Below are 57,032 nucleotides of genomic sequence, written 5' to 3'. Positions count from 1 at the left end.
TCGCTGACATAGCCCTGCACCTGAACCGGGCGGCCGAACCAGTAGGGGTCGGTGCCCAGGTTGTCCACGTGGGGCAGGGCGGCGAAGTCCTCCCAGTTGCGGTCGCCGAAGCGGGCATCGGTGGAGGGCATAAGGCAGAGGCAGTTGCGCCCCCCCTTGCCGTGCACGTACTGAGTCATCTCGCTGAAAAAGTCCAGCACCGAGGCGTGTCGGAAGTCCTTGACGTCCTCGGTGAGCTCGGTGGGCATGTCGTAGCCATACGTATCCCGAAAGATGGCCTGGCAGCGAGGGCAACGGCAGCCCCACTGGGGCTCCTGCCCCTCGTCCCCGGGACGGAAGGCGAGCCGGGGCTCGTCCCAGAAGACCATCTCGGCTTCGGTGGCCACGGCCGCGTCGGCCCAGCCCTGGAGGGCCTGACGGAACTCCCGGCTGTGGAGGCAGGCCATCCCCACCGGCTGGCCGGTGTTCAGGATCTGGCGCGAATCGGGGTACTCGGCGAGCCAGCCCGACACCTCGCCAGCGAAGACCCGCCCCATCCCCCAGGAGTCTATCCACGCTTCCAGGCCGTGCACGTGGGTGATGTGGACGATGTCCTTGAGCACCTCTCGGTGCCTCATGTAGTCGTTCTCGCTGAACATGTGGACGACGTAGGTGCAGTTATGAGCGACGATGTCGCGCATGTCATCGCGCACGTGGTAGAGCATGCGGTTGCCGTGATAAGCGATGCCGGTCTTCATCATCTGCATTGCTGGGCTCCGTGGCAGGGGTTGCCCGGCAGTATCCATGCCGGGGGCGTCCAGTCAAGCCAGGCGACCGAGAACGCCCACCGCCCCGTCGCGCTCGGTCAGAGATGCTGTCGTGAGCGCCCCTACCACGATGGCGTGGGGGCCGCGCGTTCGCGACCACGAAGGACCCTGTAGGGGCGTTTTGCGTTTCCCAGAACTGATCCGCCGGTATATACTCGGGCTAGCCCCGGGAGCCGTTAGGGACAATGGATGTAATCCTGGCAATCGAGACATCGTGCGACGAGACTGCCGCCGCCGTGGTAGCTCAGGGGCGGCGGATACTCTCGAACGTGGTCGCCTCCCAGGTACACCTGCATCAGGAGTACGGGGGTGTCTTCCCGGAGATGGCCAGCCGGGAGCACATCAGGGCCATCTCCCTGGTCGTGGAGGAAGCGATGGCTCCCCTGGAGCGCGGATGGGACGACATAGAGGCCCTGGCGGTGACGCACGGGCCCGGGCTCTCCGGTTCGCTCCTGGTGGGGGTGAACGTGGCCAAGGGCATCGCCTTTGGCCGTGGTCTTCCTCTGCTGGCTCTCAACCACATCGTCTCCCACATCTACGCCAATTGGCTCATCCCCCCCGACATGGATCGGGCGGAGCCGGTGGAGCCTGAACCTCAGTTTCCCCTGCTAGTGCTGGTGGTGAGCGGCGGGCACACCACCCTGGTTCTCATGCGCGGCCATGACGACTACGAGGCCATCGGCCAGACGGTGGACGATGCTGCCGGGGAGGCCTTTGACAAGGTGGCACGGCTGCTGGGGTTGCCCTACCCGGGAGGCCCCGAGATCGAGAAGGTGGCCGCTCACGGACTGGCCTCGGCCGTCGAGATGCCCCGGATGCGCATGCGTGATAGCTACGACTTCAGCTTCAGCGGGCTCAAGACGGCCGCGCTGCGGCTGGTCGAGTCCTACGGGGGCCGAGGGGAGAAGGCCAATCCCTCTCGGCTGCCGGTGGCCAACATAGCTGCCGCCTTCCAGGAGGCGGTGGTGGATGCTCTGGTGAGCAAGACGGCGGAGGCAGCTCAGGAGTACGGCGTGCGTCAGGTGCTACTGGCCGGAGGAGTGGCCGCCAATAGCCGCCTGCGCCAGGTGATGAGCCAGAGCCTCAAGGGAATCCCTCTACGCTATCCCCCCAAGCAGCTCTGCACCGACAACGCCGCCATGGTGGCGGCGGCCGCGTACTACCAACAGGAGTCGGCCCGGGTGGGGTGGGACCTGGATGTCTACCCCGGGCTGGGGCTGCCCAGCTCCGACGGGCGCCGTCCGTCCGAGTCGGGCGTCTCGTAGCGGAAGAGCCAGCTCTCGATGCGACCGAGGGCCTCCCGCGCCCGCTCCACCGTGCCTTCGTCCGGGGGCAGGGGCGAGTAGCGGGCTACGTTGTAGGCGCGGGTCAGGGCCTCAATGGAGTCGGCGATGTCGGGCAGTCGGTGGGAGAGCGACCTTCCGTACGTCCACGGTGTCTCCCAGGGCCGGTGGTTCAGGCCTCGCTCGGCCGTCAGCTTGAGCATTCGCCGGTAAGCTTGCCGTATGATCACCCGTGGGTCCTCGCCGGGCTCCAGAGGGACGAATTGCGAGCGGCGCTGAGGCCGGCGTCGTGCCAGCCACTGCGATACCTGGTCTCGCATCAGTTGCAGAGACCAGTCCACCTCCCGTGTCTCCTGAACTCCCTCGGCGCTGCTCACGAACCGGCGCCTTAGTAGCCACACGAAGAGCAGCACCACTACCGCCACGATCAGCAGGATCACCAGCGTTCCTATCCAGGGCGGCACACCCGCAACCTCTTCTGGGCGACTGAGGAACTCCTCGAAACTCTCGGGTGGCTCCGGGGTGGGCAGGGCCAGTTCCTCTCGTGCCTCTTCGGAGATGAGGCTGTTCAGCCATTGGATGAGGGGGGCCAGAAGCCGGAAGATGATGTAGGCGAAGGCCACGATGATGTAAGCCAGTACGCCGGTGATGATCCTGAGCACGGGAGAGAACCAGCGCACCACGGACACCACCGACTCCGGGTCCACCAGGAAGGTGGCCGCCCAGCCGGACAGCACCACTACGGCCACCACCACTACTACCACCAGGTACCAGAAGCGTCCCAGTGAGGGCATGCCGCCGCCGGCGCGCAGACTCTGGCGGACGGTGCGGCTGATGTCGGTGAGGGCGAGAGCGCCCATGCCGGAGGCAAGGAACACCAGCACTGGTTCCATGATCCCGTTGATGAGCCCCAGACCCAGGCTATGGCGGGTGGCCCCGGCCAGCGTCATCAGCGCCAGAGCGATCACGCCGGTCATGAAGCCCCGGCGCAAGGGCTCCACCTCGGACCAATCCACGGTGATGGCCCGCATCCATAGCCCGGCACCTACGGCGAAGACCACCCAAACGGCGGGAGCGTCTGCAGTCCAGACGGTAGCCTGGCGGTAGAGGCTCGCCAGCCAGTCGAGAAGCCCCGCATCCGGGCCGGGCATGACCACCAGCAGCACCAGGAACACGGCGAGCAAGCCTGCCAGCCCGGCAATGATCCGACCCACGGGCCGCGCCGATAGGGCGTGAGCCATAGTCGAGCCGCCGACCAGTAGCAGCAGAGGCAGCCAGAAGGGCAGATGGAGGCCGCGAGGTACAAAGAAGCCGCTCGCTAGCAAGGCATTGACGAGGGGCACCATCCAGGCCGCGCGCATGGAGGCCGAAAGCAGCGGTATCAGGACGTAGTCAAGCCAGTTGAAGCGATGCCAGTTCATTCCAACTCTCGGCGCCGCCCAGGTGGTGGGTCTCAAGCTGAGGGGCGATGTCGGGTGGTTCCTCTCCCACTGTGAGCAGAGTAACGGCGTAGCCCAGATCCTGGAGGGCGAGCAACTGCTCTTGCGTCTCCTCGCTGGGCCGCGACGTGAGCACGATGACGGTGGCGCCGAAGGGCAGATCGGCGCCTATGACGGAGAGCAGACGGGGCAACGGCATTAGGCGGAAGCCCGTCAGCTGGGCCATGGCCTCCAGAAGCACGGCGATCTGATCCGGATGCCGACCGGCCGGTATGCGGATGAGCTCGCTGCTCTCCACCGGCCCGGTGTTGGCCATGAGCCCCACGGAGTACCCGGCGCTCAGGCTATCCGCGGCCAGCGAGGCTGCCGCCGTCACGAGCAACTCCAAGTACTCGGGCACCAGGCTGTAAGGCCGCTCGGCGGTCTGGACATCCACCACCAGCATGAGCACCCGGCTGGCGCTGGGGTCGAAGACGCGCGTCTGCAGCTGCCCCAAGCGGGCGGTGGCCTTCCAGTGGACGAAGCGAATGCTGTCGCCGGGTTGGTACTCCCGCACACCCCGGAAGCGGAGTGGGTCTTCCAGCACTCGCCTGGTGGCGGCGAAGTCGCCCGAAGGACGGGCAGCGGGCAGTCCCAGCACCTCCACTGGCACCACCTTGGGGTAGACGATGAGCCGGTCAATGGTCTCCTGGTACCGGTGCTGGCGACGAAAGCCGAACACGTCGCCGGCGTAGATGTCCACCGGCCCGAAGCGGAAGACGCCTCGGTTGCTGCCCCGCAGGCGGTACACTCGCCGGACTCTCTCATACCAGCGCAAGGCCAGGAAGTTGACGAGGGCGCTTTTGAAGCTGACGGCGCGGCTGACCCCCAGCTGACCGGTAAGGAGCTCGACGCCGTCCGGGTACTGATCGCTGATAAGGACCCAGGGCAGGGGGAGAGGCTTGGCGTTGTAGATGTCCAGCGTCAGCTCGGTCTCCTCTCCGAACTCCAGTCGGCGGCGGGCGAACCGCCGGCTATAGCGGAGCTCTGAGAGGGAGTAGCGCGCCCACAATGCCGACACGGAGGCAGCTGCCGTCAGCATGAGGGCGAAGAGGAACAGGCGAGCGTCCCGGGTGACGGCGCTAAGGAGGTAGAGCAGCAGCAGCAACGTCCACCAGAACGCTCCGATCATCCGGCGACCTCAGCGGACCAGTCCTCTTCGACCGGAACGGGTACCTGGGCGAGGATCTCAGAGACGATTTCCCGCCCCGCCCGGCCTCGCAGGCGGGTGCGCATGCTGGGGATGAGCCGGTGAGCCAGCACGGGCACTGCCAGTTCCTGGAGATCGTCGGGCTGGACGTAGTCCCGGCCGCGCAGAGCCGCCAGCGCCTGAGAGGTGCGCATGAGGGCCAGTGACCCACGGGGGCTGGCACCGAGCGCCAGAGTCTCGTCCTGGCGGGTGCGCCGTACCAGCTCGAGGAGGTAGTCCTCCACCACCGGGTGCAGGTACACCTCCCGGCACACGCGGCTCAGTTCGAGGACCTCCTGCGCCGAGAGCACCGGTTCCAGGTCCTCGTAGGGGTCCTCGGTGCGGAACCGGCGAATGATGGCCCGCTCCTCCTCCAAGTTCGGGTAGCCCAGCTCCAGGCGCATCAGAAACCGGTCTATCTGGGCTTCCGGGAGGGGAAAAGTGCCCTCCAGCTCGATGGGGTTCTGGGTGGCCAGCACCAGGAAGGGGCGAGGCACGGGGCGGGTGATGCCGTCCACCGTGACCTGGCCCTCCTGCATCACCTCAAGCAGGGCGGATTGAGTGCGGGGGGAGGCCCGGTTGATCTCATCGGCGAGTACCAATTGGCTCATGACCGGGCCGGGGCGGAACTCGAACTCTCCGGAACGCTGGTTGTAGACGTTCACCCCGGTGACGTCGGAGGGCAGAAGGTCAGGGGTGAACTGGATACGCTGGAAGGAAGCGCCCAGGGAGCGGGCCAGGCTCTTGGCTAGGGTGGTTTTGCCGATGCCAGGGACGTCCTCTAGGAGCACGTGACCCTGGGCCAGGAGGGACACCAGAAGCAGGTCCACCACCGACTCCTTGCCCACGATGACCCGGCCTACGTTCTCTCGCACCCGGGCCGCCGCCTCCTGTACCGGTGCTACGTCCACCACGGTGTCCTCCTAACTGATGTAGAAACGCCTCTGCTCGGGCGCGGTGACCGGCAGAGGCCTTCTGTTAGCATAGCTGGCTCGACTGCCACTGAGGCTAATAACGTCCTCATACTATCAGTGGTGAGGACGCCCGGCAACCCGAGTAACAGCTCAGGGTAGGGGGCACAGATTCCTCCCAGCACCGCCGCTGGGGTCCCTCGCTGGGCTCAGACCAGGAGAGCAAGCCCGCCTGCACCCCAAGAACTCTCTCCGGCCAGAAGTGCGCGCGCCCACGCGCGCCCTGCCTCCAAGTGCCTACCGCGCCTGGGGGCGCTCATTTCTCAAGGAGGGACCTCCGCACCCCCGCCCTGCCGCTACAGCCAGCCCAAGAGCCTGCCCGCAGACGCTGTGGGGAGACCCCGTACTCCGGTCTACCGCGCGCGACTGCCAGCTGAACACACTCATCCCCTCGATCCTGGACTCCTGCCAAGCCGATGGAACGGGGAGCTCATGTGCCGCAGGGCACCCTGACCATTGTCGCGGGATCAGCAGGAATCGGCAGGGTGGTGACGTCGTGAGCGCTCTATCCCACCTCAACCAGCATGCCATCGTAGGCGACGCCGATGTCGTCGGCGCCGTAGATGCGGGTCAGCTCGTCGTGGCTGGGGTTGGCCTGGTGCGAGAAATGGTGGGCGATGGCCCGCATCTGGGGTCCGGCCAGTTCTCGCAGCCGGGCCACCGTGGTTTTGACCTGTTCGATGCCCATGTGGCTGCCGCCGGATAGGTGCCCCATGGTGGCATCAACGATAGCCAGTGCCGGCGGGTATCGGGCCAGGATATCCCAGGCGCCCTCCGGGAAGGGCCCGGTGTCGGTGGCGTAGAGGAGTCGGGCGCCGTCGCGCTCCACCAAGTAAGTGACGCACTCATACTCGGCGCCGCCGTGGGCCGCCGGAAGGGCAAGGATGCTGTAACCGTTGCTACGCACCTCGTCGCCGGCCGTGACAGGCAGGAGCCGCAGGCGGGCCGACTCCAGGGAAGCCCCCATCAACTGAAGCACTGCATCCAGGGCGTCGGCGGGTGCGTAGACCTCTAGCAAGGGGAGCTCGGTCGCCTGGCGGAAGCCAGGGGTGCGGTAGATAAAGGAATCCGCAGCCAGGTGATCCGAGTGCCCGTGGGTGATGATGAGGGTGCGCACGTTGGTGGCGTCCAGGCCGAACTCCTGCAAGGCCTGGAACACGTCGGGGCCGAAGTCGATGAGCAGATCATCGTTGACCAGGAGGGCACTGCGCCGGCGGATGTCGCGCCCGCCGTTGCGTCGGGCCACCTGGCAGTTGTGGCAGGTGCAGAAAGGCGCCGGGAACGACTCGGCGGCGCCGCTGCCCAGGAAGCGGAGGAGCATGGACGGCTGGCTCATGGAGGGATCACCTCAAGACCGAGGAATGGGCGCCTGGTGATTTGGGCCCGGCTGCCCTAGAGACGGACATACCTGGCGACGGCCTCGGCATACTGCGGCAAGTCCTCGGGGCTGTTCTGAAGAGTGAAATACACGCGCCTGTCATCGAATCACGGCGCCCTGTGGAGCATCAGGACGCGTCGCCCTCCTAACACGCTGGAAGCAATGATAGCAGGGTACCACCGAAGTAGGCATCCCGCTGGTCCTGGGGCAGATCCACGGCCTCCACCAGGGCCCGGTCGCGCCGGAGGGCCGCCTCCAGGTCGGTGTAGTGCACGTCCGAGCCCCAGAGGACCTTGCGCCAGGCTTCGGGCCAGTAGAACAGGCTCCGAAAGAACTCGATGTCCTTCTGTACCCTCCACCCCCGGGGCGACCCACTCAGGTCGACGTAGACGTTGGGCAGGATACGGGCGACGGCGGCCGCTTCCTCGTACCAGGGCATGCCCAGGTGGGCGCAGATCAGGCTGAGCTGGGGGAACTCGTGGGCGATGGTGTCCAGGTGGACGGGCCGCATCCGGGCCGAAGACACCCCGCCAAGGTAGTGCCGGGTAGTCACGATACCGCAGTGGAAGAGGCAGGGGAGGCTGTACGCCTGGGCCCGCTCGTAGACGGGGAAGTAGGCCTCGTCGTCGTACGAACGCAGGGGGATGGTAAACTTGAGGCCGCGGAACCCCTCCTCCACCGCCAAGTCCACGTCCTGGGGGCGATGCTGACCCAGCCTCAGGTAACGAAAGCCGATGAACCGGTCCGGGTGCGCCTGCACCGCCTGCCTCACCTGCTCGTTGCCGGCCATGTCAAAGGCGGGGCCCAGGCCGCTGAGGCAGACCCGCTCGATGCCGAGCCGGTCGCAGGTGCGGAGCAGGGACTCGGGGTAGTCGGGCTCGGCCTCCAGGTGAGCGTGGGCGTCAACCAGAGGCGATCTGGGCCTCACGCCAGCCTCGCTACGGGCAACTCCGACACCTCCCGGGTGATCACCAGCCGGGCGTCGTCATGCTCCTGAAGGAAGGATGCCGGTAGAGCGGCGGTGACGGGGCCGTGCAGGATGCGCCGCACCACTGCTCTCTGCCACGGTCGGTTCAGGTAGAACCGCAGCTTGCGGGCGGCCAGGAGCTCTCTCATACCCAGGGTGATGGCCAGGCGAGGGACGACCTGCAGGTCGCCTCCACCAGCGGTGTGGGCGTTGATGGTGCGGCTTTCTCGAGCCAGGGGCAGCACCCGGGTGGGCCGCTCCCTGAACTCCTCGTTGGTCACCGTCTCCCCCGGTTCGGGCGGCTCGTTGAAGGCGATGTGGCCGTTGATGCCTACCCCGCCGAAGCAGATCTCCACCCCGCCCAGCTCGGCCATCCGTTCCGCGGCCGACTGGGGACGGGCGGGGTCGGGGAAGATGACGTGGTCGGGCGCTGGCCGGAGGTCTTCCCGGATCCGCATCCGGTATTCGCGCTCCATGAAGCCCCGAAAGCTGAGGGGGTGATCCTCGGGCACGTAGGTGCCGTCGTCCTGGAGGTACTCGTCCATGTTGAACAGATACAGGTCCCGGCAGGAGACATCGTAGCGGTTGCACAGGGCGGCGAAACGGCGATACTGCCCCACGGGGCCAACCGGGACGATGAATACGGTAGGTCGGCCGGCGGTGTTGTTCGCCCGCAAGGCGTCGAGCATGGTCCAGGCCATGTGGTGGTAGAGATCTACGTCGGTGTCCACGATCTCCAAGGCGATACGACTGCCCCGCCCCAGTTCCTCGGGCGGGATGGCGGTAGGGGATCGCAGCATGTGGGGTGCCTCCTGGTCCGGCGCAGGGCTACGGATGCTGTGAGCGGTCCCTTACAGGTAGCACAGGGGGAGCGGACGGTCAAGGGTGAGGCAGCCACAGGCGCCACCCCCTGGTCAAGAGGCCGGGGTCTACGCATCGCTTGTGGTAGGAACAGGCCACCCCGCCTGCCTGTTGCCTGCCCCCGGAAGAGCGGCTGGACAGGGAGGAGCCCATGTCACGGGGTGAACTAGGAGTGTGTATAGTCGGGGCCGGCATGATGGGGCGCAACCACGCCCGCGCCTGGTCCGCAGTGGAGGGGGCGCGGCTGGTCGCCGTAGCCGACGTGGACCTGCGGCGGGCCCAGAGCCTGGCCCAGGAGTACGGCATCGAGCACGCTTACCAGGACTACCGCCAGGCCCTGGAGAGCCCCGCTGTGCAGGTGGTATCCGTGTGCGTGCCGGCACACTACCACCCGGAGGTGACGCTTTTCGCGGCTGAGAGGGGCAAGCACGTCCTGTGCGAAAAGCCCATCGCCCTGACCACGGAGCGGGCCCAGGCCATGATCGCCGCAGCCCGCAGGAACGACGTGCGGCTGGGGATCGGGTTCCAGTTGCGGCAACTCCGGTCCACCGGCGACATCGTGCGACTGATGGGTGAAGGGGCGATCGGGCGGCCGGCCATGTGGGTGTACACCTTCACCATGCCCATCCGCCCCAAGGTGGCCATGCACGATATGCTCACCGGCAACGGCGGGCCGGTGGTGGACTTCTGCCCCCACCGCTTCGACCTTTGGCGCCTGGCGTTCGACTCCGAGCCGGTGCAGGTGGAGGCGCAGGCCCTCACTCTGGCCCAGGGCCGGCCGGAGCTGGCCGGGCTGAAGCAGCTGGCCCCGGACACCGTGTCCCTCCTGGTGCGCTATGCCTCCGGCGACGTGGGGGCGCTCAGCATCAGCTGGGGGCTGCCGCCGGGAGTGAGCGGCGGGTCGTTCGCCGAGGTATGGGGGCCCAAGGGCCTGATGCGCCCCGACCTCGACAGCGTGCGCCTGTTGACCGAGGGTGGCGAGGAAGCTACATTGGGCCCGTACGGCGAGGACGTAATGGTGGAAGCCATGCGCCATCAGGCGGAAGCCTTCGCCCAGGCAGTTCGAACTGGTGGATCGCCCACGGCCACGGGCGAGGACGGCCTCGCCGCACTGCGAGTCTCGCTCGCCGCGCTTCGCTCGGCGGAGGCGGGCCAACCTGTTGATCCGAGGTCAGTGTGATGGAAACCATGCTCGGCTTCTTCAACCGCCCGTTTCTTCCTCTTCCCTTGGAGGAAGCTCTCGACGCCATTCTGTCCACCGGCACCAGTCACGTGGGGCTGCTGGGCAAGCCCGGTGGGGGCGCCTACGTGGAATGGAACACCCCCTACTCCGAGATCGAAGATATCCACCGGCAGCTAGATGCTCGGGGCATGAGGCTGCACGCCGTGCTGGCCCGAGTACATTTCGATGTGGACAAGGACGAAGCCATCCGGCGCTATCGGGAGTTCATTGATCGAGCCGTGGCCAGCGGTGCCAAACACCTGCTGGAGATGGGTGCCCACAAGCCCGAGACCTACGACACCTACATCGAAGTGATGAAGGCCGTCAGCCCCTACGCTCATGACAGGGGCGTGATCATCGGGATCAAGCCGCACGGCGGCATCTCCACCTCGGGAGAGGAGACGGCCGACGTGGTCAAGAGAGTGGGACATCCTGCTTTCCGGGCGTGGTATGATCCCGGCAACATCCTATACTACAAGCAACTCGACCCGGTGGCTGAGGCGCGCTACTTCGACGGCATCACCGTAGGTGTGTGCGTCAAGGACTGCATCATCGGTACCGATGGCAAGCCGAGCGTCAGCGTCACCCCAGGATCGGGGCAAGTGGACTTCGAGGCCGTGTTCGGTATCCTCAAGGAGGGTGGTTTTTCCGGCGGCCCGTGCCTGATCGAGACGCTGGGTCCGCAGGACCCCGAGGGTGCCGTGCAGGCGGGCAAGCTGGCCATCAAGTACATGAGTGGCGTTCTGGAGCGGGTAGGGTTCTAGTGATACGTGATGCGTGATACGTGATGCGTGACACGTGACACGTGATACGTGATACGTGACTAGACAGACGTCACGCGTCACGCATCACGTATCACGTATCACGTATCACGTATCACGAGTGACGGGAGTGCGACGTGGCCAAACTGAAACTGGGTACGATGGTGAGTCTGAGCAAGGGGCCGGAAGAGGAGTTGGCCAAGGTTCGGGACTTGGGGCTGCCTACGTGCCAGGTTTCCAACTGGGACCCGGCTCTCTATACCCAGGAGATGGTGGACCGGCTCATAGCCGCTTCCGAGAAGTATGGGGTGGAGGTGAGCACCATCTGGGCGGGGACGCCGGGCTGGAGAGTCTGGGACCTGGTGACCGGACCGCGCACCATCGGCCTGGTGCCGGAGTGGCCTCGGGCCGAGCGCCTGGCGGCGCTGAAGGCGGGGGCCGACTTCGCCCAGAAGGTGGGTGCTCCCAGCATCACCACCCACGTGGGCTTTATTCCGGAGGATCCCAACGATCCCCGCTACAACGGCACTATTGACGCTCTCAAGGAGCTCGCCCTCTACTGCCGGGAGCGCGGCCTGCAGTTCTGGTTCGAGACCGGCCAGGAGACCCCGGTGACCCTGCTGAGGGCCATCGAGGACATCGGCATGGACAACCTGGGCATCAACCTGGACCCGGCCAACCTGCTCATGTACGGCAAGGCCAACCCAGTGGACGCGCTGGACGTGTTCGGCCAGTACGTGCGCGGGGTCCACGCCAAAGATGGCGACTACCCTACCAATGGGCGCAAGCTGGGGCCGGAGAAGCCCTTGGGTCAGGGACGGGTGGACTTCCCCCGGCTGGTGCCCAAGCTCAAATCCCTCGGCTTCCAGGGCGCTCTCACCATCGAGCGGGAGATCAGCGGCCCCCAGCAGATCGAGGACATCAAGGCAGCAATCAAGCTGCTGGAGCCGCTGCTGTAGCTCGATAGAACGCGGATGACGCTGACACCACGCTGATCGCCGCTGATCTCTAGGTGCATGCCCTCCCTCTGATCAGCGTTGACCAGCGCACCGTCAGCGTCATCCGCGTTCTATGAGCGCGGTGAACGGGGCAAAGGGAGGTCGGAATGAGGGAGACCTCGGGGGCGCAGGTGCGGCAGAACTGGGCCGAGTTGCAGGAGGGCATGCTGTGGAAGATGACCGCAGTGCTGTCCGCCCTGGCGCTTCTAGGATGGTACCAGCAGGTCTCCCTCCCTGAAGCAGACCTACAACTGGTAGCACTCATCGTAGCCGATGTCTTGCTCCTGGTGGCCACCAGCCTGATCAGGGTTCGATCAGCTTCCTGCAAGGCCGGCGTTGCCATACTCGTGACCCTCTTCTCCACCTACTACGCCCACGCGTACCTCCGCCACGAGGTCGCCGCCAGCTTCTACCTTATTCCCGTCCTGCAGGCTGCCTTCCTGTTGCCAGCCGGCGCAGCGGTCCTGGTGGCCCTGGGAGCCTCGATCCTGCTCCCTGCCGGAGGCCCTATGACCTCAGCGGTCGTCTGGGGACACCGTCTGCTCTTCCTGTCGGTGAGCGCTGTCCTGACGCTGGTCACGTTCGACCTTCGTCAGGCCCTGCGCGACTCCTGGCGTCACGTAGCCGGCGCGACGGAGCTGGCGCGGGAGATCCAGACTCGGCGGCAGCAGGTGAACCGGCTCAACAGTGCCCTCAGGGTCTCCAACGGGCTGCTCAAGCGGAGCCTGCGGGAGCTGGCCCAGGCTCAGAGCGAGGCGGTGGAGGCACGCCGGCTGAAGGAGCAGTTTGCCACCACGGTGAGCCACGAGCTGCGTACGCCCCTCAACGTCATCCTGGGCTTCCTGGAGATGATGCAGAGGTATCCCGAGGTATACCGGGGAGTGGCCTGGACGCCGGAGCTTCGCCGCGACATCGGCGAGGTGCAGCTGAGCGCGCGATACCTCTCCGAGCTGGTGGACGACATCCTAGACCTGGCGCGGGCTCAGTCCCTGAGGATGCCCATTCGCCGTGAACCTACCGACTTGAGGGCGCTCATAGGCGAGGCTGCCGACATTGCCTCCAGGTTGCTGCTCAAGAAGGAGCAGGTAAGCCTGAAGCTCGACCTGCCCGATCACCTGCCAGAGCTTAGCTTGGACCCAACGCGGATCAGGCAGGTCCTGCTGAACTTGTTGGCCAACGCCTGCCGCTTCACCTCGGCAGGCGAGGTAAGAGTGTCGGCGGCTGCAGTTGCCGACGAGGTGGTCGTGACCGTCTCCGACACGGGGCCGGGCATTCCGGCGGAGGAGCTCGAGGAGATATTCTCCGAGTTTCACCAGGCCGTCTGGCCCGGCCGGGAGGGGGTCACCGCCGCGGGGAAAGGATTGGGCCTGGCGATCGCCAAGCGGTTCGTGAACGCCCACGGAGGGCGCATCTGGGCCGAGAGCAGAGTGGGCGAGGGCAGCAAGTTCTCCTTCACCATTCCTATGGCGGAGAAGCAGGTAGCCAGGCTCTCGCCCCTGCTTCCGCCGGCCCCGGGCGGAGAGGCAGCGCCCGAAACGGTAGTGGTGGTGGGGACGGAGAGCACCGCCGCGTACCTTCATCGGCACCTGGAAGGCGCTCAGGTGGTCCAGGCGTCCAGCCTGGGAGAGGCGGTGCGTCGGACGCGCGAGCTTCACCCCAGGGCCGTGATCGTCAGCGCCCCGCCCGAGGCGGACACGGCGACCGCCAGCTCGCCGGCGCCGCTGCTCAGCGAGCCGGTGGTCCTCCTTCAGTGCAGCTTGCCTGCCGCCGGCGAACTGAGGGTATCGGAGTACTGCGACGAGTGGCTGGTGAAGCCGATCAGCCCTCAACAGCTCCTCGGCGTTCTGGGTGGTGACGACGAGGGACAGAAGGTCCTAGTGGTAGACGATGATCCGTCATTCGTGCGCCTGCTGGAGCGCATCCTGAGCGCGCCAGAGGGGCACTACCAGGTCGCCACCGCCTACGATGGACATACGGCGCTGGAAGTGGCTCGGGAGTTCGGGCCCGACGTGGTGCTACTGGACATGGCTCTGCCGGGGCTGGAGGGCAGGTCGGTGGCGCGAGCCCTGCGGCCGGATGGCGCCGGCAGCGGGCCCCGCATCATAGCCATCACCGCCTCCCAGCCCGATCGCGAGGACGCAGGACGCCCGGCACGCAGCTTCACCGTGACGCGATACTCGGGATTCAGCGAGGACCAGGTGATGGCGCTCATCCGCTGTTCTCTTGAGCTTCTGCCGCCGTCGTGGTTGCCTGAGCCACCTGCCTCAGGGTCCGAAGAAGATCCATACGCGACACCGGTTTGACCAGGTAAGCCGAGGCTCCCAGGGCCAGCCCCAGGTCGGGGTCGTTGAGGACGGAGCACACGATGACCGGGATGGACTGGGTCCGCGGATTCAGCTTCAGATGCTGCAGAAGGGTCCAGCCGTCGCTCTCGCTCATCATGATATCCAGAATGACTGCCTCCACCTGCTTATCGGCGGCCAGGTCCACCGTGAGCCTCGGGCTAGGGGCGGCGACGGGATCCCACTCGCTTTCGGCCAGGTACCGGTCGTAGAGGGCCTGAGTGCCGGGATTGTCCTCCACGATCAGCACTCGGCGCCGCTTGGCCAGAGGGATGCTCAAGAGCAACCGGCGCCCATCGGGCCGTTCTTCTGCCTCACAGAGCCACCGTTGGGTGGCTGCCAACTCCAGCGCTACCTGGATGAGGTCAGGCCTGGTGAGCTGCGATTCTGGCACCAGGGGCAGGTCTACTACGGCGTGCCTCTGACTGGTGGAGAGCCGCACCACCAGGTCGCCTTGAGGGTGGCTCTGGACGATGGCACTGAGGACGAGAGTGAGGGTCTGCCGCAGGATGGCAGAGGTGGCCAGGGCCACGGTCTGCCTGTTGGGCGCCTCGAGCGTTATTCGAACGCCTTTGCTCTGGGCCATGCCGGAGACTAGCGCAACGGCGGATCGGATCGCCTCGCCCACCTCGACTGGCTCGGCTCTCTGGGTGAGGGACCTGATCTCCTCTGCCAGTGCGTTGGGCTCGTGAGTGTCGCCCGGCGGAACGCCGATCTCGGTGAAGAAGTTGCTGGTTTGCAGCAGTTGGGCCAGACGCTCCTCGGCCCACTGGAGGTCGCGGTAGACTTGGCGGCGACCCACGGCGAGCTGGCGGGCGACGCTGTCCACATCGAAGCCGGAGACGTAGCGCAGCCGGACGCAGTCATAGGCGCGGGAGGCGGAAGCTGGGCGTCCGGCCCCTGCCGGCAGGCGGAGCTTCTCGATGGCATCCAGCAGTACGCCGCGGACGGCCTGGGCCCGCTGCACCTCGTCCTCGGCCTCCTCTGCCTCCGGCAGCAACCGGGCCAGGGCGCAGTTCGCCAGTTCCTCGGGCATGTAGAGGTTCAGGAGCGCCTCGCGGACGCTTTCCTCGGAGATGCGAGTCATCGGCTCTCCCCGAAGGGCCTGCCCCAGACGGTCACAGCTTGGTCGCAGTTCTGTCACAAGTGTGCTCTCTAGGGGGCTGGGGTGCAAGGTACAATGGAAGCACCGGCGATCCACGAATCTTGCGAGTTCTCTCGCTGCGCGGAAGGTAGGAGGTCGAGGATGGCTACTACGAAGCTCGTGAGCAGGCGGTCGCTACTGAAGGCTGGAGCGTTGGCGGGTGGGCTAGCATTGGCCACGGGTTGCGCCGCCGCCGGAACGCCGCAGGTGATCGAGAAGGTGGTAGAGAAGGAGGTCACCGTCATCCCGAAGGAACGGGAAGCTAAGGTCACGGTGATCTGGCGCAACAATCCTAACGAGAAGCGCTCCATGGAGGACGCCTTCGGCATCTACAAGCAGATCCGCCCCAACGTGACCGTGGAGTACCTGGTGGTGCCTTCCGGCAATGAGGGCGAGCAGAAGCTCCTCTCGCTATTTGCGGGTGGCACCCCTCCGGAGATCTTCGCCTCAGTGTTCACCGCCGGGCTGGTGGATTACTTCTATCGAGACATGGTGACCGATTTTGTGCCCTACATCGAGCGGGATCAGTACGACCAGAGCGACTTCGAGGACGTGGCCCTGGAGACATTTCGCTTTGGTGACAAGCAGGTGGGTATGCCGCGTGGTGGCGTATGCACGTGCCTGTTCCTCAACCTAGATCTGTTCGATGCTGCCGGCATCGAGATCCCGCCTTCGTCTTGCGAAGACGATTCCTGGACTTGGGACACGATGGTCGAGATGGCCAAGGCCCTGACTCTGGACACCGACGGAGATGGCCGGCTGGACCAGTACGGCCTGGTGTTCGGCAACTTCAACCACAACCAGTTCCCCATGCTATGGGGCACTAGCGCCTTCCTTCCCGAGCAGTTCCAGTACGGCATCGCTCAGGGGCACAACTTCCTCGATGAGACGGTCATCGCCTCCTTCCAGGCCGGGGCCGACTTGATCTGGAAGGACCAGGTGGCCCCCAGTCGTGAGGCGACGGAAGCCCTAGCGGCCCTGGGTGCGGGCGGCGTCTTCATGAGCGGCCGCATCGCTATGTACGCTAGCATCGCCGGGCCCAGCATGGTGCGTGATGCCAAGTTCAATTGGGGCATGGCAGCCTTCCCTCGGGGCGGGCCAGGGATCCAACAGCGGATCATGACCTGGACGGGGCCTCTGTGCATGGGCTGGGGCTGCGCCGAGCCGGAGGAGGGCTGGAACCTCATCAAGTTCTTCGTCGGCGTGGACGGCCAGAAGCTGATCGCCCCGTATGCCGTCATCGGTACCTCCCGGAAGTCACTCCGTGAGTGGTGGGCTCAGCAATACAAGACCGACCCTGAGCGCCTGCTTGAGGTGGAGCAGCTGGGTTACGCGCATGGGCTGGAGACGCCCAACGTTCGCACTGTTGGGTGGCCTGAGGTGACTCAAATCGTGGGATCAGGGTTCGACCCTCTGTGGTTGGGCGAGAAGACGGCCGAGGAGTGCGTCTACGAGTTCGCTCCCGCCCTGGAGGCAAGGCTGCAGGAGCTTTATGCTGCCAACGTGGAGAAGGCCAGGTCCACCTTCCCCGGCTACACCGGCTAACTTGCCCACTAGCTGAACCAGGAGAGGGGCCACGGCGGAGCCGTCCTCTGCCGGACTGGGCCGCGGAATGGCCCCTCCCACAGGCTTAGCAGGAGTCACCTGGATGGGTCTGCAGCTTAGCGCCTCGCGGCGAGAAGGCGTGCTGTTCTACTTGTTCATCGGGCCGGCCCTTCTGGGGTTGCTCATCTTCACCCTGGGCCCCATGGTAGCCTCCTTCTATTTCAGCTTCTGTGACTACGAGATAGTGCGCCCGCCCGTGTGGGTAGGGCTGGCCAACTACCATAAGATGTTCTTCGTGGACAAGTTGCCGGTACACGCCCTGGGCGTGACCGCCTACTACAGTTTCGTGGGGGTGCCGCTGCGCCTGGTGGCTCAGTTTCTAATCGCCCTGCTCCTGAACCGGGCTTTGTTTGGCCGGAGCCTCTTCCGCACCATGCTGTACCTGCCCAGTATCGTCTCCGGGGTGGCCCTGTCTCTGCTCTGGGTGTGGCTCCTGAACCCGGAGTTCGGGCTGATCAACTACCTGCTCTGGGAGGTGTTTCGCATCGAGGGGCCGCGCTGGCTGTCTAGCCCGGAGTGGGTGATTCCGGCTCTCATTCTGATGAGCATGTGGGGCATCGGTGGGGGTATCGTCATCTGCCTGGCGGGCCTGCAGGGCATCCCTGAAGAGCTCTACGAGGCAGCCGAGCTGGATGGGGCCAATGGCCTGCAGAAGATGACGCGCATCACCGTCCCTCATATGACGCCGGTCCTCTTCTTCAACCTGGTCATGGGGATTATCGGCTCCTTTCAGGTGTTCACTCAGGGATACGTGATGACGGCTGGTGGACCGTCGAACGCTTCCCTCTTCTACGTGCTGTACCTCTATTGGAACGCCTTCAACTACTTCCGGATGGGTTACGCCTCCGCCCTTGCCTGGGTGCTCTTCGCTATCATCTTGGCCATGACGGCTCTCATCTTCCGTTCGTCCTCGGCCTGGGTCTACTACGAAGGGAGCGTGCAGATGTGACGACGCGCGCCACCATAGCCCCCTCAAGAGCTGCCAGGACGGGTCCTCAGGCCTGGCTGCGCCGGCGCAGCGTCCGCAGGACGCTGGCCAACGTCGCCACCTATGTCACCCTGGTGATCCTGGCGTCGGCATCGGTTCTGCCGTTCCTCTGGATGTTGTCTACCTCTCTGAAGGATCCGGGGTCAGTGTTTCTGTTTCCTCCACGCTGGATCCCTGACCCGATAGTCTGGGGCAACTACTACGAAGCCCTGACGTTCTTGCCCTTCGCCCGCTACTTCGCCAACACGGCCTTCATCACGGTGGCCAACATAGTGGGGACGCTGGTGAGCGCTTCCCTGGCTGCGTATGCCTTCGCTCGGCTGCGGGCCCCGCTCAAGGCGCTGATGTTCCTCCTGATACTGAGTCCCATGTTCCTGCCAGGGCAGGTGACCATGATCCCCCTGTTCATCCTGTACCGGCACCTGAACTGGATAGACACCTACAATCCGTTGATCGTGCCCGCCTTCTTCGGTGGAGGCGCCTTCAACATCTTTCTGCTACGTCAGTTCTTCACCACCATCCCGCTGGAGCTGGACCACGCGGCCCGCATTGACGGCTGCGGGGAGGTGAGCATCCTCTGGCGGATCATACTGCCTCTGTCCAAGCCGGCTCTCGCCACCGTCACCATATTCTCGTTCATGGGCCACTGGAATGACTTCCTGGCCCCGCTCATCTACATCAACTCGTCCTCTAAGCTGACGGTCAGCGTAGCGCTGGCGCGCTTTCGAGGGGAGTACGGCACCACAGCCTGGCACCTGCTCATGGCGGCATCCATTGTGGCCGTGTTGCCCTGCATTCTGATCTTCTTCTTCGCCCAGGAGTACTTCGTCAAGGGCATTCAGATGACGGGGATGAAGGGGTAGACCACCGGTCGCCGGGACGTAGGAGTTCCTGGGCGGCCTATGCTCGTCAGCGATGGTAACCGACTAGAGAAGAGGAGGAACCGAACGTGGATGATCTCACCAACAGGGTGCGACAGGTGGCTCGGGAGGCGGGAGCGGACCTGGTGGGCATCGCCGGCATCGAGCGCTTCGCCGATCTGCCACCAGAGCACAGCCCGCTCTCAATCTTCCCCGAGGCCCGATCGGTGGTGGTGGTGGGCAAGCGCATCGTGCGAGGAGCATTGCGGGGGGTAGAGGAGGGCACCCAGTTCTCCAACTACGACCTCTACATCGGCAACTGGCTGAACCCTTTCCTCTCGGCCACCGTCTTCGAAATCTCCGCCTTCCTGGAGAACAATCGCTGGGAGGCAGTACCGTTGATGAACCTGCCCACCCAGATCCCGCCTATGGGCATTGCCGTGCGCCCCGGTCAGCCGGAGCCCAACGTGCTGGTCGACTGCGATGAGGCGGCCGTACGAGCTGGGCTGGGCGAGATCGGATACTGCGGCCTCTTGCTCACTCCGCAGTACGGTCCTCGGCAGCGGGTCGAGGCCATCCTCACCGACGCCGTGCTAGAGCCCGACCCGATTCTCACCGAGCCGGTGTGCGACTATTGCTTGGAGTGCGCCAAGGCCTGTCCCCTGGGTGCTATCAGCCTGATCCAGAAGACCACGTACGAGATCAGCGGCAAGGAGACGGTGGTCGGCCAGATAGACCACAGCAAGTGTGCCATCTGCCAGAACGGGGCCCGCCCCAACCGGTACCACAAGGATGCTCCGGCGGACAGGACGGCGGCAGTGTGCACCCGTACCTGTGTGGCCCATCTAAGCGCCACTGGCCGGTTGGCGGATACACCGCGCCTGCCGTTCCGTCGTCGTGACCCGTGGACTCTCCTGCCCCACAACATATGGAGCCTGGACAGGCGGAGGAATATCGAGTGAAGGAGCTCACCAGCCAGGCAGTCAAGGAGTTCGCCCTCTCGCGCGGACTCGACCTGTGCGGCATAGCCAACATCGAGCGCTTCCAGGACGCGCCGGGGCGAATGCACCCTGCCGGCATCCTGCCCGAGGCCAGATCCGTTATCGTGGTGGGCAAGCGCATCCTGCGAGGGGGCTGGCGCGGCATCGAAGAAGGCACCTACTGGCCCACCTACACCTACTTCGACTATCACGGCCTGCTCAATACCTACTTCATCCAGCGCCCGCTCTACGATCTGGCCTGCTTCATCGAAGATCACGGCTGGGAAGCGGCGCCGCACTACTCCGGAGTGCCGGAGACGCAGCCGGACATCAAGCCCCTTCGCCCCGGACAGCCGGCGCCGGACGTGCAGCTGGCGATCCGCATCGCCGCCCTGGCGGCGGGTCTCGGTGAGATTGGCTGGTCCAAGGTATTCCTGACCAGGCAGTTCGGCCCCCGCCAGCGCTTTCACGCCATCATCACCGATGCCCCTCTGGAGCCGGACCCCCTGGTGCCGCCGGGCACCATCTGCGATCGGTGCATGGAGTGCGTGCGCGGCTGTCATCCCGGTGCCATCCCTCACCTGCGCGAGAACAAGACGGTTCAGATCAGGATCGAAGACTACACCTACACCTGGGGCGACATCCAGCTGGGCAAGTGCGCCCTGAGCTATCACGGCGCCGACGCCACCATGTCTCCCTTCATTCACAAGTCGCTTCCGGGCTGGAACTTCGACGTGTCGCAGCAGCAGGTGGGCGAGGAGGTCGGCTACAAGCTGGCCTGGACCCTCTCGACCTCCAAGTGGCGGGCCACCAAGCAGTTTCCATCGGGCTACCTCATCGAGGGGCACGCCAAGCTCCAGGAGTGGGGCATCGCCGGGAGTTACGGGGTGGAGGGCTCGCGCGGATGCATGCGTAGCTGCTTCAACCACCTGGAGAAGACCGGCCGCATCGAGCAGACGTTCGCCGGGGGCGAGTTCATCAGGCGGCCGCGCTGGGCTCTACCGGTACAGGTGGACCCGAACCAGCAGGGGACCCGCTAGAACGCCGTTGCCGTCCTAGAGGGGCCAGAGCCAAGGAGGCCTCGCCAGTTGCGGCCAGATTCCACAGGTACTGGCCCGACAGGGGGCTCTCCTGTCCTGAGGTGGTGCGCCCTCCGCCCGCTCGTCCGCTGCTTAGGCGCCCCGGCGCCGAGACGGGACCCAGCACATACGGGTGAGTCGAGGGTCGCTCGGCGGGGGGCGTGCCATGAGCTGTGCCGCCTCTCGCTCTCATTCCGAGCCTTCCGGGGGCGATGCCCGTGCCCCTCGCTGGGCACCTTCAGTATGCCGCCTCTCGCTGTGATTCCGAGCCTTCCGAGGGCGATGCCCGTGCCCCTCGCTGAGCACCTTCAGTATGCCGCCTCTCGCTGTCATTCCGAGCCTTCCGAGGGCGATGCCCGTGCCCCTCGCTGAGCACCTTCAGTATGCCGCCTCTCACTGTCATTCCGAGCCCCGCAGGGGCGAGGAATCTCCGGGATTCGGGGGTAGTAGACCCCTCGCTGGCGCTCGGGGTGACAGGTGGCTTGCCTCTGGGGCGGGCCCGCGCTGCTCGTACCGGCGCCGAGCCTGCGCCGCTCGCTCGGGGTGACAGGTGGCTTGCCTCTGGAGTGGGCCCGCGCTGCTCGTACCGGCGCCGAGCCTGCGCCGCTCGCTCGGTGACAGGTGGCTTGCCTCTGGGGCGGGCCCGCGCTGCTCGTACCGGCGCCGAGCCTGCGCCGCTCGCTCGGGGTGACAGGTGGCTTGCCTCTGGGGCGGGCCCGCGCTGCTCGTACCGGCGCCGAGCCTGCGCCGCTGGCGCTTGGGGTGACAGGTGGCTTGCCTCTGGGGCGGGCCCGCGCTGCTCGTACCGGCGCCGAGCCTGCGCTGCCGCTCGCTCGGGGTGACAGGTGGCTTGCCTCTGGAGTGGGCCCGCGCTGGCCGGGTGATCGTTGCGGTCGCTGCTGCCAGCTCCCACTACTGTGCGAGGGGTCGGGCTAGACCACACCCCTCTCCCGCAGGCGCGCTACTTCCTGAGAAGGAATCCCCAGCAACTCCCGTAACACTTCCTCCGTGTGCTGCCCCAGCCTCGGAGCTGGGCCGGCTATGGCCCCCGGAGTATGCGAGAGCTTGATGGGCACGCCCGCCATGCTCATAGGCCCAACCTCTGGATCCATCACCGTCTGGATCATCTCTCGCGCCAACACTTGCGGATCAGTGGCCAAGTCGGCCACGGTGTTTATGGGCCCGCAAGGGATGCCTTCGCGCTCCATGTTCTCCAGCCACCAGGCAGTAGGATGGCGACGGACTATCTCGGCCACCAAGGGCTCGAGCTCGGCGTGGTTGCAGGTGCGGAGATCGTTGGTGCGGAATCGCGGGTCCTGGCACAGCCCATCGCTTCCTACGACCCGGCAGAAACGTTCCCAGAGCTGATCGTTGCCGATGGCCAGAACTACCTGCCCGTCGGCGGTATCGAAGGCTTGGAAGGGCGTGATGCTGGGGTGTCGGGTGCCCAGCCGCCCCGGCACCTCGCCGCTGACGAAGTAGCGGGCCAGAGCGTTCTCCAGGATAGCCACCAGGCAATCGAGCATGGCGATGTCTACCATCTGTCCTTGGCCGGTGCGTTCTCGGTGGTGGAGCGCTCCCAGCACTCCGATGACGGCGCAGAGCGCCGCCGTCAGATCGGCGATGGAGACGCCTACTCGGGCCGGTGGGCCGCCTTCTTCGCCGGTGATGCTCATGATGCCGCCCATGGCCTGGACCACGGCGTCGTAGGCCGGGCGACGGGAGTAGGGGCCGGTGTGCCCAAACCCGGAGACGGTAGCGTAGATGAGCCGAGGGTTGATGGGGCGCAAGGATTGGTAGTCCAGCCCTAGCCGCTCCATCACCCCGGGCCGGTAGTTCTCGAGGAGAATGTCGGCCTTCTCGGCGAGCCGCATGAAGATGGCCTTGCCCTCCGAGGTCTTCAGGTTCAGACTCAGGCTGCGCTTGCCTCGGTTCACGCTGGCAAAATAGGCGCTCACCCCATCGCGGAAGGGACCGAAAGCGCGGGCGTCGTCTCCCCGGCCGGGCATCTCCACCTTGATGACTTGGGCGCCCAGGTCGGCCAGAAGCATGCCGGCGAAGGGACCGGCTAGCACGCGGGTGACGTCCAGGACGAGCAGGTCCGTGAGCGGACCGCGGGACGAGGTCAACTACACCTCCGGAATAGCCATGTTGACGGTGGCATCAAGGGTAGGAGGGCAGCCGGACGCTGTCAAAGGACGCTGGCGTCACCCGATGCCTCTTGGGGATCAGATGCGGCGCGGCTCGACCTCGGTGGTCTCCCCGTCGCCGAGATGGTGCCCCAGAGGCCAGCGGTCGAAGCGCCACTGCTGACCACAGGGGCACTGCACCGTTGTCCCCGGAGTGGAGGGCTCCTCCAGCGGGCGGCCGCAGTCGCACTCCCACCACTCCCCCTCGGCGGTGGCGACCAGGCAGTTGAGGTGCTCGTAGGCCCCCCCCGAAAGGGCGTCGGGAGAGCAGCCATCATCGCAGCTCTTTCGAGCGCATCCGTCGGGGCAGGGGTTACCTCGGTTCGAGGCCGTCATGAAGGCAGTATGCCGCGAGCCCGCGTCGGAGGCAAGCTGCCCTCTGGGCGGGTTCTGAGGCCGTCAAGGGCGCGGGCTTCACCTGGGGTGCTGGCGCCGCGTCCACAGGGCTGGTCACCGTGGTTTGCGAGCACTGCGTCGCGTGCTACACTAACTCACGTGGAGGGACGAGTGGAGAAGCAGAACGTTACCGTCTCCGTTCCCAAGGACGTCCTGCGGAAAGCGAAGCTGCTCGCGGAACGACGCCGAATGTCGCTCTCAGCCCTGATAGCCCGCTTTCTGGAGCAGTTGGTCGAGGACGACGAGGAATACGAGCGTGCCCGGCAGCAGCATATGGAACTGATGGAGAGAGGTTTCGACCTCGGCACCTACGGAAAGCCTCCTGCATCTAGGGATGAGCTACACGAACGCCGCTAGAGGCTTTCAGTTCGTAGATACTAACGTCCTGGTCTACGCACATGACCCGACTGCTGGGGCCAAGTACGAACGGGCTCGGCAACTGGTCAGTGGCCTCTGGGAAGCCAGGGAGGGTTGCTTGAGCGTGCAGGTGCTGCAGGAGTTCTACGTTACCGCAACGCGTAGGACCGCGCGATTGCTCTCTCCCACGGATGCGGCCAAGGTGGTCTCGTCTCTGTCCTTCTGGCGGGTCCACAGGCCCAGTGCCAGTCACGTCTTGGCCGCCATTGACCTGAGCCAGCAGTACTGCATCTCCTTCTGGGACGCCATGATCATCGTGAGCGCCGCCCGCCTACGCTGTAGCACTCTCTGGACCGAGGACCTCAATCACGGGCAGACCTACGACGGCGTGAGGGTTCTCAATCCCTTCGCCACGCCCGCGGCCTGATCCACCCTTCCACGCTGTCCCTCACGGGTTCGGTACCGAGGACGCCCCCATGGCCTGTCTGCGCCTCAACCGTTCCTCGCTCCCTCGATCCTGATCTGCCGTAAGCTCTCCCGCACCCGTTCGGCCAGCTCGGATACGATCTCTTCCAGAAAGATGGAGCCCGCCTCGGAAGTGGCGTAGCGAGGGTCGGACTCGGTGCGCACCGTGTGCTGGGGGGTGGGCCGGCCGGAGAAGGTGGGACCGTCCACCACCGCCCAGTCCACGTTGCGCAGGGGATAATCCAACGCCGGTAGGCGATCCAGGTCCACCCGGGTTGGGTGCAGAGCCAGCATGGCCGAGGTCTCGTAGATATCGGCGTGACCGGCGGCGGTGGTCGGGGTACCCGTCTCGTCCTGCTCTTCTGGGAAGGGCAGGAGCACCTCCACTCGGGCCTCGGTCCTGGCGCTGAAGAGCGCTGCCAGGCGGTGTAGGGTAGCGATCTGGTTCTCGGCCCCGTGCCCGTTGACGATGGCGATCAGGCGGTAGCCCAGCTCCACCAGGCGGGACAGCGCCTCTCGCACCATCAGGGCGAAGATCTCCTCCGGGTAGTAGGGACTGGGGAGCGCATTGGCGGGGAAGTCCATGCCCACCACCCACTCATCGCCCTGGAAGCCGATGTCGCGCAGCATCTCGGGACGCCGCTCTCGCTCCGTGCCACAGAAGATGCAGGGGTGTACCACCCCGCCCACTTTCCGAGCCAGCCGAACTGCCACCTCGTGGGCTAGAATGACGTCTACCCCGAGGGGTAGGTGGGGCCCGTGCCACTCGATACAGCCGGTGGGGAGGAACACCAGGGGGCGATGGTTACGCTCTGCCAGGATCTCGTCCGGCCTCAGGTACTCAAGTCGCGTCTCCCGATCGGGCTCACTCAGCACGGTCCCCTCCTCTCGGCTCTTCCGTTTCAGTGGCACGGGCGAGATTGGCCGAAGCGCTCGCCTGGCCGATCAGTGTCAATGCCTCCTCCAGAGTTGGCTGTGCCGCCGTGCCACCGGCGGCCCGGGCCGATAGGGCGCCGCAGGCGCAACCAAGTTGCAGGCTCCGCTGCAGACTCCAGTGGTGCAGGAAGCCGTACACCAGGCCAGCGTTGAATGAGTCTCCTGCTCCAGTGGTATCCACCACGCGGACCGGATAGGACTCACAAGCAGCGCGCTCATTGCCAGTGGCGGCGATGGCCCCCCGCCTCCCCAGCTTGATTGCCACTAGGGGCACTCGCTCAGCGAGCACCGCCAGCGCCTCCTCTGGGCTGTCCGTGCCGGCTATGCGGGGCGCCTCCTCCTCATTGGGCATGAAGACGTCCGCCCCCGCTAAGGCCCGGGTGACGGCACCGTCCCACTGCTCCTCTGGGTCCCACCCTGTATCGAGGGAGGTAGTGCAGCCTAGACGGTGGGCCCGGGCGAAGAGGCCTTCCAGGTCTGGCAAGAGCCGTCTCTGCAGGAAGGCAGAGCTAACGTGCAGGTGACGGGCCGAGCTCAGGTGCTGGTCGAGCACCTCGTCGGCGCGCAGCTCAGCGATGGCACCGGCGTAGGTGAGCATGGCCCGGTCTCGGGGCTCGGAGAGGCTCACAGTGATGCCCGTCTTGGGCTCATCCACCCGGTAGACGGCTTGGATGTCCACTCCGCGCTCCTGCATCCCCCGGAGCATGAAGTCGCCGAAAGCATCCTTCCCCACCTTACCCACGAACGCCACTCTCAGACCCAACCGGGCGGCGCCGCAGGCGAAGATGACGGAAGAGGAACCCATGGTCAGGGTGGCGTCGGCTACTAGCTTCTCTCGACCGAACTCCGGGCGAACCGTTTCCCCCGTCAGGATGAGGTCCACGTTGATCTCACCCGCCACAACTACATCGAACTCGCGCGTTGCGGCCATCGCCTCTCCCGCCGGTGCATCGCCGGAAGATAGGACGTCCCCCCAGCCCTGGCGGGGCGAGTCTAGCGCCGGAGCCCCGCTTCCGTCAAAGGCGACGGGCTTGCCAAGAGTAATTGCTACCGCTACAGTCAACATCTGCCGCGTCCCGGCGTCTGCTGGCAGGAAGGGTCTGGCCCAGCTGTCGAGCGGACCAGGGTATGCCCGTCATCCTCCTGTCGAGGGCGCGGAGAAGAACGCCGATCGAGCGAGCTGAGCGTGAAGGACAGAGAGAAGGACCGTTACGTACTGGAGCAATTCATCGCCATCTTCTGCCAAGGCAAGCACCACACTAGCAGGGGCACGCTCTGCCCGGAGTGTGCGGACCTGCTGGCTTACGCCGAGGAGCGCCTGAGGCGCTGCCCCCACGATCCCAAGCCGGCCTGCAAGCACTGCCCCATCCACTGCTACCGGCCTGCCTACCGGGAGCGCATCCGCGAGGTGATGCGCTACTCTGGCAAACGGCTCATCCTCAAGGGCCGTCTGGACTTGCTGCGCCACTACTTCCTGTAGGCCCGATCGCCGGGAGGCTTCACCGCCGAGAGCGCCGAGAGCGCAGAGAGAACGCCGGGGGGAAGCGGGTAGAGCAGACCCTCTCAAGGGGCTGGTGAGGAACTGGAGCATATGTCTTCCCTCCGTTTCCTCCGCGGTCTCTGCGGTCTCGGCGGTGAAACTCAGGCGCTGAAGCGGATCTGAATGACGTCGCCGTCCTGCACCGGATAGTCGCGGCCTTCGGCTCGGAGCAGGCCCCGCTCCCGAGCGGCTGCGACCGATCCGGCCGCCCTCAGGTCCTCGAAGGCGATCACCTCGGCCCGAATGAAGCCTCTCTCCATGTCGCTGTGTATTCTGCCGGCTGCGCGCACCACCGAAGTGCCTCTCTTGATCTCCCAGGCCCGCACCTCGCGCCCACCCACTATGGTGAAGAAGGTCACCAGACCCAGAAGATCAAAGGCCACCCGCACCACCGTCTGCAGGCCCGATTCGCTCAGGCCCAGCTCCTGGCGGTACTGGCGTGCTTCTTCTTCGGTCCAGTCGGCTAGGTCGGCCTCCAGCCGGGCACAGATGGCCACCACCGGCACGCCCTCCTCTCGCGCCCGCTCCTCCACCGGAGAGACCACCTCGGCCACTCGGTCGAGCTGATCCTCTCCCACGTTGACTACGTACATGCGCGGCTTGTTGGTGAGGAGGAACAGCCCGTCCAGCAACGCCTGCTCCTCTTCGCTTCTAGGGAGAGACCGGACCTTCTCTCCCCTGTCCAGGTGCTGCTGGAGGCGCCCCAGGAACTCGACCTGGGGGGCGTGCTCCCGTGGCTTGGCCTTCGCCTCTGCTCGGACCCGCTCTAGCCGGCGCTCCACCGTACCCATGTCGGCCAGGATGAGCTCGGTCTCCACCACCTGTATGTCTTCCAGCGGGTCCACCGTGGAGGATACATGGGGGATCTCGGGGTCCTCGAAGGCACGCGCCACCAAGGCTATCGCGTCCACGGTGCGAATGTGGTGCAGGAACTGATTGCCCAGGCCCTCGCCCCGATGGGCGCCTCGAACCAGGCCGGCGATGTCCACGAACTCCACCGTGGCCGGGACGGTTCGCTCCGGGCGGACGTGCTCAGCCAGCCAATCCAGGCGCTCATCGCGGAGGGGCACTACCCCCACGTTGGGGTCAATGGTGGTGAAGGGATAGGCAGCCACCTGTGCCCCTGCTTGGGTGAGGGCATTGAAGAGGGTGCTCTTGCCTACGTTGGGCAAACCGACGATCCCGATCTGCAGGCTCACCTGGTGCCTCTCTTTCGGGTCTCACCGCAGAGGCCGCCGAGAACGCAGAGAGGAGGCGAAGGAGCAGATGGGAGACAGCCCGATTCCTGCTCCTCGTGCGTCCTCAACGACTGCCTCACTTCTCTTGCTCTTCGTTCCTCGGCGCTCTCTGCGGGCTCTGTGGTGGATCAGATCCCCATGGGCGCTTCGTGGCGGGGGAGCCAGAGACAGAACCGGCTACCTCGTCCCAGTTCGCTCTCCACCCACACTCGTCCCCCGTGCCAGTCTGCCACCGCCTTTACGATAGGCAGGCCCAGGCCGTATCCGCTCACGGCCTGTACTTCGGATCGGTCCACCCGGTAGAACCGGTCGAAAATGCGCATCTGATCAGCGGGGGCAATGCCGATCCCAGTATCACTGACGGCCACCAGCACTCCCCCTTGCTCATGGAGCACTTGGATGCCGATGGTTCCCCCCTTGCTGGTGTACTTGACGGAGTTATCTATCAGCGCGGTCAGGGCACGGATGAGCAGGTTGCGGTCGGCCTCCACCAGGGGCGGATTGGGCGGCAGGGACAGACGGATGTTGTGCTCGCGCTTCTCGATCTCCGGACGTAGCGATGCCAAGGCTGCCTCGATGGCACCGGCCACGCTACACCGTTCCAGGTGCGCCCCTTCGCCCCGTTCGATGGTGTTGAGGTCCACCAGGCAATCGAGCATTCCAGAGACGTGATCCACGTTGCGGATGATACGCTCGACGAAATCCTGCTGCTGGGAGTTGAGGTCTCCCACTCGGGGGATCATGCTGGCGTAGCCGCGCAGGAAGGTCAGAGGCGTGCGCACGTCCCGGGACAGGTTGGCCACGAAGTCGGCCTGAGCCTGCTCCCTCTGCTTCAGCTCGGTGACGTCCCGCATGACTATGACCCGGCCGCCGCTCCCGCCGTCGTCCAGGGTGATGGGCGAGACTGCTGCGGACAAGGTGGCGCCGCTGTCGAGGTGCAGCTCGCGGGTGAGGCACGACTGGCTGAGCGGCATCTCCAGCAGCATGCGGAGCGACGGATCGCGCACGACGTCCCGGGCTGGCGTCCTCTTGCGTGAGCGCTCCAGCCCCAAGACCCGCTCGGCCGCCGGGTTGGCCAGCACCAGCCGCCCTTCCTGATCGGCCACCACGATGGGGTCCGAAGTACTGGCTAGGATGGCGCGTAGGCGCCCTCGCTCGCTCTGGGCCTCGGTGAGCAACCGGCTATTCTCGTACACCACGGCCGCCTGGGCTCCCAAAGTGGAGAGGAGGCGGTAGTCCTGCTCGTCGAAGTGGCGGCGATCGGCGTAGAGGACCCACATGACGCCTACGTCCCTCTCTCCGGCAGCCAGCGGCAGGCAGATGGCCGACCGCACATCGGTGGCCAGGGCCTTGCCGGAGACACCGCGGAAGTAGCGGGCCACGCTGCGCACCGGGATGGGACGGTGATGGCGCCTGGCTTCGCGGGCGATCGGCTGCATGCCGGGGAGGATGTCGTCCCAGGCATCGAAGTCGCCCTCGCGCGCTACCGGCTGGCCGGGGCCAGGCTCGTCCAGGCAGACGCAGGCCGCCGCCGCTTGGGTGCCGGTGATAGCCGCCCGGAGGATGGGGCGAAAGGACCAGGCGTAACTGGCGGAGACGGAGCGGCTTACGTCCAGGAGCATGAGCAGGTCGGTAAGCCGACGGTGGAGCGAGAGGCGCATCTCCTCGAAGGAGCGGCCGAGGTGGCCGATCTCGTCGTGACCGCCGACGTCGGCGGCCACGCTCAAGTCCCCGGCAGCGATCTCGCTGGCGGTGGCGGCCAGGCGCATGAGAGGCTGGGAGTACCGCCAGGCCCACCACAGCACCAGAAGAGTGCCGATGGCAGCCAGGGCTATGGTGAGCAGAAGGCTGGGCAAGGCCAGGTCCAGCGCCAACCCGAGCACAACCTCGCTGGGGATCTCGATGACCACCTGCCAGGGATAGCCGGCAACGGGCAAGACATACACCAGGTGTCTGACTCCCGCGCTATCGGGGGCGTCGTAGGCGGCCCCGGTGGCCGTGGCGTAGACACGGGCATACTGTGGGCGCGCGTCCCAGACGGCCAGCACGTAGGTGGGATCGGGATGAGCGAGGATGCGGTGCTGCTCGTCCACCACGAACCCGTTGCCGGCGTCTACCGTCCACTGGAGGTCGCCGATGATGTCCTGCCACACCTGGCTACGGGTGGGGCGCATGCGGCCCAAGAGCCGGCCTGAGGGCCCCTCGGGAGATATGAGAGTGATCAACGGGCCCTCAGCGTCCCGGTGCATGGTAGTGACGGCGGCGCTCTCCGGCGACAGGCTCGCCAGGGCCTCTCGCTCCACCGGCGTCAGGCTGACCGGCTCCCCCGAAACAGTCACGGCGGCGACCAGCTCGCCATTCTCGGTCAACAGAAGGGCAGAGAAGTCGCGGTGCAGTTCGAGCGAAAGGCGCAGACTCTGTTCGCGCCGGGCTGGGTCGGCGAAGTCATCGTCGGTCAGGCTGAGGCGCAAGAACTCCTGCCCCTGTTCCAGGGCGCGGGAGAGGCGCTGGGCGGCGCTGCTGGCGTCGCGGGCGGCCTCATCGAAAGCCCAGCGGGTGGCGCTAGAGATGGCGGAGGTCCCCAGTAGGGTAAGCACTGCGGCGAGCGCCAGCCCGGCAGTGGGGACGTACGCGGCCAGAAGCTGGCCGCGGAGGGAGCGGGAGTAGGGGGCGACGCGTGACGCGATGGGGACAGGCCGGCGCAGTCCGGCCAGGTAGAGCACTTGCACCAGGAGGCCAGCCAGGTTGGCCTGGAAGATGAGCGTTGCTCCGGCAACGAGGGACTGATTCCAGGCGGCAAGGAGGCTAGTCAGTGGAGGGCCGAAGGTGGTCGAATGGGCGGCCAGGAAGGTCACCGGTGTGGTGAGCAGGGCAGCCAGGGGGGCGGCCAGCAGCGGCTGCCGCAGGAGGGAGAACAGGCGGCCACGGTAGGACTGAGTGAGGAGGTAGCTCAGGAACACGCCGTAGTAGGCCCCTTCGAGGCAGGTGAGGGGGTTGTGGCTGTACCAGAGCGCCACCGCGGCCGAGCTGGTCAGGCCCACTAGGGCAGCCTCGAGAGGGCGGGTGCGGGCGGCCGCCACCGTCACCGGAACCAGTACCAGTACCGGCACCAGCAGGCCGGCACCGCCGGTCATCCAGGCGTACGAGCCCGGCCAGACGTGCAGCACGGCGACGTGCGCCGCCAGCAGCGCCGGGGGCACCAACGCCGCCGAAGCACCTGCCGGCCAGCGCCGCACTAGGTAACTGCGTCGGGAGTGCAGCAACGCCAGGGCCACTAGGACCACGCTCGCGGCCACGAGCGCGTAGTAGGCGCTGGCTCGGGAAGGCGAGAGCAGCATTGGAGCGCGCCAGGCCTCTATAAGGGTCAGGTGGGCAACTGGGTCCATGACGGAACCGGATCACTCGCAGTTGGCGTTTGCATGAGATGTGGCAGCGGCGCCGAAGGCTGGGCACGCGGATTATAGCAGCCAGGCAGGGGATAGGGAACAGGGGATAGGGAATAGGTTACAGGGGATAGGGAATAGGGAAGGCATGCGAAACCAGTGGCGCCGCCGTCTCTCGACTCCCTACCCCCTGTAACCTATTCCCTATCCCCTGTGACCTGGCCCTTTGACACTGGCAAAACCCGTTCCCTATACTGCTTCACTATGGAACTCATCCTTGCTGTGGACACAGCGACTGCGGTTGCCAGCGTAGCTTTGTGGTCGCCCTACCGCCTGATGGCGGAGGAGACCTGGGCATCGGAGGCTAATCACACCGTCGAGCTCCTGCCCACCATAGCCAGGCTGCTGGAGCGCAGTCACGTGCAGCCTCGGGACCTTTCGGGGCTGGCAGCCACCCGGGGCCCAGGGTCATTCACCGGGGTGCGCATTGGCGTGTCGCTGGTGAAGGGACTCGCCCTGGCTCTGGGCATCCCCCTGGCTACTGTTCCTACCCTGGACGTGATCGCCTATGGGCAGTCGTCGCGGCACCTTCCAGTTCGGGCAGTGATCCAGGCTGGCCGAGGGCGGCTGTGCTGGGCCGACTATCGGTGGCATCGCCGTCGCTGGTCGCAGCAAGGGGAGGTTTCCTTAGGAAGACCTGAGGACCTGGTAGCGAACGTGCGGGGAAGGACCCTCTTCTGTGGTGAGCTGTATGAAGAGGAGGTCACCCTCATTCAGCGGACGCTGGGCCCGGCCGCGGTGGTCGCTTCGCCGGCCGAGGGCCTTCGCCGGGCCGGCTACCTGGCCGAGCTTGCCTACCGGCAACTGATGCGCAACGAAGCCGACAGTCTGACAGTCTCGCCCGTCTACTTGATGCCGGGAGGAGGTGTCAGTGTGTGATCCCGAAGATCTGCCGTGTCCTTACCGTGTCAGGCCCATGGAGCTGGCCGATGTGGACCAGGTAGCGGCGGTGGAGAAGCTGTGCTTCCCCCTACCTTGGCCCCCAGAGACGTACCGGCGGGATCTCCGCTACCACGGGAATACCCACTATCTGGTAGTGGAGCGGATGAGGAATGGCCGGCAGGTGGTCGGATTCTGCGGCTACTGGCTTATTGATGGGGAGGTTCACGTCTCGACTATCGGGGTGCATCCGGAGTACCGCGGCCTGGGCCTGGGGGAGTACCTGCTGGCTCGCATGCTGAGCGACGCCATCGAGCGCCACGCCACCGCGGCAACCCTTGAGGTGCGGGTGTCCAACTCGGTGGCGCAGTGCCTGTATGCCAAGTACGGCTTCCGCGTCACCGGCAGAAGACGTCGTTACTATCGCGACAACCACGAGGACGCCCTGATCATGGAGGTAGAGTCGCTCACCAACGACGGTTACCGTGCCCTGTTCGAGCGCCGGTGCCAGGCGCTGGCAGCCAGGCTGGGTGAGGGAGCACTGGAGAGGATAGGACCACGGGCGAGTGCTGGGTCGGCCTCCGCCGGCTGAGGTGGCCCTCGGGCCCTGCCAAAGCATGAGGAGACGCTGATGCGTCAAGTGCCGGATGACCTGTCCGCGGTACACAGGCAGATCATGAGCTGCACCTGGTGCGATCTGTCCCGGTCCCGAACGCTGGCGGTCCCTGGTGCCGGGGACCCAGAAGCGCGCGTGATGTTCGTCGGCGAGGGGCCAGGGTTTCACGAGGACCGCCAGGGCTTGCCGTTCGTGGGCGCCGCCGGACGTCTCCTGGACCAGCTGCTGGAGGGGATCGGGCTGGACCGGTCGGAGGTCTTCATAACCAACATCGTGAAGTGCCGACCGCCAGGCAACCGCGATCCTCTGCCTCACGAGATAGAGGCTTGCCGCCCTTACCTGGTCAAGCAGGTTGAGCTGATAGACTGCGAGATCATAGTCACCCTGGGTCGGCTGGCCATGGCCCAATTCCTGGGCCCAGGCCTCTCCATCTCCCGTGTTCACGGACAGGCACGACGGCGCGATGGCCGCCTGGTCATCCCCATGCTCCACCCGGCGGCAGCGCTCCGCCAGGAACGCTACCGCCAGGACCTGGAACTTGACTTTGCCGTGCTCAAGCGAGCTCTGGACGAAGGTATAGAGCCCATGCCCGAGAGCCGGGACGACCGGGAACCCCCAGAACAGCTCTCTCTGCTCTGAGGATTCGCCAGCCCGAGGCTTGACCTTGACCGCGGCGGGTTACGCCGAGCTCCCCTCGCGCCGCTCCAGCGCCGTGGTATAGTGCTGCAGCACGTCGCACACGCAGTGACGAAACTCCGGCTCCATGTGCGAGAGAACAGCCGCCAATCGTCGCCGCCGAACCTCCCTGACTTCCTCCAGACGGCGGCGACCCGCGTCTGTGAGCTCGACCAGGACGGAACGCCGGTCATTCGGGTTGTTCACCCGCTGCACCAGCGCCATGTTCTCCAGCCGATCGATGATGCCCGTCATGGTGGCGGAGCACTGGTGAGCCATGTCGGCAATCTTGCCCATACGCTCGCGGCCGCCGTCGAAGGTCTCGATGGCGGATAGAGTCACGTACTGGGGCACGGTGAGGCCGAAGCTCGCCGTCTCGCTGGCGAACTCGCTCTGCTCCGCAACCAGTAGCCGCTGCACCACCTGCTCCAGTTCCCGGGCCTGCTCGGACAACTCGGAGTCCTCACTGCCGCCTAGCACCGCGCTAGCACGCTCTAGTGCCATCGGATCCTCCTCCAGCGATCTCAGCTTCGGCTAGCGAATATATACATCTTGCGCCAAACCGTCAACTCCAAAAAGGAGCTCTTAACTCCTTCTTGCTCGCTCACGTCTGTATTGGGCACGCCAGACCTGCCTCCGCCCGGACCGAGCCGCCCCTCACTCCTTCCAGGCTCTCCTCGGGGAAGCGGCAATCGCCCCGATGGGCCATCACGTCCGGATCCACCAGCAGCCGCGACCAGGACTCCGAGGACGCCCGGGCCAACAGACAGCACCACCCCGCGCCTTCCCCAGGAATGGCCGCCGTGAGGGAAGACGGAGCCCGGCCGTCGCCGGGGAGGCGTGTCGCATCCTTGCCTTGGCCGGCCCCACAGCAGAACCTGAACACAACGACTGCTGCCTCGCGCTCAACCGCACAGGCCGAGGCTAGACTCCTCGCGCCTGAGGCACTGCACCGGCGCCCCAGCTGACGCCGCGGGCTGTCCGCAGTTGATAGGCTCCATGACACTCCTGGTGCCTAGCCGTTTTGGCTCCCTATACTCAGCAGACTGCACCGATTTTAACATGTCTGTCAACAGGCTGTGATCAGCGTCAGGGTGATTGCGTCTTCGCTGGCTCAGGTGCCCGCTTGGGGAGTCCGCGCTCCCAGGCGCGGGTTGATGCGCCCTCCCCATCTCCAAGCAGGGCCCTGGCGCGCGCCCACGCGCGCAGTCTTCAGCGATCTGGGGCGGCCGAGGCAGGAGATGCAATCGCCCTGCGTCAGCGCCCAGAGGAGTCAGGGTTTTGGCACGGAAAGTGAAGCCCTCCTAGGGGCAACTCAAGGCTGAAGGGCCAGAACTAGGAGGGCTTCATGGCAGGCGCAGCAGAACAGGAACTGGCAGTAAGACAGATCATGGCTGGTGTTGAGGAGCGAGTCAAGGCCATGTTGGAGCATGCCGAGCAGCAGCCTGAGGCGAGCCTGGGCGAGCTAGAAGAAGAGATATCTGAGTTGGGCAGAGTCTGCATTGCCGGAGTGCTGGAGGTGGCCACGGAGGGTCGGCGCCAGGCTGAGGAGCAGCTTGGTCTGCTAGGGCTTTCTCAAAGTCGAACCAGCGTTGGGCGAGCTGCCACGTGGCGCTGGCCAGCAACCACGGCCGGCCAGCGAGCAGGCGAGGAACAGAGGCGATGCAGCATCCGATAGCGCCCAGACTGGCTCTGATAGGCATCTCTGGTCGCTTGCCATAGGACTTTGAGAAAGCCCTGTTGGTCTGCTACGTCGTTGACAGTGAACTAGCCTGAGCCTATAATCGCTGCCTTGACCATGGGTTTGGGGGGATCCCCGGTGGCGGTACCGGTACCGGCGACCCAACTGGAGGATGAGAGTTATGCTGGCAATCAGCATCAAGGCGAGAGACGTAGAACTTACTGACTGGCTGGAGAACTACGTTGAGAACAAGATCGGGAAGATGGACCGCTATCTACCGGTCTTGACTGAGGCCAGGATCGAACTTCGCTACGAATCTATCCGCGACGCGTCGAGCCGGTACGTGGCCGAGGTCACGTGCTGGGGCGGAAAGGTCACCATTCGGGGTGAAGAGCGGGGACCGGACGTGACTGCAGCCATAGACTCGGTAGTGGATGTCCTGTACCGCCAGATAGTGCGATACAAGGGAAAGCGGTTCGCCCGCACTCGCCAGGCGGTGGCCGAGGCTCAAGCGCGCGAGGAAGCTCGCGCCGAGGCTCGGCTGGAGGCGGAGCGGCTGGCCATGGAGATGGGAGAGGCGCCCCCGCTGCCTGAGGACCTGGTGAGCGAGTTGGCCGAGGAGGAGCCTTCGCCTATCGTCCGGGTCAAGCGTTTCACGCTGCAGCCGATGGACGAACAAGAGGCCATCGAGCAGATGGAGCTGCTGGGGCACACCTTTTTCGTGTTCTGGAATGCCAACAACGGCCGGGTCAACGTAGTCTATCGCCGGTTAGATGGGAACTACGGCCTGCTTGACCCAGAGCTGGCCTGATACCGATCGGAACTGATGACGCCGGGCCCTGGGGATGGAGCCCGGCGCTTCTCTTGTGTGGGAGCCGCGAACGGGCGACGGCCTGCCGAGCGTAAGGTCGGGCCGCGCCTCTTGGTGAACCCGCTCCTTTCGGGAGGTCTGGTGCCCCGCCCTACCGCCATAGCTGTCATGTTCGGCTACTCCGATGCCAATGACGTCCGGCGCCTGGTGCAGGAGGCTCGCCTGGCAGCCACCGAGGATCTGCTTGGGCGGGTGGCGGCCTGTGGGTGGGACCGAGTCATCTTCTGCTCCAACCGGCCTGACGCCCTCGAGGCGCCTCCCTCTCTGGTTCTGGAGCGCATCTCTAGCACTAGCGATCCCTTTCACTTTGGGCGAGAGATACAGAGCCTGGTGCAAAGGTGTGGGCTGGAGGACCACGGCGTTCTCTACGTGGGTGGAGGTCTGCCCTTGCTGACGGCGGCCACGATGGAGCTAATGCGCGGCTACTTGGCCGAAGGCAACAATGTGGCCATCACCAACAACATCCATTCCTGCGACTTCATCGGGTGGTCCCCCGGTGCCGCCGTGGGGCGGATCGTCCCGCCAGACACCGACAACGACCTGGCATGGCAGTTGCGACGCGCCGGGGTGGAAGTCACCGAGTTGCCTCGCAGCGCCGAGACCACGTTCGACGTGGACACTCCCACGGATCTGGCCCTGCTGTCGCTCGCCCCAACCGTAGGGCCACGGATGGCGGCGCTCCTAGCTCGGGCACCGATAGAGCGGGTGCCCCTTCAGGGGCTGATGGCCGTGCTGCGCTCCTTCGACGATACGGTGCTGTGCTACGGGCGCATATCGCATCACTCTTGGGCCTACTTCGCCCAGCGAGCCGCCTGCCAGACTCGGATCATCAGCGAGGAACGCGGCATGCGAGCCAGCGGCAGGCTGGCCCGGGGAGAGGTGCGCTCTCTTCTAGGCTTCCTGGCTGACCAGTCGGGCTTTCCCGCCACCTTTCGCATGCTGAGCCAGCTGGCCGGAGGGCTGATCCTGGACACGCGGGTGCTCATGGCCCACTGTCGCCAGTGGCCCTCGACGGAGGACCGTTTCAATGCCGACCTGGGCCGGGTGGAGGAGGTACGGGACGCATGGCTCCGGGATATGACCCAGGCGGCCCTAGACTGCGGGGTGCCTGTGGTGATGGGAGGGCACTGCCTGGTCTCCGGCGGGCTGTACCTCCTGGGCGATGCCGTGGGTCCAAAGGAGATACCGCTGGCGTGAGGGAAGTCCTTTTCGTCTGCAAGGGTAACACCTGCCGCTCCCCCATGGCGGCGGCTCTCTTCCGGCAGATGGTAAGATGCCATGGCCACAGCGATCGGTTGCGGGTATGCTCGGCAGGCATCTGGGCGGTTGAGGGGCAGCCGGCGACGGCGGAGGCGCAGAAGGTGATGCAGGAGAGGGGTCTCAGCCTGGCGAGCCACCGGGCTCATAACCTGACCGCTGCCGACGTCCGACGCGCAGGGGTGATCGTCGCTCTGGAGCGCAGCGTGGCCGAGGCCATCGTGATCGAGACTCCGGAGGCGGCGGGCAAAGTGCACACCCTGGGGCAGTTGGCCGACGATCCACGAGACGTGGAGGATCCCATCGGGCAGCCGCTCGAGGCGTACCGCCACACGGTGGAGGACCTCCAGGGCATGCTACAGCGGGCCTACGGGAGAATCATGACGCTCCTGGCGCTACCCCTCTAGGCGCCAGGAAGCCGGCGGGTATCTCGAGGTGCTACCGTCCGGCCCACCGCACCCGGAGGAGGAGATATGTTCATCTTCGACTCACACGCGCACCTCAAGCATGGGGATGCCCGCCGAACCGAATACACCGCCGAACAGGTCATCTATGCCATGGATGGGGCGGGCATCTCGCGATCGGTGGTGTTTGCCATGGCCACCACCACCAGGCGCGCCGGTGAGATGGCGGCCGAGGCGGCTCGGCGTTACCCCGATCGGCTAGTGCCCTATGCCTACGCTCTACCCCACTACGAGCGCGCCGTGGCCGACGAGCTGGAAGCGCAGATTCGTGACTGGGGCTTCCGCGGTATCAAGCTTCACGTAGGCGAGTGCTCTCTGGCCGGGTACGTATCCGATCCCGTCTTCGCCCTGGCTGGACGATATGGCGTGCCGTGCCTGGTGGACTTCGGGGGCCGGCTAGAGACTTGCCGGGAAGTGCTCCAGGCCCATCCGCACACCAACGTAATCATAGCCCACTTCGGGCGCTACCTGAGCGAGGATGCACTGCTGCTCGACAGTTTCATCGGGCTGGCAGAGACTTACCCCAACGCCCTGTTGGACGCCAGTGGCGTGGTGCTGGGCTCCAAGATAGAAGAAGCGGCGCGTCGAGTTGGAGCAGAGCGCATTCTCTTTGGTACCGATGGTCCCCACACTCTGGGCCACGCGTCAGCAGAGGGGACAGTCGCGTATGCCCGGGCCGCGATCGAGCGTATCGAGGCGTTGTCACTGGACTTGCCGGAGAAGGAGGCTATCCTGGGGGGCAACATCGCCCGCCTGCTCGGTGTCTGAGTTTGGCTGGGCGCGGCATTGATGCCGTGCGCACAGAAAGAGTAGGGCATTCATACGGCAAAGGCGCTTGTAATCGCCTCGCAGTGTGAGTAGAATTGAAGAGGGCGCGAGGCTTTGTGCCGTCTCAAGGTGCCTGGGTTCGTTGCACCTGACCTTTGCGTCGATCGTCGGCGCGTCCGTCAGCCATTGGTCATCGTGGTTGCCGTTCCCCACGGCGACAGGCACAGGAGAAAGACGCCATGATGAGATGTACGTCTCGGCATTTGGGCTGGCTTGCAGCCCTGCCGCCATGGCGCCTGCTGGCCTCGCCGCGTCTCGAGCAGTATCCCCCAGAAGCATCACCTCGAACCGCCCGCGACCTAAAGGTACCGAGGTCAGCGGCGCGGACGGCGCCAAATCCACCTGAAAGGAGGCAGCCCCGTGGACGAGCGGAAGCTTGCACTCCCGGGCTGGACGCGGGTTCTCTACCTGCTTCCGCCCTGGGCGGCGTCCGACTCAGGCGCGCGGCCCACGGGCCCACCGGTACTGCGTGTGCCGGACTACCGTGGTTGCGTCTGGGCTAGAGCCCGCCCTCCGTGAAAGCCGTAGCCCCCTTCCTTTTCATCGCGGCTTCCTGTTTTGTTCGTACTGAAGGAGAATGCACGATGAGGAAATGGGTGCTACGGTTGTTGGGTCTTACCCTGGTGATTGCGTTGTTCCTGGCCGGGGCAACGACAGTCATGGCCGCGGGATCGGAAGGCCCTACGCCGATGGGATCCGCCGACATAGAGATAGACGTTCAGGAGACTGGCGACTGGGTCCTCCGGTTGGGGACCATGGATGTCGGCCTCTCCTCCCAGAACGTAGCCTCTTTGGCCAATAGGTTCGCTCTGGCGCTGCCGCCTCTAGCGGTGGACCAGGCGACCATCAGGTTGGCCACAGACAACGGCATCCAGCATCTTGCTCTGGTCAAGGAAGGCAACGAGACGACTCTGTTCATCAATGGCATACCTTCTACCGCCATCGCCATCTCCGACACGGCAGCGAGCAAGGTAGCCTCGGAGTTCGTCCCGGAGCTGGAGGGCCTTATCTCTTGGCTCAACCAGACGAGCATTGCGGTTGTCGTTCACTTCCCCGTGAGTGAAGTGGCGGAGCGGTACGTTCTGGACCTGGAGCAGAAACTGGCGCCAGCCGGTGAGGCCGGCCCCCGGGCCAACCTGATCGACCTGGGTGCAACGCTCTCCCCTGATGGGCGTCTGATCTCGGTAGGCGGCATCGCGCCGTCGCAGTTGGGCTTCGATCCGGGCATGATTGACATGTCCTGGATGCAGAGCTTCGGAATCGACCGGCTGGGGCTCAACCAGCTTGACCTGGCCGTAGACGCCAATGGCCTCTCGGTGTCCTCCAACGGTGACGAGTGGGTCTCTGTGGCATGGAATGCCGACTACGTGGCCCAGAACGCATCTCAACTGGCCAGTCTGGCCGGGTTCCAGCTGGTTGACCCTAGTCAGCAGATGGTAGACCTGGCTGTGGACTGGCTCAAAGACACTCAGATCCATGTGGGTGCCTACCTGGCCGAGGACTCCATGGAAGGCGCGCCGGTGGTCAGTATCGGGCGCCCCGTGACGGTTTCAGTCCAGGAGAAGGCTCTCTACGTGGAGGGCTTCAGCACCGGTTTCCTGCTGGACGACATCACTCTCGGCTATGCCCAGAAAGTGGGCTCGGCCGCCGTGGCCTGGGACGGTTCAGAGAACCAGCTTCGTCTCGCGATTGGGGATAAGGCTATGCCTTCCCTGATGCTGGATGAGGGCTTCCTAAGCTCCGTCGCCGGTGCCCTAGTGGGGGACATCCTGCCATGGGGCCTGGTAGAGCAGATCGCTAGCGATACCCGGCTCACGGCAGCGTTCGTCTATGAAGACAGTGCACCGGTCAGCCCTGAGGTGCTGAGCTACAAAGTTGCCTACACCGCTCCTGCCGCTCCTCTGGTGACCGATGTGACTGTCAGCCGGGCCGACGGCAGAATCGCCGTACTAGGTGAGGCTCTGCCGCTGGCCGCTCTAGGACTTGATGTATCCGGAACGGTCCAGGCCTACACCACCACCGTGGGAGCCGGCATCGAAAGCTTGGCCCTTGACCTGGGGCCGAGCGGTCTGGGGCTCGGCATCAACGGCAAGTATCTCCGACTGGTCTGGGATCAGGTTACCCGTGCGAATGTCATCGGCATGGGACTGGATATCGCAGGCGAACAGCTGGGCCTGCCAGTCCTCTCCCAGCCCGGTCTCGTTCGCTGGGGCGCTGAGACGCTGATCACGATGCTGAACCAGTTCGATGTCGGAATACGGGTGGGCTTCACCGACGAACCTATACCGGTTGGCTCCATTGAGCAGCTGGTGGGGTTCTTCTTCTAGCCAGTAGGTCCTACCAAAGACAGAGACAGGGCCTCCGCGGTGGCCACCGCGGAGGCCCTGTCAGCTTGACCGCCATGCCCGGTCGGTCTCCGGCACACTAGCGACCGGGCCAGGACCTGGCCAGGTGCAGCTCCGCTCCGCGCCCCCGGATGACCTGATCGCCCTCCCTCCACCTGCGGCTGCGGATGTCGGCCGCCGAGTAGGCGTACACGTAGTCATCGTGGTCCCAGGTATGCATCACGGCGGCGTAGGCAATGGCGATGGCCTCAGGACCGGGCTCCTCGTAGGCGTAGTAACCTCTTAGTACCCCCTCCCACGTGTCCGGGAAGTCGGGGCTGTCAAGGCGCGCCAGCATGGTATCGGCCACCGCCGTCATCCCGTCGGGACCGAGGACGCCAGCTTCGCCTTGCAGCACGGCCGCCACCGCCAGGACCAGCACCATGTTCCTCATAGCGCGTGCTCCCTAAGTGAAGTGTGCACCGGCTCCCGCGCCGGGCTGGGCGCAGAGAGTAGCTTGAGGGGAATCAGAGGGCAAACTACCACACTGCGGGCCTTGACACAGGGCCCGCTTCTCGGGGTGTGCTGCAGCAGCAGCCAGCAAGGGTTCACCGGCCATGGGAGGCCACGGGAAGGGTTGGGCTGCAGGGCATGCGTGTGGCCGACGTGATGGCCCCAGGCTGGTGACCAGGCGCTAGATGCCACCGAGCAAGGGCAGGATCAGCCCCCCTATGCCGCCTGCAAGGGGCCTCCAGTTCCTGCTGTAAGCCCAAGGGGGCAAGGCAGCCATGGGGTGAACAGCCAGGATTGCCATCCCAATCCATGTGGCTCCCCTCCTCTGGCCAGGACGTCTGCCGCTGCGGCGGCCAAGAGGACGCCCGCACTGGATCTGCCCCCAGCCCAGACTTCCCAGAGCGGCCGACAGCTGTAGCAGTAGACGGGTGCCAGGTGTAGGCGCTCGAGCTCTTCTCCTTCATCGAGGCCGGAAGCGGCCTGGGACTGCCTTCTCTTGGAGCGCGGGATGATGACGTAACCCCCCGGCCCAAAGCCTCCTCCCCACGGATGCAGACACCAAGAGGCTCGCCTGGGCCGTGTCTCGTCTCGATATTGGCGCCAATCGCCAGCTCCTCGATGCACCCAGGTCTTTGCCTTCGGAATTCTGGACTTCGGTGCCGATGTTGTACGAGCAGCGGATGAACCGGCTCGATCTGTACAACAGCTGCTTCCGTCGATCTTGCTGACGGGACACGGCGCGGCCCCCCGCGACTGCCCGGGTTAGCGCCAACCGGACGGCCCTGCGGCCGCCTATCCCACCCGAACCGACCGGAGCCACACCGAATCGTCGCTGCGTCCTCGCCATCCGCTCTCCCCTCCGAGGAGAACACGAGGAGCCTGCCTCGAGCGGGGCGGTAGGCCGCCGCGCTAGCCACCGCTGAGCTCATCGACCTCGCGCTCAGTCTCCTAGCGGGCCTGACCCGACCTCTGCTGCCACCGTCGGACCAGCTGATCGCCACGCCCCCCAACCCGGTCGAGCTCATCGTCGGTGATGTCGCCCCACGCCTCTTTGATCCTGCCGCGGATCTGGAGCCAACGACCCCGACCCCATCTTCCGACATTGCTGCCTCCCAGCTAGCGCCTGGTCGGCGAAGTGCCTGCCGGGCTGGTGGAGGGAGTTCCGGGCTGCCACGTATCGTGCTGGCTCCGACACTATCCGCCGCCGTCGGGGCCTGTCCGGCTCCGACTTCTGCACCGGGATTATAGTGGCCAACCCGTTAACTCCGGATTAACGCACAATCAGAAGTACATAGGAGGGTAGCGACGCGGCTAATCGGCGAGTGTGGGTATGAGTTGTGATAGTGAACGAGGGACAGAAAGTATGCGGAGTAAGCTAGGTCAAGTGCGAGGCTGGCTCCGCAAATGCGGCAGCGAGGAGGAGAATGGGCTCCGCCAGGGTGTGTTGGGCGGATCCTTCAGGGGACGGCGCCTCAGGCGGGGGCTATGCGGGCAGGAAGAAGAAAGCCATAGCCGTGATGAGGTAGACCGCCAGCAGTTGGGCCCCCTCCACCCAGTTACTCTCCCCGTCCCCGGCGATGAGGGCGGTGATGAGGGTGGCACCGAACAGGGCCACGATCTCGAAGGGGGTGAACACCAGGTCCAGCTGAGTGGGCCCCAGAAGCAGACTCCCGTATACAAGTAGAGGCGCCACTAGCAGGGCGATCTGCATGGACGAACTCAGGCTGATGGTCATGGAGAGCTCCATCCTATCGTTGGCGGCCGCTGTGATGGCCACGAAGTGCTCGGCAGCGTTGCCCACGATGGGGATGATGATGATGCCGATGAAGAACTCCGACAGGCCCAGGAGGGCGGTCGTCTCCTCCACCGCCCCCACCATTATCTCGCTCAGCCAGGCGATGGCGGCTGTGCTGAGTACCAGGACTACGAGCGAAGCCCGCACTGGCCAGTGGTGCCCGGTGTGCACGTCTTCCCTGCGCGGTTCGGCACTGCGGAGGCTATGCAGCACGAATAGCCCATAGGTGATGAGCATGATCAGGGCCACGCTGTCACTGAGCAGCTCCACCGCGTGGTGATCCGGCTCTATAGCCTGGGCGAACAGAGTAGGCAAGGCCAGAGCAATCAAGGCCAGCGACATCTGCGACGCCGCCAGACCGGCGTGGGTGCGGTCGAAACGCTGGGTGCCGCGGCGAAGGCCACCCACCAGAACAGCGCCCCCCATGATCAGCAGAAGGTTGCCCAGGATGGAACCGGTGATCGAGGCCTTCACCAAGTCCAGCAGGCCGGCTCGCACTGCCATGATGGCGATGATCAGCTCGGCGGCATTGCCCATGGTGGCGTTGAGCAGCCCGCCAACGCGAGGGCCGGCGTGCGCGGCAAGGGCTTCGGTGGAGTCGCCTAACAGCTTGGCCAGGGGTATGATCCCCAACCCGGCCAGCAGGAAGAGCGCCCCGCCGCTCCAGCCGAGGAACAAGGCTAAAATGACTGCCGGCAGCGCGAGCAGGAGCCAGCTAAGGGGAGAGCGAAAGATGTCTCGAGTTACACCTCGGGCCGAATCCATAGTCGCTGATATCCCCGGAGGATGGAGGCCCACCTCTGCGCCGATGGCGTCGGGGCCGGTAGATGATCGTATTCCTGCCCTATCGCGATGGCAACCCGCCGGCGCCCGCTCAGGGTTGGCTCTCAAGGAGCCTATGCGCGCGGTCGAGCAGACTTCTCGGGCTTCTTGGCTCTTTCCCGCGTGGAGCCCGCGGTCCCAGGCGCGGCGCGACCGTGAGAGGGCGGTTCGATGCTCCTGGGGGCTCACCGGCCCCACACCGGGGAGGGGGCCGCGCCAGCCCTTCGGTGGGCACTGGGCCAACTGAGGCTCTGCCACGGCTCGCATGGTGATGGGCCCGGCTGCTGTCCCTTTCCGGCCGCGCGCTGCTGTAGGCGAGGGTGAGGCGCCCCGGACGGCGCTGCACTGCTCCATCAGGAGGGGGCGAAGGACCCAGGGAGAGGAGAGAAGCGCGATGGTGGAGGAGTACAAGCGGATGGCGGCATGGGCAGCGGTGGAGCAGGTGCGGGACGGTATGACCATCGGCCTGGGTGGCGGAAGCACCGCGGCACTGGCGCTGGAGCGGCTAGGCACCCTCCTGCGACAGGGGCAACTCCGGCGGGTGGTGGGAGTGCCCTGCTCGCAGGCGGTGGCCCGTCGGGCTGCTGCCCTGGGCATGCCGCTGGTTGGCGAGAACGAGGTTCGCCCGGTGGACGTCACCATAGACGGCGCCGATGAGGTGGACCCGCAGCTCAATCTCATCAAGGGAGGTGGCGGAGCCCTTCTTCGGGAGAAGATCGTTGCTCAGGCCAGCGATCGGCTGGTTATCGTAGTGGACTACACCAAGCTTTCTCCCGCTCTGGGAACCAAGCGCAGCCTACCGGTGGACGTGGTCCCCTTCGGATGGGCGATTCAGCGGGCGTACATCCGCAGTCTGGGTGGCGAGGCAACCCTCCGAACAGTGCCCGAGGGACAGCCCTTCGTCACTGACGATGGCCATTACGTCCTCGACTGCCGCTTCGGCCCTATCGTGGACCCGGAGGAGCTTGCCGGACTGCTCGCAGCGCGGGCAGGGATAGTGGAACACGGGCTCTTCGTCGGGCTGGCCGACGAGGTGATCTCTGCCGGCCCCGACGGGCTCAGGCGCCTGTCTCGGCCCGGTGGTCTTGGCTCCTAGGCTTCTGTCTGTCGGCGGCCCTGCCTACCTCCTCTCCGGGTCGGCCCCTGGCGTGATCGCCGGCGTACGGTGCCAACCCTGCGGTGGACGCAGGCAGCTGACCGGGCGGGTCTCCGGGCGAAACGCCGGCAGCTGTCGCTCGGCGGCATACCGGGGTCGCGAACGCTTTTGGGGCGCTCTCGCTTCTCGTTCCACTGCTTCCGGGGCGCACCCGTACGGCGCTGGTCTCGTTGACACTCGAAAAGAGCGAGTGCTATAATGGCGCGCGGTCCGGCGGCGGTAGAGGCTATCGGGCTGCCTGTCGCTTTGAGCCCAGAGAACGTTACCGCGGAGGTCATGAATGAATCGGCCCTGGGAAGCCTTCTGTAAGCTAGGCATAGTGCACTTCATGATCTATCCAGAAGTCATGGGTGGTGAAGGTCCCATTCTGGAGACAGCACGTAAGATAGCTGAGGACGATTTCTTCGAGGTTATGGAGATAGCCCCGGTTAAGGACACCGAGGTGCTGAAGGACCTCAAGGCCTTGGCGGAGTCGGCGCACATGCTCATCGGTTTCGGTGCCCAGCCTGGTCTGCTCAGGAACAAGCTGAACCTGGCGGCGCTAGACGAGGGGGAGCGGGCTAAGGCAGTTGAGAACGTCAAGAGCAGCATTGACCAGGCCTACATGGTAGGGGCGCGCATCCTGGCCCTGCTAGACGGCCCCAACTCCTACCCTGGGGAGGACCGGGTGGAGCAGGCCAAGGATGCCGTGGTGAAGTCCTTGAGCGAGCTCTGCCAGTATGCCAAGGACAAGGCCAAGGCCAACGGCTACACCCTCTATGTCTCAGTGGAGAACTTCGACCAGGACATCGAGAAGAAGTCCCTTCTTGGCCCCACTGCCGTAGCGGCGGAAGTGGTGGGCCGGGTGAAGCAGGAGCACCAGAATATCGGCCTGACCGTGGACCTGAGCCACCTGCCCCTGCTTCGCGAGAGCGCCGAGCGGGCGCTGTCTGCAGCTGCCGAGCACCTCATTCACATCCATATCGGCAACGCTATCATGCGAGACAAGCAGCAGGAAGGGTACGGGGACCAGCACCCCGGCTTTGGGGTCCCTGGGAGCGAGAACGACGTGCCCGAGCTGATCGAGTACCTCAAGGCTCTGTTCAAGATTGGCTACTTCTCTAAGAAGCTTCCCACGCCTATGCCTGTGGTCACCTTTGAGGCCAAACCCCTGTCGCACGAGACGCCGGAAGTGGTCATGGCCAATCTCAAGCGAACCTGGCGCGAGGCCTGGGCCAAGCTAGAGGTATAGCGCGTTCCACGGCATTCCATTCGAGCAGCAACGAGGAGGATACACCGATGGCTTACGACCTCAAAGGGTACAAGTTTGACTCTACCGCGTTCTTTACCCGGGAGATGAAGGACTGCATCACCGCGGTGCGGGTGGATCGCCCCAGCATAGTACAGGCGGAGGCCATGGCGCGTCGCCGTCGCTCCACCCTGACCACGAACGGTAAGCTCTGCATCCTAGCGACGGACCATCCTGCCCGACGCGTCACCAACGTGGGCAGCGACACGTTCCTGATGGCCAACCGACTTGGCTACCTGGGCCGGGTCTTGCGAGTGATCGCAGCCAGCGACTTCGACGGGGTCATGGGGCCCACCGACGTGATCGAGGACCTGTTCATCGTCAACTACCTGGTCCGGCAGGGCGGCGGCCCTTCGTTCCTGGACAACAAGGTGATGATCGGCTGCATGAACCGAGGAGGCTTGGCCGGCACCGTCTTCGAGATGGACGACCGCATGACCTCCTTCACGGCGGAGAGCATCGCCCGGCTAGGTCTGGATGGTGCCAAGATCATGTTCCGCCTGGACCCCGACAGCCCGGATTCCCTGGCCACCATCGAGTACTGCGCTCACGCCATCAGCGAGATGAACGCTTACGGGCTTCCCACCTTCCTGGAGCCATTGCCGGTCCGCAAGGAGGGCAACAAGTATCCCACCCTCAAGCAGGCCGATGAGCTGGCGCGCATAGCTGGAGTCGCCAGCGCCCTGGGCGATTCATCCGTGAACCTGTGGCTCAAGCTCCCCTACGCCGAGGGCTACGAGAAGGTGGCGGACGCCACCACCCAGCCGATCCTGATGCTGGGCGGTGAGGCCAAGGGCGACCCGACTCCGACCCTGAACGAGTTCGCCAGTGGCATGAAGGCGGGCGGGAACGTGCGTGGCGCCCTGGTGGGCCGCAACGTGCTCTATCCTGGCGACGACGATCCCATGGCCGTGGCCATGGCCATCCAGAAGATCGTGCAGGAAGGCATCAGCGCCGACGAGGCAGTCGAGTACCTGATGAGCATCCGGGGCCAGAACATGGACCTGCTCCACAAGTACATCTGCGCCGACTGCTGTGACTGCGCCGCCGGTAGCGGGTGCTGCAGCTGAGCTACATTGCTGGAGGCGGGGGTCGCGGCGCGGTCCTCGCCTCCCCGGACACGCGCTTTCATTGGAGCCACCGGCCCCTCCTATGCGGCGTGGCCGAACCAAATCCAAGGTGGGATTGATGTGACTGCCTGAGAGGCCACGCTACTCCCACCTTGGATTTGGTCTAGGTGGCTCTCTTTGAATACGAACCAAGGAGAGGTAACACATGGCTAGCAAGCTGAAGGGCAACCTGGTGGTGGCCCAGTCAGGCGGCCCTACGGCGGTCATCAATGCCAGCGTGGCGGGAGTGGCGGAGGAGGCCTTCAAGAACGATGACGTCATCGCCCACGTCTACGGGTCGCTGCACGGCATTGAGGGCATTCTCTACGAGGACCTGATTGACCTGGGCAAGGAAGACCGAGCCACCATCTCGGGGTTGACCCGCACCCCGTCTGCCGCTCTGGGCTCGTGCCGCCACAAACTCACCGAAGAGGATTACGACCGCATCATCCAGGTATTCCGGGCTCACGACATCCGTTACTTCTTCTACATTGGCGGCAACGACTCCATGGATACGGCCAACCGAGTCAGCCGCCTGGGCGCCGAGCAGGGCTACGAGGTCCGTGCCATCGGCATACCGAAGACGATTGACAACGACCTGGCCTACACCGACCACTGCCCCGGGTTTGGCAGCGTGGCCCGCTGGGTGGCTTCCTCCGTACGGGACGCCGGCTTGGACACCGAGGCCATCGGCGTGGTGGACAAGATCAAGATCGTCGAGATCATGGGCCGCAATGCCGGCTGGGTCACCGCTGCCAGTGCGCTGGCGCGCGATCACGAGGATGCGGCCCCGCACCTGATCTACGTCCCCGAGAAGCCCATGAACCTGGACCGCTTCCTGAGCGACGTGCAGAACGTCTACGACCGCCTGGGGTACTGCCTGATCGCGGTCTGCGAAGGGGCGAAGGGCGAGGACGGCAAGCCGCTCATGGCGTCCACCTCAGCCATCAATGTGGATGCCTTTGGCCATGCCCAGATGGGCGGCGTGGCCGACTATCTCTGCAACCTGATCGCCGACCGGCTGAAGCTCAAGGCGCGCTTTGACAAACCGGGCACTATCCAGCGTGTCTCCGCTGCTTTGCAGTCGCCGGTGGACCGCGACGAGGCCTATGGGGTGGGTGCGGAGGCCGTGCGTCAGGCCGTCGCCGGAGTGACGGGGAAGATGGTGACCATCGAGCGGCTGAGCGACGAGCCCTACCGCAGCGCCTTCGGCCTGGTGGACCTGGAGAAGGTGGCCAACGCCGAGAAGCTCATCCCCGACGAGTACTTGAACGAGGCGGGCAACGATGTCACCGAGGCGTTCATCAAGTACGCCCGCCCGCTCATCGGCGGCCCGCTGCCGGAGTACGCCTACCTGAAGAAGGTGGCTGTACCGAAGAAGGTGTCGTAAGGGCAGGTTACAGGTTACAGGGAGTAGGGGATAGGTTACAGGGGATAGGGGTGCGTTGCAGGGCCGACCCTCTCCTCCCTATTCCCTACAACCTAAAACCTGTAACCTGTCCCCCTGGGAGTGTGTGATGCGAAAGATTAGGATCACGGCTGGGGAAGTGAGTGCGAGTGCCGTCCTCAACGACAGCCCCACCGCAGATGCCGTCTGGGAGGCTCTGCCCATTAGGGGGCGGGCCAACACCTGGGGCGACGAGATCTACTTCTCCATCCCGGTGAAGGCGGAATTGGAGCCGGATGCCAAGGAGGTAGTGGAGCTAGGGGACCTGGGCTACTGGCCGCCCGGGTCGGCCTTCTGCATCTTCTTCGGCCGCACCCCAGTCAGCGGGCCGGGTGAGATCCGGCCTGCCAGCGCCGTGAACGTGCTAGGAAAGCTGGAAGGCGACCCGACGGCGTTCAAGGCAGTCCCCAGCGGCGCTGCTGTCACCATCGAGCGCACCTGAGAGACGAGACCGGCACCGCCCCGGACCGCCCGGGGCGGTGCGCCTTTGCCCATGCGGAGCGGATCCTTCATGAGAGTGAAGCTGGCGTACGGCAAGGGATGGCTGGAGCTAGACCTGCCGGGCGAGGTCACCGTTCTCGAACGGGAGGATGCCCCTGGCCTGGAGGACGAGGCGGCGGCCATCCGGGAGGCCTTGCGCCGTCCCATTGCCTCCCCTCCCTTGAGGCAGCTAGTCAGGGCGGAGGACCGGGTGGCAGTGGTCTTCAGCGACATCACCCGGCCCATGCCCAACGATCGGGTCCTGCCCGTGCTCCTGGAGGAACTGGACTACGTGCCTCCGGACCAGGTGCTGCTCATCAACGCCCTGGGGACGCACCGTGCCCAGACTGAGGCGGAGCTTCGGGGCATGCTGGGCGATGAGGTGGTGGACCGGTACCCCATCCTGCAGCACGACGCCTGGAATGCGGCTGACTTGGTCCAGGTGGGTACCTGCGAGCGCGGGCATCCCATCCTGGTGAACCGCCACTATCTGGAGGCAGACGTCCGCATCCTGACCGGGTTCGTCGAGCCCCACTTCTTCGCTGGGTTCAGCGGCGGCCCCAAGGCGGTGCTCCCAGGCGTGGCCGGGATCGAGACCATCCTCCACGCACACGACTACGAGATGGTGGCTCATCCGGGCTGCACCTGGCTGCAGACCGAGGGCAATCCCATGTACGTCCTGATCGAGCGGGCGGCTCTCCTGACCGAGCCCTCCTTCATCCTCAACGTCACCCTGAACCGCGACCGCCAGATATCGGGCGTGTACGCCGGGGAGATGCTGGCGGCCCATCGGGCGGCGCGGGAGTTCGTGCGTCGCACTGCCCTGCTGCCGGTGGAACGGCCCTTCGACGTGATGGTGACGGGCAACGGGGGCTACCCGCTGGACCTCAACCTCTACCAGGCGGTCAAGGGGATGAGCGCCGCGGCCAGGGTGGTCCGCCGGGGTGGGGCCATCGTTATGGCGGCCGAGTGCTGGGACGGGCTGCCGGACCACGGCCGCTACGCCGAGCTCATCTGCGCCGCCGAGTCTCCCCAGGCGCTGCTGGAGAGCGTGTGCGCCTTTCCGGAGCCGGTGCACGATCAGTGGCAGGCCCAGGCTCAGGCGCAGCTCCAGCTGCACGCCGACATCTACGTGTACAGCACCTGTCTGAGCGAGGAGCAGATCCGCAGTGCGCTGCTGCTGCCGGCGGGGGACGTGGAAGAGACGGTGGCGCGGCTGGTGGAAGAGAAGGGGCCCAGAGTGGGAGTGCTGCCCGAAGGCCCGTTCGTGGTGCCGACGCTGGACAGGTCGTAGGGAACAGGTTACAGGGGACAGGGAGCCACCTAGCGAACCGGCGCGCCTCAGCTCCCCCTATCTCCTGGAGCCTATCCCCTGTAACCTCTTCCCTCGTATCGCTGAGATGTCCGTTTGCTGCCGCGGGAGGGTGGCCCTCATAATCGTACCCCAGGGAGGGGATTGATTGATGTTCGACCTTAAGGCTTCGTGCCGCCGAATCATGGCCGCCTATCGTGGCGAGCCCGCCGATCGCGTGCCCATCTGCTCGCCCATCAGCTGGCAGCCCTACCGCAGCATTGACGCCGAGAAGCCGGGCGGGTGGCGGGCCGATCCCGACTTCATTCGCGTGGCCCGGATGGTGGAGGCCTACTGCGACCCGCGCCCGCCCTACAACGCTGTCAGCTACCCAAGAGTCTTCTCCCGGTTCGGCTACCAGCGCTTCTGCGAAGTCTCGGATGACCTCGTGGTGGAGCTCCCGGTGGAGCAGGTGGGCCCGATCCGTCGCCGGCACACCTACGTCCTGCCCACGCCCAAGGGCGACCTCACCTGGGCCTACGAGGAAGACGAGGGCATCGAGACCAGCTGGGACGTGAAGAAGACCATCGAGAGTCCCCAGGACGTGGAGAAGCTGATGAGCGTCCCCTTCAGCTTCGAGAAGCCAGACTCGGCCCTCTACGAGCCCTTTCGCGCTCACCGGCGCGAGATGGGTCGCGACTGCATAGGGGGCGCTGGGATCAACTCCATGGTGGCCATGCTGGTAGGCATGATGGACTACGAGCTGGTGCTGGAGTGGGTGCTCACCGAGCCGGGGCTGATCAAGCTGCTTGCCGATGCCTGGCTGGAGCGGGTCTGGGCCAAGGTGGACTTCCTGCTCTCGCAGGGCGTAGGTCCCTTCTGGCACTTCAACGGTGTGGAGCGGGCCTCGCCTCCCATGATGGGGCCGAAGCAGTGGGAGGAGCTCGTGGTGCCCTACGACGGCGAGATCATGCGCCGCATCAAGGAGCGGGACCCGGAGGCAATGATCCACGTTCACTGCCACGGTCGCGTGGGCACGCTGCTCGGCTCCTGGCTGGAGATGGGAGTGGACTCGACTGACCCGGTGGAGCCACCCCCTCAGGGCGACATCGAGTTTGCCGAAGCCAAACGCCGCGTGGACGGACGCATGACTCTCTACGGCAACATCGAGTTCTGCTGGATGGATCTGGGCGAGCCGGACGAGATCGAGGAGGCCGTGCGCCGGGCTATCGAGGAGGGGGGTAAGCAGCATATGGTCCTCTTCCCCTCGGCCACGCCCCATGAGCGGCACACTCCCCGCTTCACCGCCAACGCCATCCGCTACATCGAGGCGGGCCTGAAGTACGGAGCACTGTAGCCGATGGCTGACCCAGGCGCGGATCATGAATCCGTCGCCTGGCTGAGCCAGACGCTCTTGGCATGCTAGAGGGCCTCGGCCGACAAGAGCCGAGGCCCTCTAGCACGTTCGGGGCGACGCCAGGAGGGGGTGCGGCGCCTGTACTCAGCCGGCGGCGAAGCGCGGCCCCGCCTGGCACTCGCGGTCCTCTTCCTCCCGTATGTTGCTGGTGTCCATACCCTTGAAGGACCCACGGGCCTCCGCCATGGTAGGCACCCTGATGAACCGGAAGCTCCCATCGAAGAGTATCCACGCCACATCGTCACCTGGCTTGAGACCTAGCCGCTCTCGCGCGTGCTCGGGGATCACGACCCGGTAGTCATCCGAGACGGTGACGATATCATCGCGGACCTTCTCTGCTTCCACCCTTAGCCTCCCTCATGTCGGGCCTCTGAGACCCCCTCCATGGTACCGCCTCAGGAGCGCAGGGGCGACCCTACGTCACGGATTGCGGAACCACACCCTCCCAGCTAGCTCTCCGGACCGGGTGGTGTAGCGGAAGTGGGGGAAAAGGACGTAGACCTCGGCGGTATCGGGGAAGTACAGCGCGGTGGCGTTCTCGAAACGCTGCACGGTGGCGGTGGCGTACTGCTCCGGGCCCAGGGCGAACCCCAGCCCTCCCTCGCTCCGGCCGTAGAACAGGTCCCGCCACACGGTGCCAAAGCCCATCACTGGCACCACTAGCCCCGGGGGAGCCTGCAGGTCTTCGTTGTTGGACCAGCCTGGCTGCCATAGGTCGGGGTACACTTCCCAGAAGTCGGGGCACAGGTCCGGCTGGAGGCCGGTGCTGCCGCCGAACAGCACGTAGATCTCCCGCGTCGCCTCGCGCCAGAGGAACACGGTCTCGCGGGAACTGCACGCGGCCGTGCTGTAGGCTCCGAAGAACTGACGGGATACCTGCTCGGCCTGTGCCGGAGCCAGCGGCTGACCGGGGTGGTTGTGGCTCAGCTGTCCCTGGATGCCCCAGGGGTAGTCCCGCCAGGCAGAGTGGAACACTGGAGCGATGGCAAGCGCCGGGGTGGGTGTGCCCGTGGGAGTCACGGTGGGCGTAACCGTTGGAGTTAGGGAGGCGGTGGGAGGCGCGGTCACCGTGGGCGTAGGAGTGGCCGGCGGAGTAGGGCTGGGGGTGTTGGTGGGCGGTGCCAGCGAGGTGGTGGCCGTCGGCGTCTCCGGTGTGACGGTGGGCGCCCAGGGTGTCGGAGTCACTGTGGGCGACGGAGTGACGGTAGGCCACTGGCCCGCCGTCGGTCCGAGGGTAGATGGAGGAGCGAGGGGCGTCACCACAGTGGCAGCTACCGTGGGCCACACGGGCGTTGGTGTGGGGGCGAGGCCGCAGGCGCGGAGGGTCAAGCTGAACAGGAGTATCGCCAGCGCGAGGAGCCTTCTGGAGCCGGGCCGATGCATGCTCTTGACCTCGAAGGGCAGGGGATGGTGGTCAGTGGATGGCCTGTGAATTGGCCGGTAGGGCCTTACCAGGCCATCCGCCGGGGTGGAGCCGTAACCGTGCCCCTAGGCGGCCGTGTCTCTCCCTCTGCCATCCACCATCCACTATCTGCTATCTCAGACGTCCTCCAGAGGCTTCACGTTCCCGAAGGTGGGAGCTGGTCCCTTCACCGGGGCTGCCCAGCGGACGGCGTTGCCGATCACCTGCAGTACTTCCTTCTGGTGGTAGATGGGCAAGGTCTCGTGGCCGGGCCGGAAGTAGAAGACCTTGCCCCGCCCGCGGTGGTAACAGCAGCCACTACGGAAGACCTCACCTCCCTGGAACCAGGAGATGAACACCAGAGTGTCGGGCGCCGGGATGTCGAAGCGCTCGCCGTACATCTCGGTGTGGGGAATCTCGAAGTATTCGCCCAGGCCCTCGGCGATGGGATGGCCTTGCTCCACCACCCAGATGCGCTCCTTCTCCCCTATCTCCCGCCAGCGGAGGTTGCAGGTGGTCCCCATGAGGCGCTTGAACGGCTTGGAGAAGTGGGCCGAGTGCAGGCAGATGAGCCCCATTCCCTCCAGCACTACCCGACGCTGCACCCGATCTACGATCTCCTCGCTCACCTCCCCGTGAGCCATATGACCCCACCAGGTGAGCACATCGGTCTGGGAGAGCACCTGCTCGGTGAGGCCGTGCTCGGGCTCGTCGAGGGTGGCAGTTCGCACCTCCACCCCGGGCAGGCCACGCAGGTAGGCAGCGATGGCGCCGTGTATGCCTTCAGGGTAGATCGCCGCGATCTCGTCGGAGATCTTCTCGTGGCGGTACTCGTTCCACACCGTGACCCGGATGGTATCGGCCATTGGTCCTCCCTCGTGTTCGGCTGGGTACGCGAATGCAGCCATTGTCCGACCCGGTCGTCACGGCGTCAAGGTACGTGCACAGGCCCCTGCCGGCAGGGGGGACCGGCTTGCGGGTTCGCCGAACGGCGTTCAGGAATGGCTCGACGACGAGAAAGGGCCCCTCAGAAGGCCGGCGCGGGCTGTGAGAGGGTCTGGGCAGACAGAGGGGCGCCCACCGGCTTCGGAAGTGACGGAAGCGGGGTCAGCTACCCCGCTTCCGCTTCCCTCTGGTGGTGTCAGAGCGACGTGACTACACCAGCTCTCCCACCCGGACCATCTCCGCCGTCTTCAGGACCAGTTCTACCGCCTGGTCATCGGTCAGGCGGCCGGTGTTGACGGTCAGGTGATACAACGATGGATCTAGCCAGTTAGCTCCGTAGTAGCGACTCACGTAGCGGCTGCGCTCACCGTCTCGGCGGTGAACGAGGTCGGCCGCCTCCGACTCGCTTAGGCCCTCCTCCTGCATCACCCGCCGCACCTGGGCGGCGTACGGGGCGGCCACGTGCACGTGCACCACGTTGGGCCGATCGGCCAGCAGCATCTGGCCACCCCGGCCCACGAATACAGCGCTCCCCTGCTGGCTAAGAATGCGGTGAAAGACTCCCCGCATTACCTCCACGTAGGCGCCGTCTGTAGGGACCAGCCGCCGCAGAATGGAGTCTTCCTCTCCCACTGGCATGGGCCCCAGCGACTTTATGCGAGGCCACTGCCTGGTGCCCCCGGTGATGGTCTGCACCAGACGTTCGGCGAAGCTGGGCGTTTCTTCCGGAAGGACCTGCACCTGCGATGGGGGCACCTGGCTGCCCGCTCTCGCCTCACAGGCGGCGACCACTTCTGGCTCGACCAGCTGACAAGCGACCTCGATTAGCTCTCGGTCCAGGAGTGGTATGCCCAACCGCTGCGCAACCCGACGAGCGATCTCGTCTCCGCCGCTTCCATACTCCCGTGAGACAGTGACGCTAACCATGACGTGTCCTCCATACCCGTCGCCATCGCCAAGGCCGAATCGATAGCTGCGGACCTCTCGCGGCGCCGGTCACAATGTGATGCTTTTGACAGCGACGCGATTATAGGATGGTGCTGTCCTTGAGGCAACTGGCTGCAAGAGCTCAGGATCGAGGGGAGGAGCGCGCTCAAGTGGTGGTCGCGGGGAGTAGACCCGCGTGAGGTGGCTTCCTCCCAGGCTCTCAGAGCAGGCTATTCGCCCAGCGACGGGCGCAAGGCGATGGGGTTCAGTTCCGTCTGTGAGAGCGAGCCCCTCCAGGCGCGGCAGGCACCTGGGTACAGCACGCGTGGAAGCGCGCACTCCTCGGGCGAAGGTGCCGCAGGTGCAGTAGGCATGTGGGGACAGATCGCGCGCGGTTGCGGGCACCCCTCGAAGGAAGGTGCACGTAGAGGGCGGTCGGGGTCCGCTCTTGCAGTCCGAGGCGGGGGAGGAGCCAAGCAGCGCCGCTGGCCAGGAAGCAGCCCCCGATCGTGAGCCCCTGCAGCTGGTCGCGTCGCCCAAGCCGGCTAGTTCGGCCTGAAAGACTGGGGAATCGTCGCCGGTCCTCTCGGCGCCGGCTGTCTCCCGCCTGCTGACACTGGCACCCCTGCCCCTCCAAAGGTATAAATCCGGGTGACCCACTCTCGCCCCCGGGATGGCCGGGCCCACACGGGAGGAAGTGAATGACGCCTAGACAACGGGTGGAAGCCGCTCTGTCTCACACGCAGCCGGATCGGGTGCCTCTGGACATGGGCTCGAGCACGGTGACGGGCATGCAGGTGAACTCGGTGTACCGGCTCCGGCAGGCGCTGGGGTTGGATCCTCCTGGGACTCCGGTGAAAGTGATCGAGCCCTATCTCATGCTCGGCGAGGTGGCTCCCGACCTCCAGGACGCCCTGGGCGTGGACGTCACTGGCATCTGGGCCCCGCGCACCTACTTCGGATTCCCCAACGAGAACTGGAAGGAATGGCGTCTTTTCGACGGCACCCCCGTCCTGGTCTCGGAGCACTTCAACACCGATCCCGAGCCCGACGGCAGCATCTACCAGTACCCCGAGGGCGATAGAAGCGCCCCGCCGAGTGGCCACATGCCCAAAGATGGGTTCTACTTCGACACCATCATCCGCCAGGACCCCATAGACGAGGACCGGCTCGACCCGGAGGACAACCTGGCGGAGTTCGGGCCCATCTCGGGAGAGGACCTGGCCCACTGGGAGCGAGCTGCCCGCCGAGCCTTCGACGACACCGACCGAGCCACCATCGCCAACTTTGGGGGCACCGGGTTCGGGGACATTGCCCTGGTGCCTGCCCCTTGGCTCAAGCACCCCAAGGGCATCCGGGACGTGGCCGA

53 protein-coding genes (1 of these 53 running past the window's edge) are annotated in these 57,032 nt (G+C 65.5%); 31 read left to right on the top strand and 22 right to left on the bottom strand.

What is annotated here, in order from left to right; translation table 11 throughout:
• Positions 1–746 carry the 5' portion of a hypothetical protein gene (locus HPY83_10630; GenBank protein NPV08400.1) on the bottom strand. Its footprint begins 256 nt before the window's first position, so the window shows 746 of its 1,002 coding nt (coding positions 1–746); it begins with the start codon at positions 744–746; its stop codon lies off the left edge, out of view.
• A gap of 245 nt (positions 747–991) precedes the next feature.
• Between HPY83_10630 and tsaD the strand changes: the two genes are divergently transcribed.
• Positions 992–2,071 (top strand): tRNA (adenosine(37)-N6)-threonylcarbamoyltransferase complex transferase subunit TsaD, encoded by a 1,080-nt coding sequence (tsaD, locus tag HPY83_10625; GenBank protein ID NPV08399.1) that lies wholly within the window; start codon positions 992–994, stop codon positions 2,069–2,071.
• On the opposite strand, the gene HPY83_10620 is transcribed toward tsaD, so the two are convergent.
• The 6 genes from HPY83_10620 to HPY83_10595 all read right to left on the bottom strand — a co-directional run bounded on the left by HPY83_10620 (position 2,008) and on the right by HPY83_10595 (position 8,872).
• The gene (locus tag HPY83_10620) at positions 2,008–3,510 is read right to left on the bottom strand and encodes a DUF4129 domain-containing protein (GenBank protein NPV08398.1); all 1,503 of its coding nucleotides are present in this window, start codon (positions 3,508–3,510) and stop codon (positions 2,008–2,010) included. The two genes, tsaD and HPY83_10620, sit on opposite strands and share 64 nt — an antisense overlap.
• Positions 3,482–4,699, bottom strand: coding sequence for a DUF58 domain-containing protein (locus tag HPY83_10615; protein NPV08397.1), 1,218 nt, complete (start codon positions 4,697–4,699; stop codon positions 3,482–3,484). Before HPY83_10615 ends, HPY83_10620 begins: the two co-directional genes overlap by 29 nt.
• A complete protein-coding gene (locus HPY83_10610; protein NPV08396.1) occupies positions 4,696–5,667 on the bottom strand; it encodes a MoxR family ATPase in 972 nt (323 codons plus the stop codon). Before HPY83_10610 ends, HPY83_10615 begins: the two co-directional genes overlap by 4 nt.
• 565 nt (positions 5,668–6,232) lie before the next feature.
• Positions 6,233–7,063: an MBL fold metallo-hydrolase gene (locus HPY83_10605; protein NPV08395.1), complete on the bottom strand. Its 831-nt coding sequence runs from the start codon at positions 7,061–7,063 to the stop codon at positions 6,233–6,235.
• Between the two features lie 187 nt (positions 7,064–7,250).
• The gene (locus HPY83_10600) at positions 7,251–8,033 is read right to left on the bottom strand and encodes an amidohydrolase family protein (protein ID NPV08394.1); all 783 of its coding nucleotides are present in this window, start codon (positions 8,031–8,033) and stop codon (positions 7,251–7,253) included.
• Positions 8,030–8,872 carry a glucosamine-6-phosphate isomerase gene (locus HPY83_10595; GenBank protein NPV08393.1) on the bottom strand — a complete coding sequence of 281 codons (843 nt, stop codon included), beginning with the start codon at positions 8,870–8,872 and terminating at the stop codon, positions 8,030–8,032. Before HPY83_10595 ends, HPY83_10600 begins: the two co-directional genes overlap by 4 nt.
• 212 nt (positions 8,873–9,084) lie before the next feature.
• Here HPY83_10595 and HPY83_10590 point away from each other — a divergent pair, with 212 nt between their 5' ends.
• The 4 genes from HPY83_10590 to HPY83_10575 all read left to right on the top strand — a co-directional run bounded on the left by HPY83_10590 (position 9,085) and on the right by HPY83_10575 (position 14,217).
• On the top strand, positions 9,085–10,113 hold the full coding sequence (locus HPY83_10590) for a Gfo/Idh/MocA family oxidoreductase (GenBank protein NPV08392.1): 1,029 nt from the start codon (positions 9,085–9,087) through the stop codon (positions 10,111–10,113).
• Positions 10,113–10,919, top strand: a complete 807-nt coding sequence (locus HPY83_10585) for a sugar phosphate isomerase/epimerase (GenBank protein ID NPV08391.1) — start codon at positions 10,113–10,115, stop codon at positions 10,917–10,919. Before HPY83_10590 ends, HPY83_10585 begins: the two co-directional genes overlap by 1 nt.
• Before the next feature lie 143 nt (positions 10,920–11,062).
• Positions 11,063–11,875 carry a sugar phosphate isomerase/epimerase gene (locus HPY83_10580; protein ID NPV08390.1) on the top strand — a complete coding sequence of 271 codons (813 nt, stop codon included), beginning with the start codon at positions 11,063–11,065 and terminating at the stop codon, positions 11,873–11,875.
• Between the two features lie 146 nt (positions 11,876–12,021).
• Positions 12,022–14,217 (top strand): response regulator, encoded by a 2,196-nt coding sequence (locus tag HPY83_10575; protein NPV08389.1) that lies wholly within the window; start codon positions 12,022–12,024, stop codon positions 14,215–14,217.
• On the opposite strand, the gene HPY83_10570 is transcribed toward HPY83_10575, so the two are convergent.
• Complete coding sequence (locus HPY83_10570) at positions 14,123–15,343, bottom strand: response regulator (protein ID NPV08388.1); 1,221 nt, start codon at positions 15,341–15,343, stop codon at positions 14,123–14,125. The two genes, HPY83_10575 and HPY83_10570, sit on opposite strands and share 95 nt — an antisense overlap.
• A 159-nt stretch (positions 15,344–15,502) precedes the next feature.
• Between HPY83_10570 and HPY83_10565 the strand changes: the two genes are divergently transcribed.
• From HPY83_10565 to HPY83_10545, 5 genes are all read left to right on the top strand, one after another.
• Positions 15,503–16,945 carry an extracellular solute-binding protein gene (locus tag HPY83_10565; GenBank protein NPV08387.1) on the top strand — a complete coding sequence of 481 codons (1,443 nt, stop codon included), beginning with the start codon at positions 15,503–15,505 and terminating at the stop codon, positions 16,943–16,945.
• 103 nt (positions 16,946–17,048) lie between these two features.
• Complete coding sequence (locus HPY83_10560; GenBank protein ID NPV08386.1) at positions 17,049–17,954, top strand: sugar ABC transporter permease; 906 nt, start codon at positions 17,049–17,051, stop codon at positions 17,952–17,954.
• 152 nt (positions 17,955–18,106) lie between these two features.
• Positions 18,107–18,856, top strand: a complete 750-nt coding sequence (locus HPY83_10555; protein ID NPV08385.1) for a carbohydrate ABC transporter permease — start codon at positions 18,107–18,109, stop codon at positions 18,854–18,856.
• 86 nt (positions 18,857–18,942) lie between these two features.
• A complete protein-coding gene (locus tag HPY83_10550) occupies positions 18,943–19,815 on the top strand; it encodes a hypothetical protein (protein NPV08384.1) in 873 nt (290 codons plus the stop codon).
• Positions 19,812–20,873 (top strand): hypothetical protein, encoded by a 1,062-nt coding sequence (locus HPY83_10545; protein ID NPV08383.1) that lies wholly within the window; start codon positions 19,812–19,814, stop codon positions 20,871–20,873. The genes HPY83_10550 and HPY83_10545 overlap by 4 nt, the downstream gene beginning before the upstream one ends.
• Positions 20,874–21,844: 971 nt before the next feature.
• On the opposite strand, the gene HPY83_10540 is transcribed toward HPY83_10545, so the two are convergent.
• The gene (locus tag HPY83_10540; protein ID NPV08382.1) at positions 21,845–23,041 is read right to left on the bottom strand and encodes a CoA transferase; all 1,197 of its coding nucleotides are present in this window, start codon (positions 23,039–23,041) and stop codon (positions 21,845–21,847) included.
• A gap of 99 nt (positions 23,042–23,140) precedes the next feature.
• Complete coding sequence (locus HPY83_10535) at positions 23,141–23,437, bottom strand: hypothetical protein (protein ID NPV08381.1); 297 nt, start codon at positions 23,435–23,437, stop codon at positions 23,141–23,143.
• Positions 23,438–23,608: 171 nt separating this feature from the next.
• Here HPY83_10535 and HPY83_10530 point away from each other — a divergent pair, with 171 nt between their 5' ends.
• Together HPY83_10530 and HPY83_10525 are read left to right on the top strand one after the other, a co-directional pair.
• A complete protein-coding gene (locus HPY83_10530) occupies positions 23,609–23,854 on the top strand; it encodes a ribbon-helix-helix protein, CopG family (GenBank protein ID NPV08380.1) in 246 nt (81 codons plus the stop codon).
• Positions 23,832–24,281, top strand: a complete 450-nt coding sequence (locus tag HPY83_10525; GenBank protein ID NPV08379.1) for a PIN domain-containing protein — start codon at positions 23,832–23,834, stop codon at positions 24,279–24,281. The genes HPY83_10530 and HPY83_10525 overlap by 23 nt, the downstream gene beginning before the upstream one ends.
• Before the next feature lie 65 nt (positions 24,282–24,346).
• Here HPY83_10525 and HPY83_10520 read toward each other — a convergent pair whose 3' ends face one another.
• Together HPY83_10520 and HPY83_10515 are read right to left on the bottom strand one after the other, a co-directional pair.
• Positions 24,347–25,195: a creatininase family protein gene (locus HPY83_10520; protein ID NPV08378.1), complete on the bottom strand. Its 849-nt coding sequence runs from the start codon at positions 25,193–25,195 to the stop codon at positions 24,347–24,349.
• Entirely contained in the window at positions 25,185–26,186 is a 1,002-nt protein-coding gene (locus HPY83_10515; protein NPV08377.1) for a carbohydrate kinase family protein, read from the bottom strand. Before HPY83_10515 ends, HPY83_10520 begins: the two co-directional genes overlap by 11 nt.
• A 249-nt stretch (positions 26,187–26,435) precedes the next feature.
• On the opposite strand from HPY83_10515, the gene HPY83_10510 reads away from it, so the two are divergent.
• Complete coding sequence (locus tag HPY83_10510; protein ID NPV08376.1) at positions 26,436–26,735, top strand: nitrous oxide-stimulated promoter family protein; 300 nt, start codon at positions 26,436–26,438, stop codon at positions 26,733–26,735.
• Between the two features lie 161 nt (positions 26,736–26,896).
• On the opposite strand, the gene ychF is transcribed toward HPY83_10510, so the two are convergent.
• A complete protein-coding gene (gene ychF, locus HPY83_10505; protein NPV08375.1) occupies positions 26,897–27,988 on the bottom strand; it encodes a redox-regulated ATPase YchF in 1,092 nt (363 codons plus the stop codon).
• Between the two features lie 173 nt (positions 27,989–28,161).
• Positions 28,162–31,371, bottom strand: coding sequence for a GAF domain-containing protein (locus HPY83_10500; protein ID NPV08374.1), 3,210 nt, complete (start codon positions 31,369–31,371; stop codon positions 28,162–28,164).
• A 327-nt stretch (positions 31,372–31,698) separates the two neighbouring features.
• On the opposite strand from HPY83_10500, the gene tsaB reads away from it, so the two are divergent.
• Genes tsaB through HPY83_10485 form a run of 3 tightly spaced genes read left to right on the top strand, consistent with a single transcriptional unit; the run spans position 31,699 to position 33,610 of the window.
• Positions 31,699–32,355: a tRNA (adenosine(37)-N6)-threonylcarbamoyltransferase complex dimerization subunit type 1 TsaB gene (gene tsaB / locus HPY83_10495; GenBank protein NPV08373.1), complete on the top strand. Its 657-nt coding sequence runs from the start codon at positions 31,699–31,701 to the stop codon at positions 32,353–32,355.
• A gap of 37 nt (positions 32,356–32,392) precedes the next feature.
• Positions 32,393–32,947 (top strand): ribosomal protein S18-alanine N-acetyltransferase, encoded by a 555-nt coding sequence (gene rimI, locus HPY83_10490; protein ID NPV08372.1) that lies wholly within the window; start codon positions 32,393–32,395, stop codon positions 32,945–32,947.
• Positions 32,948–32,986: 39 nt separating this feature from the next.
• Positions 32,987–33,610 (top strand): uracil-DNA glycosylase, encoded by a 624-nt coding sequence (locus HPY83_10485; protein ID NPV08371.1) that lies wholly within the window; start codon positions 32,987–32,989, stop codon positions 33,608–33,610.
• 39 nt (positions 33,611–33,649) lie between these two features.
• Here the strand turns inward: HPY83_10485 and HPY83_10480 are convergent, their stop codons facing one another.
• Entirely contained in the window at positions 33,650–34,150 is a 501-nt protein-coding gene (locus tag HPY83_10480) for a MarR family transcriptional regulator (GenBank protein ID NPV08370.1), read from the bottom strand.
• 844 nt (positions 34,151–34,994) lie between these two features.
• Here HPY83_10480 and HPY83_10475 point away from each other — a divergent pair.
• From HPY83_10475 to HPY83_10450, 6 genes are all read left to right on the top strand, one after another.
• Entirely contained in the window at positions 34,995–35,324 is a 330-nt protein-coding gene (locus HPY83_10475) for a hypothetical protein (GenBank protein NPV08369.1), read from the top strand.
• A 184-nt stretch (positions 35,325–35,508) separates the two neighbouring features.
• Complete coding sequence (gene raiA, locus HPY83_10470) at positions 35,509–36,138, top strand: ribosome-associated translation inhibitor RaiA (protein NPV08368.1); 630 nt, start codon at positions 35,509–35,511, stop codon at positions 36,136–36,138.
• A 141-nt stretch (positions 36,139–36,279) separates the two neighbouring features.
• Complete coding sequence (locus HPY83_10465) at positions 36,280–37,395, top strand: hypothetical protein (GenBank protein ID NPV08367.1); 1,116 nt, start codon at positions 36,280–36,282, stop codon at positions 37,393–37,395.
• Entirely contained in the window at positions 37,392–37,862 is a 471-nt protein-coding gene (locus tag HPY83_10460) for a low molecular weight protein arginine phosphatase (GenBank protein ID NPV08366.1), read from the top strand. The genes HPY83_10465 and HPY83_10460 overlap by 4 nt, the downstream gene beginning before the upstream one ends.
• A 66-nt stretch (positions 37,863–37,928) precedes the next feature.
• On the top strand, positions 37,929–38,687 hold the full coding sequence (locus HPY83_10455; GenBank protein NPV08365.1) for an amidohydrolase: 759 nt from the start codon (positions 37,929–37,931) through the stop codon (positions 38,685–38,687).
• Positions 38,688–39,331: 644 nt separating this feature from the next.
• On the top strand, positions 39,332–41,074 hold the full coding sequence (locus HPY83_10450; protein NPV08364.1) for a hypothetical protein: 1,743 nt from the start codon (positions 39,332–39,334) through the stop codon (positions 41,072–41,074).
• A gap of 97 nt (positions 41,075–41,171) precedes the next feature.
• Here HPY83_10450 and HPY83_10445 read toward each other — a convergent pair whose 3' ends face one another.
• The 3 genes from HPY83_10445 to cax form a co-directional block, all read right to left on the bottom strand.
• On the bottom strand, positions 41,172–41,525 hold the full coding sequence (locus HPY83_10445) for a hypothetical protein (protein ID NPV08363.1): 354 nt from the start codon (positions 41,523–41,525) through the stop codon (positions 41,172–41,174).
• A 1,007-nt stretch (positions 41,526–42,532) separates the two neighbouring features.
• On the bottom strand, positions 42,533–42,700 hold the full coding sequence (locus HPY83_10440) for a CsbD family protein (GenBank protein ID NPV08362.1): 168 nt from the start codon (positions 42,698–42,700) through the stop codon (positions 42,533–42,535).
• Positions 42,701–43,067: 367 nt separating this feature from the next.
• Positions 43,068–44,144, bottom strand: coding sequence for a calcium/proton exchanger (gene cax / locus HPY83_10435; protein ID NPV08361.1), 1,077 nt, complete (start codon positions 44,142–44,144; stop codon positions 43,068–43,070).
• Between the two features lie 451 nt (positions 44,145–44,595).
• Between cax and rpiA the strand changes: the two genes are divergently transcribed.
• The 7 genes from rpiA to HPY83_10400 all read left to right on the top strand — a co-directional run bounded on the left by rpiA (position 44,596) and on the right by HPY83_10400 (position 52,329).
• Entirely contained in the window at positions 44,596–45,297 is a 702-nt protein-coding gene (rpiA, locus tag HPY83_10430) for a ribose-5-phosphate isomerase RpiA (GenBank protein NPV08360.1), read from the top strand.
• A 340-nt stretch (positions 45,298–45,637) separates the two neighbouring features.
• A complete protein-coding gene (locus HPY83_10425) occupies positions 45,638–46,588 on the top strand; it encodes a TIM barrel protein (protein NPV08359.1) in 951 nt (316 codons plus the stop codon).
• 47 nt (positions 46,589–46,635) lie between these two features.
• On the top strand, positions 46,636–47,715 hold the full coding sequence (locus HPY83_10420; GenBank protein NPV08358.1) for a hypothetical protein: 1,080 nt from the start codon (positions 46,636–46,638) through the stop codon (positions 47,713–47,715).
• 205 nt (positions 47,716–47,920) lie between these two features.
• Positions 47,921–49,144, top strand: a complete 1,224-nt coding sequence (locus HPY83_10415; GenBank protein NPV08357.1) for a 6-phosphofructokinase — start codon at positions 47,921–47,923, stop codon at positions 49,142–49,144.
• A gap of 127 nt (positions 49,145–49,271) precedes the next feature.
• Complete coding sequence (locus tag HPY83_10410) at positions 49,272–49,643, top strand: hypothetical protein (GenBank protein NPV08356.1); 372 nt, start codon at positions 49,272–49,274, stop codon at positions 49,641–49,643.
• A 69-nt stretch (positions 49,644–49,712) separates the two neighbouring features.
• A complete protein-coding gene (gene larA / locus HPY83_10405; GenBank protein ID NPV08355.1) occupies positions 49,713–50,975 on the top strand; it encodes a nickel-dependent lactate racemase in 1,263 nt (420 codons plus the stop codon).
• Between the two features lie 169 nt (positions 50,976–51,144).
• Complete coding sequence (locus HPY83_10400) at positions 51,145–52,329, top strand: hypothetical protein (GenBank protein NPV08354.1); 1,185 nt, start codon at positions 51,145–51,147, stop codon at positions 52,327–52,329.
• Positions 52,330–52,473: 144 nt separating this feature from the next.
• Here the strand turns inward: HPY83_10400 and HPY83_10395 are convergent, their stop codons facing one another.
• Positions 52,474–52,734: an AbrB/MazE/SpoVT family DNA-binding domain-containing protein gene (locus tag HPY83_10395; GenBank protein NPV08353.1), complete on the bottom strand. Its 261-nt coding sequence runs from the start codon at positions 52,732–52,734 to the stop codon at positions 52,474–52,476.
• Positions 52,735–52,809: 75 nt separating this feature from the next.
• Entirely contained in the window at positions 52,810–53,409 is a 600-nt protein-coding gene (locus HPY83_10390; protein ID NPV08352.1) for a hypothetical protein, read from the bottom strand.
• A 1-nt stretch (position 53,410) separates the two neighbouring features.
• Between HPY83_10390 and HPY83_10385 the strand changes: the two genes are divergently transcribed.
• On the top strand, positions 53,411–53,821 hold the full coding sequence (locus HPY83_10385) for a hypothetical protein (protein NPV08351.1): 411 nt from the start codon (positions 53,411–53,413) through the stop codon (positions 53,819–53,821).
• 107 nt (positions 53,822–53,928) lie between these two features.
• Here the strand turns inward: HPY83_10385 and HPY83_10380 are convergent, their stop codons facing one another.
• Together HPY83_10380 and HPY83_10375 are read right to left on the bottom strand one after the other, a co-directional pair.
• The gene (locus tag HPY83_10380; GenBank protein NPV08350.1) at positions 53,929–54,657 is read right to left on the bottom strand and encodes a trehalose utilization protein ThuA; all 729 of its coding nucleotides are present in this window, start codon (positions 54,655–54,657) and stop codon (positions 53,929–53,931) included.
• A gap of 289 nt (positions 54,658–54,946) precedes the next feature.
• Positions 54,947–55,663: a cytidylate kinase-like family protein gene (locus HPY83_10375; GenBank protein ID NPV08349.1), complete on the bottom strand. Its 717-nt coding sequence runs from the start codon at positions 55,661–55,663 to the stop codon at positions 54,947–54,949.
• 701 nt (positions 55,664–56,364) lie between these two features.
• On the opposite strand from HPY83_10375, the gene HPY83_10370 reads away from it, so the two are divergent.
• Positions 56,365–57,032, top strand: a 668-nt coding sequence (locus HPY83_10370) for a methyltransferase (GenBank protein NPV08348.1), incomplete at its 3' end; no start/stop codon positions are given.

The organism is Anaerolineae bacterium (genome assembly GCA_013178015.1).
Lineage (GTDB): Bacteria > Chloroflexota > Anaerolineae > DRVO01 > DRVO01 > Ch71.
Note: the sequence above shows the minus strand (reverse complement) of the source record. Positions and strands in the feature narration are given on the sequence as shown.

Excerpts from the sequence above, each read along its gene's own strand:
- HPY83_10515 (NPV08377.1), bottom strand. The coding sequence starts at position 26,186 with ATGGCCGCAACGCGCGAGTTCGATGTAGTTGTGGCGGGTGAGATCAAC.
- HPY83_10525 (NPV08379.1), top strand. The coding sequence starts at position 23,832 with ATGAGCTACACGAACGCCGCTAGAGGCTTTCAGTTCGTAGATACTAAC.
- rpiA (NPV08360.1), top strand. The coding sequence starts at position 44,596 with ATGGTGGAGGAGTACAAGCGGATGGCGGCATGGGCAGCGGTGGAGCAG.
- HPY83_10575 (NPV08389.1), top strand. The coding sequence starts at position 12,022 with ATGAGGGAGACCTCGGGGGCGCAGGTGCGGCAGAACTGGGCCGAGTTG.
- HPY83_10415 (NPV08357.1), top strand. The coding sequence starts at position 47,921 with ATGGCTAGCAAGCTGAAGGGCAACCTGGTGGTGGCCCAGTCAGGCGGC.
- HPY83_10380 (NPV08350.1), bottom strand. The coding sequence starts at position 54,657 with ATGGCCGATACCATCCGGGTCACGGTGTGGAACGAGTACCGCCACGAG.
- HPY83_10620 (NPV08398.1), bottom strand. The coding sequence starts at position 3,510 with ATGAACTGGCATCGCTTCAACTGGCTTGACTACGTCCTGATACCGCTG.
- cax (NPV08361.1), bottom strand. The coding sequence starts at position 44,144 with ATGGATTCGGCCCGAGGTGTAACTCGAGACATCTTTCGCTCTCCCCTT.
- HPY83_10555 (NPV08385.1), top strand. The coding sequence starts at position 18,107 with ATGTTGTCTACCTCTCTGAAGGATCCGGGGTCAGTGTTTCTGTTTCCT.
- tsaD (NPV08399.1), top strand. The coding sequence starts at position 992 with ATGGATGTAATCCTGGCAATCGAGACATCGTGCGACGAGACTGCCGCC.
- HPY83_10480 (NPV08370.1), bottom strand. The coding sequence starts at position 34,150 with ATGGCACTAGAGCGTGCTAGCGCGGTGCTAGGCGGCAGTGAGGACTCC.
- raiA (NPV08368.1), top strand. The coding sequence starts at position 35,509 with ATGCTGGCAATCAGCATCAAGGCGAGAGACGTAGAACTTACTGACTGG.
- HPY83_10585 (NPV08391.1), top strand. The coding sequence starts at position 10,113 with ATGGAAACCATGCTCGGCTTCTTCAACCGCCCGTTTCTTCCTCTTCCC.
- HPY83_10410 (NPV08356.1), top strand. The coding sequence starts at position 49,272 with ATGCGAAAGATTAGGATCACGGCTGGGGAAGTGAGTGCGAGTGCCGTC.
- HPY83_10425 (NPV08359.1), top strand. The coding sequence starts at position 45,638 with ATGAATCGGCCCTGGGAAGCCTTCTGTAAGCTAGGCATAGTGCACTTC.
- HPY83_10445 (NPV08363.1), bottom strand. The coding sequence starts at position 41,525 with ATGAGGAACATGGTGCTGGTCCTGGCGGTGGCGGCCGTGCTGCAAGGC.
- HPY83_10590 (NPV08392.1), top strand. The coding sequence starts at position 9,085 with ATGTCACGGGGTGAACTAGGAGTGTGTATAGTCGGGGCCGGCATGATG.
- HPY83_10605 (NPV08395.1), bottom strand. The coding sequence starts at position 7,063 with ATGAGCCAGCCGTCCATGCTCCTCCGCTTCCTGGGCAGCGGCGCCGCC.
- HPY83_10450 (NPV08364.1), top strand. The coding sequence starts at position 39,332 with ATGAGGAAATGGGTGCTACGGTTGTTGGGTCTTACCCTGGTGATTGCG.
- HPY83_10535 (NPV08381.1), bottom strand. The coding sequence starts at position 23,437 with ATGACGGCCTCGAACCGAGGTAACCCCTGCCCCGACGGATGCGCTCGA.
- larA (NPV08355.1), top strand. The coding sequence starts at position 49,713 with ATGAGAGTGAAGCTGGCGTACGGCAAGGGATGGCTGGAGCTAGACCTG.
- HPY83_10400 (NPV08354.1), top strand. The coding sequence starts at position 51,145 with ATGTTCGACCTTAAGGCTTCGTGCCGCCGAATCATGGCCGCCTATCGT.
- HPY83_10560 (NPV08386.1), top strand. The coding sequence starts at position 17,049 with ATGGGTCTGCAGCTTAGCGCCTCGCGGCGAGAAGGCGTGCTGTTCTAC.
- rimI (NPV08372.1), top strand. The coding sequence starts at position 32,393 with ATGGAGCTGGCCGATGTGGACCAGGTAGCGGCGGTGGAGAAGCTGTGC.
- HPY83_10570 (NPV08388.1), bottom strand. The coding sequence starts at position 15,343 with ATGACTCGCATCTCCGAGGAAAGCGTCCGCGAGGCGCTCCTGAACCTC.
- HPY83_10420 (NPV08358.1), top strand. The coding sequence starts at position 46,636 with ATGGCTTACGACCTCAAAGGGTACAAGTTTGACTCTACCGCGTTCTTT.
- HPY83_10485 (NPV08371.1), top strand. The coding sequence starts at position 32,987 with ATGCGTCAAGTGCCGGATGACCTGTCCGCGGTACACAGGCAGATCATG.
- HPY83_10615 (NPV08397.1), bottom strand. The coding sequence starts at position 4,699 with ATGATCGGAGCGTTCTGGTGGACGTTGCTGCTGCTGCTCTACCTCCTT.
- HPY83_10595 (NPV08393.1), bottom strand. The coding sequence starts at position 8,872 with ATGCTGCGATCCCCTACCGCCATCCCGCCCGAGGAACTGGGGCGGGGC.
- HPY83_10375 (NPV08349.1), bottom strand. The coding sequence starts at position 55,663 with ATGGTTAGCGTCACTGTCTCACGGGAGTATGGAAGCGGCGGAGACGAG.
- HPY83_10500 (NPV08374.1), bottom strand. The coding sequence starts at position 31,371 with ATGCTGCTCTCGCCTTCCCGAGCCAGCGCCTACTACGCGCTCGTGGCC.
- HPY83_10475 (NPV08369.1), top strand. The coding sequence starts at position 34,995 with ATGGCAGGCGCAGCAGAACAGGAACTGGCAGTAAGACAGATCATGGCT.
- HPY83_10565 (NPV08387.1), top strand. The coding sequence starts at position 15,503 with ATGGCTACTACGAAGCTCGTGAGCAGGCGGTCGCTACTGAAGGCTGGA.
- HPY83_10455 (NPV08365.1), top strand. The coding sequence starts at position 37,929 with ATGTTCATCTTCGACTCACACGCGCACCTCAAGCATGGGGATGCCCGC.